The organism is Collinsella aerofaciens, assembly GCF_025289055.1.
GTDB lineage: Bacteria > Actinomycetota > Coriobacteriia > Coriobacteriales > Coriobacteriaceae > Collinsella.
In genome coordinates, this window is record NZ_JAESIQ010000013.1 from 1 (window position 1) to 57671 (window position 57671).

A 57671-nucleotide genomic window follows, 5' to 3' on the forward strand; every position below is an offset into this window, starting at 1 on the left:
CGCGATTGGCGAAAATGCGTTGGTGGAAATGGTGAAAATTATATTGACGCTAACAGGTCTTCGAGCAGGCCGAGGACTCCGCGCTGGCGTTCACGGCCTTCCCCAGGGCGCACTGGGCCAAGCTCCGCACCAACAACGTCCAGGAGCGCGCCAACCGCGAGATCAAGCGCCGCTACAGGGTCGTGCAGTCCTTCCCCTCGAGGGAGTCGATGCTGCGCCTGACGTGCGCGAGCCTCATGGAGACCGAGGGACAGTGGTCCCAGCAGCGCGTGTTCTCCGAGGCCTCGGCCGCCGAGGGCTTCGCCGAGCCCGCGGACAGGCCGGCCCCGACAGAGGGGAGGCGCCGCGCGCTCGGGCGGTGCGCCAGGGAGATAGTGGACGAGATAGTCGAGAGGCGCGGTCTCAAGAAGGAGTAATATCGGGACTTGCAGCGACGGACCTCAGGACGCTCTTACACCACGTCTGCGCGCGCCACCCCGCTATGGTGCTGTTTGATCAATTTAGGGACGCGTGTAAGCCGTGGGAGCGGCATTTGAGGCGGTTTTGGCTGTTACTAAAAAGGTAACAGTACTCATATTTGCCCTTTTTTGCCCACGGGGTCTGGAAAGCGCCGTCAGTGAGGTCTCAGGGAAGGCGTTTCGAGGCTCGAAGGACACAAAACGGGGGTGCAGGTTGTCCTGCGCCCCCGTTTTCTTGGCATTGCGGTTGTTTGCCGCCGGTTTTTACGCCGCTTCGTCGAACTGCGAATTGTACAGATCGGCGTAGAAGCCGCCCTGGGCGAGCAACTCGTCGTGCGTGCCCTTCTCGACGATATCGCCGTCGCGAATCACCAAGATCACGTCGGCGTTGCGGATCGTGGACAGGCGGTGCGCGATGACAAAGCTGGTGCGGCCCTGCATCAGCGCATCCATGGCGCGCTGAATAAGCTCCTCGGTGCGGGTATCGACGTTGGAAGTCGCCTCGTCCAGAATCAGTGCCGGGCGGTCGGCCAAAATGGCGCGGGCGATGGTCACGAGCTGGCGCTGGCCCTGTGAGAGGTTAGTGCCCTCCTCGTTGATCATAAAGTCGTAACCGCCGGCGAGCGTATGGATAAAGTGGTCGCAGCGTGCGGCGCGTGCGGCGGCCTCGACCTCGGCGTCGGTCGCATCGGGGCGTCCGTAGCGGATGTTCTCGCGGATGGTGCCGTTAAACAGCCAGGTGTCCTGCAGCACCATGGCAAACTCGCCGCGCAGCGCCGCGCGGTCCCAGTCGCGCACGTCGACGCCCTCGACGCGCAGCGAACCGCCGTCCACGTCGTAGAAGCGCTGCAGCAGCTTAATGAGCGTGGTCTTGCCGGCGCCGGTGGGGCCGACGATGGCGATGGTCTGGCCGGGCTGCGCCTCGCAGCTAAAGTCGTGGATGATGGTCTTGTCGGGCGTGTAGCCAAACTTGACGTGGTCAAACTCCACGTGGCCGGGGCGCTTCTCGGGAATCTGCGCGTCGGCCTTCTGCTCCTCCTCGGGCGCGGCCAGGAACTCAAACACGCGCTCGGTGGCGGCGGCCATCGACTGCATCGTGTTGCTCACGTTGCCCAGCTGCTGCACGGGTTGCGTAAAGTTTCGAACGTACTGGATAAAGCTCTGGATGTCGCCGGGCGTGGCATTGCCGGTCAGCGCGAGCTGCGCGCCTACCACGACGACGCCCACGTAGCCCATGTTGCCCACCAAGCTCATAAGCGGCATCATCAGGCCCGACAGGAACTGCGAGCGCCAGCCACTAATAAAGAGGCGGTCGTTTTGACGGTCGAACTCCTCGATTGAGGCCTCGGCGCGGTCGAACACCTGGATGACGTTCTGGCCGGCAAAGTCCTCCTCGATAATGCCGTTGACGGCGCCCAGGACTTGCTGTTGCTCGCGGAAGTACGGTTGCGAGAAGTGAATCATCACGGTCAGGATAATCGCGGCGGCCGGCAGCGTGAGCACGGTGACGCCGGTGAGCGGCAGGCTGATCGACAGCATCATGACGAGCACGCCGATAATCTGCGTCACCGACGTGATGAGCTGCGTCACGCTCTGGTTGAGCGACTGGCCGAGCGTATCGACGTCGTTGGTGATGCGACTGAGCACGTCGCCCTTGCTGTGTCCGTTAAAGTAGCTCATCGGAACGACGGCGATCTTGGCGGCGATCTCCTTGCGCATGCGATAGCAGATCTTTTGCGTGACGCCGGTCATGAGCCAGCCCTGGATGAGGCTGCAGACAGAGCTCGCCAGATACAGGCAGAGCAAAAAGCCGAGCGTCTTGGCAATCCAGGCAAAGTCGACATCGCCGGTGCCGTTGACCTTGGCAACTAAGCCCTCGAACAGTTTGGTGGTAACCTGACCGAGCACCTTGGGCCCCACAATGTTAAAGATGACCGAGCACACGGCAAAGGCGACGGCGGCAAACACGGCAATCTTGTGCTGGCCGATATAGCCGAGCAGCTGCCTCATGGTGCCCTTAAAGTCCTTGGCCTTTTCGCCACGACGCATGCCGCCCATGCGGCCCATGGGACCACGCTGGCGGGTGGGCTTGGGAATCTGAGTCTTGGTCTCGTCTGCCATTAGCGCTCGCCTCCTTCCATGACGGCTGCAATTTCTTTTTGGGTAAGCCCCAGCTCCTCGGCGGAAAGCTGCGACTGTGCGATCTCCAGGTACGCCGGGCAGCTGCGTAGCAGCTCCTCGTGCGTGCCGGTGCCCACTACGTGGCCGTCATCGAGCACGATGATCTGGTCGGCGTGCATGATGGTCGCGATGCGCTGGGCCACGACCACGAGTGCGGCGTCGGTAACGTTTTTGGCCAGCTCCTCGCGCAGGCGCGCGTCGGTCTTGTAGTCGAGGGCGCTAAACGAGTCGTCGAACACCACGACTTCGGGCTTCTTGGCCAGGGCGCGGGCGATGGCCAGGCGCTGGCGCTGACCGCCCGAGACATTGGAGCCGCCCTGGCTGATGGGGGAGTCGTAGCCGCCCTCGCGCTCGGCGATAAAGTCCTCGGCCTGGGCGATGCATGCCGCCTTGTGCATATCGTCATCGCTTACCATGTCGCCGGCAAACTTGAGGTTGCTCTCGACGGTGCCCGAGAACAGGCGACCTTGCTGCGGAATATAACCGATACGGCGGCGCAGCTCAGAGAGGGTCATGTCACGCACGTCGACGCCGTCAAGCGAAATGCTGCCGCCCGTGACGTCGTACAGGCGCGGAATCAACTGCACGAGCGTGGACTTGCCCGAGCCCGTGGAGCCAATGATGCCGAGCATCTGACCGGCATGCGTGGTGAAGTTCACACCGCTAATGACGTCGGCGCGGGCATCGGGGTACTGGAAGCTCACGTCGCGGAAGGTGAGCTCACCGCGCGGCGAGCTGGCCGCGGGCAGTTTGGGCGAGGCAGGGTCGTTGATGCTCGTGGGGCAGGTGATGACCTCATCTACGCGCTCGGCTGCGACCTCGGCACGGGGCAGGATGACCGAAACCATGGTGAGGATCATAAACGCCATGACGATCTGCATGGTGTAGGAGATAAACGCCATCATGTTGCCGACCTGCATCACGCCGTCGGACACGCCCTGCGCGCCAAACCAGACGATAAGCACGGTGATGCAGTTCATGACGAGCATCATGAGCGGCATCATAAAGCTCATGGCTCGGTTGGTGTAGAGCTGCGTGGTCATCAGGTCGAGCGACGCCTTGTCAAAACGTTCGAGCTCATGTTCCTCGCGGTTGAACGAGCGGATGGGCATAAGGCCGTCGAGCAGCTCGCGGGCGGTAAGGTTCACGCGGTCAACAAAGCTTTGCATCTTTTTGAACTTGGGCATGGTGAGGCCCATAAGCACGCCGACGACGGCCGAGACCGCGATGATGGCAACGGCGATGGTCCACTCCAGGCCGGTATGGTTGGCCAGGACGCGCATGACGGCGACGATGCCCATGACGGGGGCCATCAGACACATGCGGATAAACAGAGTTGCAGCCATCTGGATCTGCTGAATGTCGTTGGTGCAGCGGGTGATGAGCGAGGCCTGGCTAAACTTGCCCACCTCGGCCGGCGAGAAGTGCATAACCATGTTGAAGGTCTCGCGGCGCAGGTCGCGGGCGATGGAGCAGGCGGTGCGCGAGGCCACGGCGCCGGTCAGGATGGTGGCGACCAGCGAGATCAGACACAGGCCAAACATCGTGGTCGCCATGCGGCTCAGGTAGGCGTTTTGCACGTCGGCGGGGTCGATCCCCTGTGCCTTGTACTCGTCCTGTACATAGCTCACGGCGCGCTGGGTGACGATGGAGCCCGACATGGAGCCCATTTTGTCTGCCATATCGTTGGCGCCCTCGACGAGCTTGCTTTGGTCTACCAGACCGCCCTCGACACCCAGGCGCAGGCTCTTCATGGTGATCTTACCGCCGTCGGCATCGATCTGCTTTTGCATGTTCTGCGCCGCTGCGGCCTTCTGCTGCATCTCGGCGAGCTGCTCGGGCGTCATCGCTGCCATTTGCTCGGGGGTGGGCATGGCCTGGGCAGCGTTGTTGTCTTTCTCGCTGGACGAGCCCATCATGTCGCCCATGGAGTCGGCGTCAATGCCCTGGTCGAGCGAAAGGACGACAGTCTCGGGCAGGCTCATAATGTCGGCAATCTTGTCTCCATCGGCACGCTCTTCCTCGGTACCCTTGTACGTTCGAATGTCGTTTTTGTCTGCCTTGCCAAACGCAGCCTCTACCGTCTTGGCGTCCTTGGTGCTCATAAAGAGTTCAAGGTCGTCGAGCGATTCGGCGCGGATGGTGTCGGGTACGGGCGAGGCGATGCCGCCTTGCTGCACACCCACGTCGACGATGTCGCTCATATAGGTAGGCAGCGCCAGATCGGCGTTGCAGCTGATTACGATAAGCACGATAGCTGCGAACAGTGCCAGGATATGCTTTTTAAAGAGCTTGAGAATCCTCACTCGGCATCTCTCCTTTCTTGATTGCGGTCGATAATTTCGTTGGCACGCCTAAGAAGGCGCACCATCTCTTGGGTATCTGTTTCGCCGAGCTGCTCGAGGAAAGCCGCGGTGCGGGCCTCGAATTCCCGACGTTTGATTTCGAGATCCTGGAATCCCTTGTCGGTCACTATGACGTGTACGCGACGACGGTCAGTCTTTGAGTGCTCGCGCTCGACCCAGCCCTTGGCCTCGAGGGCGCGCAGAATATTGGCGATGCGGGCGCTCGAGACCCAGGCGCGATCAGCGAGTTCGCTCGGCGTGAGCGAACCGCCGGCGAGTATGAGGGCGCGCATGACGGCCATCTCGCCGCCGAGGGCTTTGTCCGCAAAACGCGAAATGCGCTGATGCATGCTGCCGAACTCGGTAAGGAGCTGACGCCCAAGTTCACGGAAATCGGTATCTTCCACCGAAAACCCCTAACACTAGAAACTATTTTCGGTGAAAGATGATACCCTTGCACGCGTACCCTATGCGGTAGATTTTAGGACATGTCTAGAAAACTACCTTTAGGCGACCTCCGTGCACCGTCGGCACCAGCAAAGTTAGGGGTAGATCGTTAGGCATGTTCCAAAGCCTACTCAGAGGCACTTTACCCTGATAAAGCTGGCATAACAGCTAGAGCGAACGTCGTACAAAGGCAAGGAAAAATAACATACAAATCGGTGAACGGTAGTTGTTCGCGCTCGCATTTCCTGCGGGTTTGTAAAAAACGCCCTTATGATATAAAAAAAGAAACATATAACAGCCCAGATGGAGAGGGTCGCTATGTTATCCTTCTCAAACGGGTGAAATCTTGGGTTTTGGGTTGTAGTTCCAAGGTGGACAAACGTTTTTCCCTGCACCGACGTGTGGTGAAGAACGGAAGAAGCCGGTAGTGCAAGCCGAACATTCAAGAATTCAATAAGCAGCGGTGTGAGAGAGCGCCGCATTACACGTAACTAGGAGCGTGGTTACACAATGCAGGAGGCATGGGAAGGCTTCAAGGAAGGTATCTGGACGGGAGAGGTTGACGTCCGAGACTTCATCCAGAAGAACTACACCCCCTACGAGGGCGATGAGTCGTTCCTCGTAGGTCCGACCGAGCGTACCAAGGAGCTGTGGGGCGAGGTTCTCGACCTGCTGCTTAAGGAGCGCGAGCAGGGTGGTGTCCTCGATATGGACACCAAGACCGTCACGGGTATCGTGAGCCACCCCGCTGGCTACATCGATAATGCCCATCGCGACAAGGAGACCATTGTTGGCCTCCAGACCGACAAGCCGCTCAAGCGCGCGCTGCACGTCAACGGTGGTATCCGCATCGCTTGCCAGGCTGCCAGCCAGCACGGCTACAAGGTCGACGAGAACGTTGTCGAGCGCTACACCTTCGAGCGCAAGACCCACAACGCTGGCGTCTTCGATGTCTACACCCCCGAGATGCGTGCTTGCCGCTCGGCTCACATCATCACCGGTCTGCCCGATGGCTATGGCCGCGGCCGCATCATCGGCGACTACCGTCGTGTTGCCCTGTACGGCGTCGACTACCTGATCAAGGACAAGGAGGCCCAGAAGGCTTCCACTCCGACGGTCATGACCGCCGACAACATCCGCGATCGCGAGGAGCTGCAGGAGCAGATCCGCGCCCTCGGCGAGCTCAAGATGATGGCCGAGACCTATGGTTTCGATATTTCCAACCCTGCTACCAACACGCAGGAGGCCATCCAGTGGATGTACTTCGCCTACCTTGCTGCCGTCAAGGAGCAGAACGGCGCCGCTATGTCCATCGGCCGTACCTCTACGTTCATCGACATCTATGCTGAGCGCGACCTTGCCAACGGTACCTTCACCGAGGAGCAGATCCAGGAGTTCGTGGATCACTTCATCATGAAGCTCCGCATGGTCAAGTTTGCCCGTACCCCCGAGTACCAGGCCCTGTTCACCGGCGACCCGCAGTGGGTCACCGAGTCCATCGGCGGCATGGGTGTCGACGGCCGTACGCTCGTTACCAAGATGAGCTACCGCTACCTGCACACGCTCGAGAACATGGGCACCAGCCCCGAGCCCAACATGACCGTTCTGTGGTCGACCCGTCTGCCCGAGAACTTCAAGAAGTTCTGCGCCAAGACTTCTGTCGCCAGCTCCTCGATCCAGTACGAGAACGACGACCTCATGCGCGTTTACCACGGCGACGACTACGGCATCGCCTGCTGCGTGTCCTCCATGCGCATCGGCAAGGAGATGCAGTTCTTCGGCGCCCGCGCCAACCTGGCCAAGTGCCTGCTGTATGCACTCAACGGCGGTGTTGACGAGGTCTCCAAGAAGCAGGTCGGCCCCAAGTATCGCGCCGTCGAGGGCGATACGCTCGATTACGACGACGTTGTGGCCAAGTACAACGACATGATGAAGTGGCTCGCTGGCGTGTACGTCAACTCGCTGAACATCATTCACTACATGCACGACAAGTACTGCTACGAGCGCATCCAGATGGCTCTGCACGACAAGCACGTGCACCGCTGGTTCGCTACGGGCATCGCTGGCCTTTCCGTCGTGGCTGACTCCCTGTCCGCCATCAAGTACGCCAAGGTCCACCCCGTCCGTGACGAGAACGGCATCATCGTCGACTTCGAGACCGAGGGCGAGTTCCCCAAGTACGGTAACGACGACGACCGCGTCGACCAGATTGCTCACGACGTTGTGCACCAGTTCATGGAGTACATCCGCATGAACGACACCTACCGCAACTCCGTGCCCACGACCTCGGTTCTGACCATTACCTCCAACGTCGTGTACGGTAAGAAGACCGGCTCCACGCCCGACGGCCGCAAGGCTGGCCAGCCGTTCGCCCCGGGTGCTAACCCCATGCACAAGCGCGATAGCCACGGCGCCATCGCTTCGCTGTCTTCGGTTTCCAAGCTCCCGTTCCGCGATGCTCAGGACGGTATCTCCAACACCTTCTCCATCATCCCGAGTGCGCTCGGCAAGGAGGATCAGGTGTTCTTTGGCGATATCGACCTTGATCAGCTGGGCGAGTAACTATTGTTAGTGCTATACTAACAATAACGATTACTGATTAGTGCGCCGGTTTCGGCCGGCGCCTATCGATCGAAGGAGACACATTATGAAGGTTTCTGAAGTTTCCGAGACTCAGGCCGATAACCTGGTCCACATGCTCGACGCTTACGCCGAGAAGGGTGGCCATCACCTGAACATCAACGTCTTCAACCGTGAGACGTTGCTCGATGCTCAGGCTCACCCCGAGAAGTACCCGCAGCTGACCATCCGCGTTTCCGGCTATGCCGTGAACTTCCATACGCTCACCAAGGAGCAGCAGGACGAGGTCATTTCGCGTACCTTCCACGACAAGTTCTAAAGGGGTTTAACTCCCGCAGGATCGCCGGGCCGCTTTGGGTTACTTTCCAAAACGTCCTCGGACATGCAAAGGGCTCCGCTGCGCGCTTCGCGCGGCGGAGCCCTTTGCGTCCTGCGGAAATGTTTTGGAAAGTAACCCAAAGCGGCCCGGCGGGGGTCCTGTGTAGTCACCCTTTAGGCGGAACTCTCCTAATTATTTGGATGAGTCGTTTACTTGCTTGTGCTGTTACCGTCTTCCCGCTCTTGTTGGGGTATGCTTTGTCCGTATGTAAACGTTTGACATGTTGATGGGGGAGGGTGCTATGGCTCGCGAGGGCGCTCGTTCTAAGGATTCTGCTAAGCCTGGCATCAAGGAAGTTGCAGCGGTGGCGGGGGTTTCGCCTACTACGGTATCTCGCGTGCTTAATAATCGCGGCTATATTAGCCAAGAGACCCGCGATAAGGTCCATGCCGCGATGGAGCGCATCAACTATACGCCCAACGATATCGCCCGTGCCATGCTCAACGGTCGCCTGAATCTTATCGGTATGATCGTTCCCTTTGTGAGCAGCCCGTTCCATGCTCAGGTTGTGCAGGCGGTCGAGCGCACGTTAGCGGAAAACGGCTTTAAGATGTTGCTGTGCAACAGCGCCAATCGACCCGATCTTGAGCGTTCCTATATTGACATGCTCCGCCGCAATATGGTCGACGGCGTCATCGTCAACTCCCTCAATATCGGTGCCGAGGCATATGCCGAGATGGGCTTGAGCCTGGTTGGCATCGACTGCGATCTTGGCGAGGGCTCTGTCCAGATTGCAAGTGACAGCTATGGCATTGGCGAGCTCGCCACGCGCCGTCTGATTGATGACGGCTGCAGGCGTATCCTGTGCCTGCGCAGCAATAGCCGCATGCGCATGCCTGCCAATAAGCGTACCGATGCCTACCTCGATGTTGTTGAGCAGGCCGGTTTGTCCGCGCTTGTCCGTGAGGTTGAGTTCGTTAAGCCCGACGACGAAAAGGGCGCGGTCGTTGCGAAGATCCTCGATGAGAACCCCGATATTGACGGCATCTTTGCGGGAGACGATACGATGGCGGCCATCTGTCTCAACGTGATGAAGCAGCGCGGCTTGAGCGCTCCAGACGATATTAAGGTCGTGGGCGCGGATGGTGCCCGCCGAACTATGACGTTTATGCCTGACTTAACAACCGTACGTCAAGATATCGATCGCATCGGAGAGCTCGCGGCGCAATCCATCATCGCTCTTATTAACGGCGATAATTCCGAATCGAATATCAAGCTTCCCGTTGAACTTATTGAGGGCAAAACCGCGTAGTTCATCCCGTGCCAAAAGAATTCCTCAAACGCCTCTGATGACCGTTCACCGGCATATATCAACCGTTTGCCGACGACTGGAACTGCGAAAAGACGTATTGGTGTGAAAACGTTTGACATATGAAAACGATTGACATATCTTGCCATTGTACCGAGTTAGTATGTCGTGGAAAGGAAGTCTCGGATGCACAAGGTGTATTACCAGCCTGAGGGAATTTGGGTAGGCGACATCATGCCGTACGGCGAGGACGGCACGTTCTATCTCTATCATCAGCGTGACACGCGTAACCCCGAACCTTTCGGAGAGCCGTTTGGCTGGGCACTCGCTACGACCAAGGATTTCGTCAACTACAAGGACTTTGGCGAGAGCCTTGAGCGCGGCGGCGACGAGGAAGTCGACCAGTACATTTATGCCGGCACGGTGTTTAAGGTGGGCGACAAGTACCATGCGCTCTACACTGGTTGCAATCGCGATAAGGTCCGCGCACGTTTGATGAAGCAGGTTCTTCTTCACGCAACGAGCGACGACGCCGTCAAGTGGGAGAAGAACATCGCCGAGACGCTGCTTCCGCCCCAGGAGGGTTACGATGACCGCAACTGGCGCGATCCCTTTGTGCTTTGGGATGAGGAGAACGAGGAGTACATGCTCATCCTCGGCACGCGTGTGGGCGAGGACAAGCGTCTGATGACCGGCCGCCTGGTCAAGTTCACCTCCAAGGATCTGACCAACTGGGAGTTCCAGGGCGACTGGTGGAACCCGGGCCTGTACACCATGTTTGAGATGCCTGATCTCTTTAAGATGGGCGACTGGTGGTACCTCGTCTTTTCCGAGTACAGCGACGGCAACAAGACCCGTTACCGCATGTCCAAGTCCATCAACGGTCCTTGGATTACCCCCGCTGACGACTCCTTCGACGGCCGCGCGTACTACGCCGCTCGCACCGCATTCGATGGCGAGCGTCGCGTTCTCTTTGGTTGGGTTCCTACGCGTGACGAGGGCGGCGACCCCAGCTCTTACCTATGGGGTGGCACCTTTATGCCCCTCGAGATCGTTCAGCGTGCCGACGGAACGCTCGGCACCAAGCTCCCCGACAGCATGCTTGGCGCCTTTGGCGAGGGCAAGGCTGTCGAGACCTTTGAGCTTTCCTGCGAGTCGGGCAAGGTCGAGCAGGTGCTCGCCGCGGATGCCGGCTCCACCTACTTGCTCGATGCCGACATTGAGCTCGGCGGTAACGCTGCCGGCTTCTCGGTCAAGTTCGCTGAGGACGCCGAGACCGGTCTTGCCTATGAGTTCCGCGCCAACCTGCGCGAGGGCAAGCTCGAGTTCACGCCGGCTCCCCAGTACCCGTGGTTCCAGGTCAACAACATGGGCCTCGAGCGTCCGTTGTTCTTTAAGGGCGAGGGCACTCACCATGTGCGTCTGGTCGTCGACGACGACATCGCGACCATCTTTGTCGATGATGTTGCGCTCAACGCTCGCTTCTGCAACAAGCAGGGCCAGGGTGTGGCGCTTACCGTCACCGACGGTGCGCTCAAGTGCGCAAACGCAACGATCGCGTCTCTGTAGCGGCAACGAACCGTTTTATGATTTAGAAAAGGAATGGAGAGGAACATGGACTACAAGGCAGTGTCCCAGCAAGTCGTCGACAACGTCGGCGGACTGGAGAACATCGAGGGCGCCACGCATTGCGTGACCCGTCTGCGTCTGGTGCTCAAGGATACGAGCAAATACAACAAGGCCGAGCTCGAGAACATCGATGGCGTCAAGGGCGTGCTGTACAACAGCGGCCAGCTCATGATCATCTTCGGTACCGGTACCGTCAACAAGGTTTACGATGAGTTTATGGCTCTGACGGGCGTTAAGGAGATCAGTGCTTCCGAGGTCAAGGGCGCCGAGGCGGACAAGAAGGGCAAGTTCTTCTCGGTCCTCAAGGTATTCTCGGACATCTTTATCCCCATCATTCCCGCCTTCGTCGGCGCTGCAATCATCATCGGCCTTAAGTCGTTGATCGTTGCCAACGGCCTCTTTGGCATGGAGGGCAGCCTCGCCGATCACAGCGAGTTCCTCAAGAACCTCGCAAGCTTCTTTGCCATTATCGCCACCACGTTCGACTACCTGCCTGTCCTGGTTATGTACAGCGCAGTCAAGCGTTTTGGCGGTAACCCGATCCTGGGCATCCTCGTCGGTATCGTCATGGTTCACCCGAGCCTTATGAACCGCAACACGTTCGTTATGGACCCGACGGGTGCTGAGTACTGGAACTTTGGTCCGCTCTCCATTCCCATGGTTGCTTTCCAGGGCGGCGTGTTCCCTGCAATTCTGACCGCCTGGTTTATGGCCAAGGTCGAAAAGATTGCCCAGAAGTACATCCCCGAGGTCGTTTCGTTCGTCTTTGTCCCGACCGTTACCCTGATTCTTGCTAACGTCGCCCTGTTCACCGTGTTCGGCCCGCTCGGTAACCTGATCGGTGACGTCCTCGCCGGCGTAATCGATATCCTGTACAACAGGATGGGCGTCTTTGGTGCCTTTGTCTTCGCCGCGTTCCTGCAGCCGCTCGTCGTTACCGGTACGCATCAGTTCATCCAGGGTATCGAGGCAAACCTTGTTGCCACGACTGGCTTCAACTACATCCAGGCCATCTGGTCGGTTTCCATCATCGCCCAGGGCGGCGGCGCCATCGGTATGTACCTCATTCACAAGAAGCACTCCAAAGAGCGCAACATCTGCATGTCGTCCTTTATCCCGACGCTGGTCGGAATCTCCGAGCCCGCTATCTTTGCTGCAAACATGCGCTATTCGATCATTCCGTTCATCTGCGCATGCATCGGTGCAGGCTGCGGCGGTGCCTTCGTCAAGCTCTTTGAGGTGCGCGCTATCGGTCAGGGTCTGACCGGCGTGCTTGGCCTGCTCATCGTCACGCCCGAGACCCTCGTGTGGTATGTGGCTGGCAATCTCATCGCCTTTATCGTGCCGATCGTCTTGATCTTTGCCTACAACAAGGCAAAGGGCGTGCCGACCACCGATGAAGAGGGCGCTGGCGCTGGCTTCGACGTTAGCTTCTAGTTGAGCCGTTCAGTGTAATCTGAGGATAAGTCCATTTGAGGAAGGGCGTTCGACTCGTGTGAGTCGAGCGTCCTTCCCCATAGACGAGAAAGTCAACGGCGATGTTTAATCAAAAAAATAAGGTGACACGCGCGGACTATGAGCAGTGGCGTGCCGGACAGGATGAGACGGCGGGTCGCATCGCGTCCGACCCCGATAGGCTCCTGTTCCATGTGGAGCCTGAGCTTGGCTGGCTCAACGACCCCAACGGTTTGGTTCAGATTGGTGATACGTATCACATCTATCATCAATACGATCCGTTCGATGCTGCGCATGGCGGTCCAGTGCTTTGGAACCATCTGACGACAAAGGATTTTGTGACGTACGAGAATCACGGCCCCGCACTGTTCCCCGATTCCGATTTGGATTCGAACGGAGCGTATTCTGGTTCTGCCTTTGTACGCGATGGCAAGATTCACTACTTCTATACCGGCAACGTCAAGCATTTTGACCGCGATGATTACGACTACGTGTTGACGGGCCGTGAGCAAAACCAGATTCATATGGTTGCCGAGAATCCCGACGAATTGGGCGAGAAGTGCATAGCTGTTGGACCGGTCAATTACCCCGACGATATCGGTACGCACGTGCGCGACCCCAAGATCCTTGAGCACGATGGTATCTACTACATGGTTCTGGGCGCTCGTACGAAAGACGACCGTGGCTGCGTGCTTGTCTATACCTCGCGCAATCTTGAGGACTGGAGCTATGCGACGCGCATTGAGTTGGGCGAGAAGTTTGGCTTTATGTGGGAGTGCCCCGATCTGTTTGAGCTCGATGGCGAGCTTATTCTCGTTTGCTGTCCGCAGGGTGTGCCTGCCGATGGTTGGCGTTACCGCAATCCGCATCAGTGCGTGTGGTTCCCCGTCGAGGCCGATTGGGAGGCGCCGAGCTTTAAGATCGCCGGGCAGGGCATGCCCCCGATGGTCGATGCCGGCTTTGATTTCTACGCACCGCAGTCTTTTGAGGATGCTGCGGGTCGGCGTTTGATGATCGGGTGGTCGGGTTGCCCCGATGCGACGGCAAAAAGCCCGACGGTGGCACGCGGGTGGCAGTGCGCGTTGACGGTGCCGAGAAAACTGAGCATGCGCGATGGTAAGCTCTGTCAGCAGCCGGTGCACGAGATTGAGAGGATGCGCGGCGACTGCGTTTGCGCGACAGGCGGTGAAACCGTTGAGGAGCCGGGCCGCCTGTTTGATCTTGTGGTTTCCTGTGAGGGCGCCCAGGTGATCGAGCTCGAAATCCGCAAGGGTGTCTTTGTGCGCTATGCAGACGGGATGCTTACCCTCGACATGGGTGACGAAGGCTATGGGCGCGACCAGAGGTCGATCGAGCTCAGCGAGCTTCGCGACCTGCGCGTGCTTTCGGACACTACGATGGTCGAGATTTTTGCAAATGGCGGCGAGGCGGCACTTACGAGCCGTACCTATTCGCCGGCGGTTCCGGCGATGGAGCTGCACGCCGAGGGTGCGGCGTCGATGAATTTCTACCGCCTCGTGCATTAACCGTGCGTGGAGCACGATTGGATTTGCTGGACGGAATGTGTCGCAGTTGTCGCGGCCAACTACCGCTTACCGCATATAGCGACCGTTTGCGGAATAAGTAACCCTCCTTAATAAACCGTGTGGAATCCTAGATAAGCACGGAGTTTTCCAGGGAGACGCTGTCCTTTGTTGTGTGCAAGGGGCGGCGTCTCTTTGGCGCTTGGACGCCGTTGTGCAACAGTGCGGCGGCGCGTGCCATGTATTGAAAAACCAATGTCGAGATGGGTCGTGATAATAATGGGCAAGTACGTAATCGTGGTTGAGTCTGGGTCGGATGTGACGCCGGAGCTCTGCGAGCGCTACGGCATCGTGCGCGTGCCCATGCATGTCACGATTGGTGACGAGACCGTCGAGGACGGCTCGATCGATCCGCTCGAGATTTATTCGCGCTGCAACGAGTTTGGCGTGATGCCCAAGACCAGCGGCTGCGCGCCTGCGGATTTTGCTCACGTGTACGACCGCATTCACGCTGAGCAGCCCGATGCGACTATTCTGCATCTCGCGTATTCCGAGGCCACGACCTGCTCGCATCAATCATCGAAGATCGCCGCCAAGGGTCGCGACTACGTGTTCTCTATGGACACGCGCTTTGTCTCGGTAGGCCAGTCGCTCGTTGTCGTCGAGACCGCCAAATACATCGAGGCTCACCCCGATGCCACCGTCGACGAGATCTTTGCATTTACGAATTCCGTCATGGACCGCGTGCTGCTGGGCTTTGTTCCTACCGATCTTGCCTTTCTTAAGGCGGGCGGTCGCTTGTCCAACGTCGCATTCCTTGGCGCCCATCTGCTCAAGATTAAGCCCTGCATTGAGGTGACGGGCGGCAAGTTCGTGGCGACCAAGAAGTTCCGCGGCTCTATGCTCAAGTGCGCCCGCGCCTTTATTGACCACATGGTTGCGAAGGGCGAGATTGACTACTCGCACATTGGCCTGGCGTATTCGGTGGGCCTTTCCCAGGAGCTGCGCGATGGCATGGAGGTCTATGCGCATGATCTGGGCTTTAAGGACGTTACCTGGACTCAGGTCGGCGGCGTCATCTCGAGCCATTGCGGCCCGACCGCCTTCGGTGCGGTGCTCACGCTTAAGGCGTAAAGGCCGCAGGCGAGCGTTCTTCAGCCTGACATCTCGACGTAGCCCCCAGCCATGGTGATGGGGGATAGATTAAAACGTGCCGTTCTAGTCCGAGACGTTTAAACGCAAACGCATGGGCTAGAATGACTCTGGCATTTTAATTGGTTGCATCCAAGGAGAGGCAAGGTAGCGCGAATGGCAGAAATGACGCTTGAGGGTGTGGACGCTCGTCCCGAGGACTCTGCGTTTGCCCTTGGCCGCGTGCATTCGATCGAGACGATGGGAACGGTCGACGGACCCGGCATCCGCTTTGTGGTGTTTGTTCAGGGCTGTCCCATGCGCTGCGCGTATTGCCACAATCCCGATACCTGGTCGGTCAACGGCGGCACCATGGTGACCGTCGAACACCTGATGGATGAGTTCCAGAGTAACCACGAGTTCTATCGCAGCGGTGGCATTACGGTGTCCGGCGGCGAGCCGCTCCTGCAGCCCGAGTTTTTGGCCGATCTGTTTCGTGCTATGCATAACAACCCCGATGGCCGTGTACATACCTGCCTAGATAGCTGTGGCTATGCATTTGACCCCAACCACCCCGAGAAGTTCGATGCCGTGCTCAACGAGACCGACATGGTACTGCTCGATATTAAGCATGCCGACCCGGTCGAGCATAAAAAGCTGACCGGTTGCGATCCCGCACGCATCTTGGCGTTCGGCGATGAACTTGCACGTCGCAAGATCAAGGTCGTTATCCGCCACGTGGTGGTGCCGGGCATTACCGACACGGTGGAGGAGTGCGAGAAGCTCGGTCGCCTCATCGCTCCATGGCACAACGTGGTGGGCCTGGAAATGCTGCCGTATCACACGATGGGTGTCGTCAAGTACGAGCAACTGGGCATTCCCTATAAGCTTGAGGGCGTACCTCAGATGGATACCGCGCGCATGCCCGAGCTGCGCAATGCCGTTATGGCCGGTATGAAAAAGCGCCGTGCGGAGCTCAGGTCGGCCATCGGCTAACAAGCCATTTTTGCCCCTTTATGATACCCGAGCTGTACTGGCCTAACGGCTTGGTGCTGACACGGTTGAGCCAAAATGCTGGTACCATACCGTGGATAAGCAATTTGCACGGATTTGGGGGATGGCATGGCAACCATCGCGATCATAGGCGCACTCGAAAAAGAGGTTGCGCAGATTAAGGAAGAGCTGAGTGGCACGCATGAGTCGCAGGAGGCGGGCTTGACCGTTGTGAACGGTGGGCTTTCGGGTCTGACAGTAGTCGCCACGACGGCAGGCATGGGGACCGTGAACGCCGCTGCCGCAACGCAGCATCTCATCAGCAAATACGCCCCGCAGGCCGTTGTGTTTTCGGGCATTGCGGGCGGCCTAAACCCTAAACTCCATATTAACGACGTGGTTATAGGCAAGTGCCTGCGCTATCTGGATACCGATACGGCACTCATCGCCGAGTCCGCGCCGGGGCTCGAGGAGTTTGTCTCGACACCGGCGTTGGCTGATGTTGCCGCCGCCGTGCTTGCCGAGCATGGATTTGTGGATGCCTCGGCGGATGAGACTTCTGCGGAGAAGGACCCCAAGCAGTTCCTGTGTGGCACTATCGCCACGGGTGATCGCTTTGTTACGGGTGACGCCATGCGTAACGCTGCGATTGAGGCCACGCATGCCGATTGCGTCGAGATGGAGGGCGCGGCAATTGCGCACATCGCGGCCAAGAATGGTGTCGATTGCCTGGTACTGCGCGCTATCAGCGATAATTGTGACGAGGCATATGACGCGTTTTGCGAGCGCGAGTTCGATCTGGACGAGTACGCTCGCACCGCGAGCGGCATCACGCTTGACATCGTTCGTCGTATCGCCGCCGCGCAATAGCACGCCCGTTTTGTAAGAACCTACGACCAAGGAGTGTCCATGGCCGATTCAATTAACTACCAGCTTGCCAAGTTCGTCGCCAGCTACGGCAAGGTTTCGCAGATTCCCGAGTCAACCTGTCCCGAGGTGAGCTTCGTCGGCCGCTCCAACGTGGGCAAGTCCTCCATCATGAACAAACTCTTTGGCCGCAAGAACCTGGTCAAGGTTTCGAGCACGCCGGGCAAGACGAGCAACATCAACTTTTTTGAGGCCGACGACGTGCATTTTGTGGACCTGCCGGGCTACGGTTTCGCCCGTCGTTCCAAGGCCGAGCGCGACCGCTGGGCTGAGCTTATCGGCGACTTCTTCGACTCAGAGCGCAGCTTTAACCTGGTTGTGTCGCTGGTGGACATTCGCCACGACCCCAGTAAACTCGACCATGACATGATCGACTACCTGCAGGGCAACGAGTTCAACTTTATCGTCTGCCTCACCAAAGCCGACAAGCTCAGCCGCACCCAACAGGCCCGCCAGGCAGCAGCCATCAAAAAGCAGCTCAACGTCCCGGCTGAGAACGTAATCATCACAAGCTCCCAGACCGGCGCGGGCATCGACGAACTCAAGCGCCGCATCGCCGAGGCCTGCCTCTAGCAAGTGCTCCTTACCAGCAAGAGCCCCTGCCAATAAAAATCAACTATCAGCTCGGCGCCCCTTCAAAGCGTGGGTCCCTGTAGACATCCTCAGCAAGGTAGGCGCAGGGACGGTCGGGATGTTCCCTCAAAATCATTCCGCAGCGCGAAGGCCCCTTGTCCGTCGCTCCGTAGGAGCAGGGCAAGGGGCCTTCATGCGCGAGGACGATTTTGAGGGAACATCCCGACCGTCCCGGACAGGTATATGGGGAGGATGTCTACAGGTACTCGATTTGAGCGCCCTCGGTGTCGCACGTCAGAATGTGCGTGTCACACTTGGGGAACTGCTCGCGCAGCTTGACCTGCAGGAACTTCGCCACGATGGTGTCGTCAGTCACGGCCATGAGGGTCGAGCCGGAGCCACTGATCCAGATGGTCTTGGCGCCTCCGTTAAGGCAGGTGTCGCGCACGGCGTTGTAGTCGGGGATGAGGCGGCGGCGATAGGGCTCCTGGATGCGGTCGTCGTTGGCGGCGGCAATCAGGTCGAGGTCACCAGTCTCCAGGCCGCGCGTCATGCCGGCGATGCGGCCCATTTGCCATACGGCGGTGGAGAGTGGAATCTCCTGTGGCACAACCTTGCGGGCCTCGCTCGTATGCACCTCGTAGGGCGGAATCACGGTAATAAAACGCAAGCGATCGCTCACCTCATAGCGCAGGCACTGGGGGAGCGAATCAGTCGGCGTAAAGGAGCAGACGGCGCCGCCCAGGATGGCGGGGGCGACGTTATCGGGATGGCCCTCGACCTCGGTGGCGATGCGGACGAGTTCGGCGCGGTCGACGGTGTGGCCTGTCAGCGCGGCGGCAGCCATGATGCCGGCGACGACGCAGGTGGAGCTGGAACCCAGGCCGCGGGCGACGGGCACGTCGGTCTGAATGTCGATAGCGACGGGGAAGGCCGGCTCGCCCCAGGCGGCCAGAGCATCGACAAAGCTCACATAGACCAGGTTATTCTCGTTTTGAAACTCCTCGGGGCAGCCCGTGATGGTGAGCTTGTCGGCACGCTCAAAGGTAAAGTGCGAGTAGAGGCTGACGGCCATGCCGAGGGTATCGTATCCAATGCCCAAGTTGGCGCTGGTTGCTGGGACGGTGATTTTGATCATGTGGGTCCTCCTGGGCGGGTCTGGCCGTTTAGTTCGCTGCTCGGGCAGTCCTGGCTCGCTCGGAAAGCACATTAAGTGCTTTCCGGCTCGTGCGGAACTCGCGACGAACTAAACGGCCAGACCCGCTCGCATGCTCGTCATTATCCCGAAAGCTAAATAAAAAGAAGGTGCGCCGGCTTTCGCCGGCGCTTAATAAGGGATCTAGTCGGTGCTCATTCGTTTTGCTGCAGACTCGACGTAGCCGGCCATCTCATCGACGTCGCAGACGTCTTCGAAGCGGACGGGTTTGGATTCGAGTTCGGCGAGCTGGGTCGGGGCGACCGTGTTGGTGGCCTGCTCGAGTACGCGCATAGCCTCAAAATCATCCTCGGGAACGTCGAGGCCCAGGGCGTCGCAGCAGGCGCGCGGGAACTTGTAGGGGCTGGCGGTCGAAAGCAGCACGCGAGCCTTGGCGCCCTCGGCGGGAGCGACCTTTTCAAAGACGTGATAGCCGCAAGCGGTGTGCGGGTCGATCACGTAGCCGTTGGCGTCCCAGCAACTCTTGATGGCAGCGCGGACCTCGTCCTCGCTGGCCCAGCCGCAGCCAAAGACGCTCTGAATCTTGGCCAGCAGCTCGGCGGGTACCTCGTAGCGACCGGTCTGTGCCAACTGCTCCATAAGGCCGGCAACGAGTTCGCAGTCGCCATCGGACAGGAAGTACAGCATGCGCTCCAGGTTAGAGCTGATGAGGATGTCCATCGACGGCGAGATGGTCGTGAAGAACGGGCGGTTACGGTCGTAGACGCCGGTGGTCAGGAAGTCGGCAAGCACGTTGTTCTTGTCGCTCGCGACGATGAGCTTGGCGACGGGCAGGCCCATGCGCTTGGCGTAGTAGCCGGCCAAGATATCGCCAAAGTTGCCGGTGGGCACACAGAACTCTACGGCGTCGCCAGCCTCGATAGCGCCGGCGCGCAGCAGCTGCGCATAGGCGGCAAAGTAGTAGACGACCTGCGGCACCAGGCGGCCGACGTTGATGGAGTTGGCGCTCGAAAGCACCGTGCCGGCGGCCTCTAGACGTTCGGCAAGCTCCTTATCGGCAAAGATGCGCTTGACGGCACTCTGGGCATCGTCGAAGTTGCCGCGGATGCCGCAGACGGCGACGTTATCGCCCTCCTGAGTGGACATCTGCAGATTTTGCACGCGGCTGACTTTGCCCTCGGGATAAAAGACGGTGATGCCCGTGCCCGGGGCGTCGGCAAAGCCGGCGAGTGCTGCCTTGCCTGTGTCGCCCGATGTGGCGGTGACGATCATGATGCGCTCGGCGCCACCGTCCTTGGCGGAGGTGCGGGCCATCAGGCGGGGGAGCATCTGTAGGGCGACGTCCTTGAAGGCGCTTGTGGGGCCGCCAAAGAGCTCCATCACATAGGTCTGAGGGGCGTCAGCACCCGGCGCTGCATCGAGTTTGACGAGCGGCGTAACCTCTTCACTCGCGAACGTGCCGCGGTATGCCTCGTCGACACACGCCGAAATTTCTTCGGCCGTGTAATCATTCAGTAACATTCCCAACACATCTTGAGCGATTTCAAAGTACGATTTATCTGCAAGCGAGCTGATATCGACCTGCTGGGTGCCGAGCTCGTCCGAGACAAACAAACCCCCGTCGGGAGCGATGCCGGTACGGATTGCCACCTTACTTGAGCACGATAAAGTGCGTCCTCGTGTACTATGATAAGTTCCCATATAACACTGCTCCTCGGATGCCTTGGTCCCAATCGGTGAAACCATGGTATCAGAGCGCGCAAAATAGGTTCGCAGAGGCTTTTTAGAAAGGTAACCTCCAGCCCATGATTAAGATTGCCAAGTTTGGCGGCTCGTCGGTCGCCGACGCCGAACACTTCAAAAAGATCAAGGCCATCGTCGACGCCGACCCTGCCCGCCGTTTTGTGGTGGTTTCCGCCTGCGGCCGCCGCTTTAAGGGCGACACCAAGGTGACCGACCTGCTCTACCTGGTTAACGCGCACGTTAAGTATCACGTGTCGTGCGAGGAACTACTCGAGGACATCGGCCAGCGCTATTTTGATATCGCTGACGAGTTGGAGCTCACCTATCCCATCCGCGAGGAGTTCGCGGCCTTTGCCGAGCGCGCCCGCTCGGGCGGCTACTCTACCGAGGAGCTCGTGAGCCGTGGCGAGTACTTCACCGCTCGCCTGATGGCAGAGTACCTAGGCCTGCCGTTCTTGGACGCCGCGACGGTTGTGGCGTTCCATCACGACGGTACGCTCAGCATGAATCGCACCTCCGAGCTGGTGCAGGAGTACGGTCAACAGGGCGGCTTTGTTATGCCCGGTTTCTACGGCGCGACGCGTGAGGGCCAGATCAAGCTGCTCGACCGTGGTGGCGGCGATATTTCCGGCTCGATCTTGGCTAAGTGCCTGGGTGCCGACCTGTACGAGAACTGGACCGACGTCTCGGGCTTCTATTCTGCCGATCCGCGTATTGTTCCCGAGGCTCAGCCCATTGCGCGCGTTACCTACGAGGAGCTGCGCGAGCTTTCGTACATGGGTGCGAGCGTCCTGCACGAGGAGGCCGTGTTCCCCGTGCGCGAGGCCGGCATTCCGCTGGTCATCAAGAACACCAATGCGCCGCAGGACCCCGGCACCATCATTAGCGAGACGGCTGACGAGGGCGAGGCAGAGCCCATCATTACCGGCGTGACCGGCAAGCGCGGTTTTGTCGCCATCAACGTCGCCCGCGACCGCACCAAGCCCCGCGTCGGCTTTATGCGCCGCGCGCTTTCGGTCTTCGAGCGTTATGACGTTTCCGTCGAGCACATGCCCACCGGTGTCGACCGCTTTGGCGCCGTGGTGCAGGAGCAGGACGTTCACGATTCGCTGTACTCGCTCGTGGGCGACATTCAGCAGGAGGTCGAGCCGCTCGAGATCGAGGTTGTCGAGGGCTTGGCGCTCATTGCGACCGTTGGCCGTAACCTGCGCGGTCGCGCGGGCATCTCGGGCCATCTGTTTGGCATGCTTGGCCAGGCCGGCGTGAGCGTGCGCATGATTTCGCAGAGCTGCGACGAGATCAACATCATTATCGGTGTCGAGGAGAAGGACTTCGATCTGGCGATCCGGACCATCTACCGTGCCTTCTCCGATGAGAACGGCATTGTGAAGGTCTCCGACCTGGAGGCTCCCGCGCCGGTCGATCCCGCCCTGTCAGCACTCCACAAGTAGCGACTGTCTCGGTAGATTGTTGGGGCACGCGCCAAAAATCTACGGCGGGGCGTTTCGTTTCGGTTTCGTTTCGACGGGGCGGGTTTCGTGCCTGCCCCGTTCTTGTATTCACTGGCAACAATAATCGGCCTGCTCGGCGTGCGGGCAAAAGCCAAAACCTTTAAAGGGGGAAGCATGAAACAGTACACGGTTGCTATTTTGGGCGCGACGGGAGCCGTGGGCACCCAGATGCTCGAGTGCCTCAACGAGCAGGAGTTCCCGGTCAGCAAGCTCAAGCTGTTGGCAAGTGCACGCTCCGCGGGCAAGACCGTCGAGTTCCGTGGCGAGCAGATCGTGATTGAAGAGGCTTGCCCCGAGGCCTTTGAGGGCTGCGATATTGTGCTTGGCGCCGCCGGCGACGATATCGCGAAGGAGCTGCTGCCCGAGGCCGTCAAGCGCGGCGCCGTCGTGGTCGACAACAGCCACGCCTTCCGCATGGATCCCGAGGTGCCGCTGGTCGTGCCCGAGATCAATGCCGACGACATCAAGTGGCATCACGGCCTTATCGCCAACCCCAACTGCGCGACCATTATCGGCCTGGTTCCCACGTGGCCGCTGCATCAGCTCGCTGGCGTGAAACGCATGATCGTCTCGACGTACCAGGCGGCTTCGGGTGCTGGCGCCCCCGGCATGGCCGAGCTCGAGGCTCAGTTGGCCGCCCTGGGCCGTGGCGAGGAGATTCCCGAGCCGCGCGCGTTTGCCGCCCAGCTGGCGAGTAACCTGATTCCGCAGATCGGCGGCGTCAAGGAGGAGGGCTTTACCTCCGAGGAGATGAAGCTGCAAAACGAGGGCCGCAAGATCATGCACCTGCCCGAGCTGCGCGTGAACTGCACCTGCGTGCGCGTGCCTGTGCTGCGCTCGCACTCCGAGAGCATTACGCTCGAGTTCGAGCGTGACATTACGGTTGAGGAGGCCCGTGCCGCGCTGGCTGCCGCTCCCGGCGTCAAGCTGGTTGACGATATGGCTGCCGAGGATGCACACGACCGCTTCCCCATGCCGATGGATACGTCCGACCAGGACCTGATTTGGGTCGGCCGCGTGCGTCGTGACATCTCGAACCCCGAGGCTGCGCGCGGCATCACCTTCTGGTGCTGCGGCGACCAAATCCGTAAGGGCGCGGCAACCAACGCCGTCCAGATCGCTAAGCTGCTCTGCGAGTAGTGTGACCTGTCCGGCGGGGGCCGGGCTTGGTTTTCAGAACGTCCTCGACCATGTGTGGCGCCTTGTCCTGCTCCTTCGGAGCCGCGGACAAGGCGCCACACTGGTCTGCGGAGTGTTCTGAAAACCAAGCCCAGTCCCCGCCTGCGGTGACGCTGCTGCAAGCGGTCTGCGATGGGGCCGTTGTTGGTTGGGGCCGCTGGGCTGATGTGGGGGCGCGTGGTTGTTGCGGGCCCTGGTCCCGGCGGCGGCCTCGGCGCTTTGCGCCTGCCGCCTTGGGGGGACTGTGGGGCGCGGCCGGCAGCTGCGGCGCGTTGCGCTTGCTGCCTGGGGTGACTGCGGGGCCGTGACGGCAGCCGCGGCGCTGTCGCGCCTGCTGCCTGGGGCGACTTTGGGGTTGGGGTGAATCGGGGTCTAATACTTTCCCGTGAAGTGAACGAGCTTATTTGGACCCCCGAAGCATTGGCATATTTTGACCGCTATTTCCTGCGGTTTTACAGCGTGAATCCTGCGGTTTTTTGGGCTAAAGGTGTGGATGCTCCGGGGCTTCGTTTTTACTCGTTCACTTCTCGGGAAAGTATTAGAGCTCAGCTGATAGAGGTACCTCTCTGGCGTCGAAGCCCTGCGTCTTCTTCGCTTGATTGGGGAAAACAGCCTCGCTTAAGCAATTGCGAGCCCGCCCAGACGTATCTGTGGGGTTGTCTGCACAATTCGCGGTATTATGTTGCGGAGTTTTGAAAGGAGCCGCTGGTGGTCACGACGACGTTTGCTTCGCCTTTGGGCGAAATCCTGCTTGCCGCTGATGGCCGCGGTTTGACGGGGCTTTGGTTTGAGGGGCAGGAGCACTTTGGCTCCACGCTTCTCAAAGAAGATCCCGAACATGTTGAAGGCGCCGATGCGGTTTCTGGTACCGGTGGGATGTCTTCGGTGAGTCCGGCAAATGGCGCGGCTTCTTCGGTGCTTGAGCGTTCTTGGGCTTGGCTGAATGCTTATTTTGCGGGGCAGGAGCCTCGGTTTACGCCGCCGTTGCATATGATTGGCACGGCGTTTCAGCGTGAGGTTTGGTTTGAGCTGCTTTCTATCCCGCGTGGCGAGGTCGCTACGTATGGTGAGATCGCCCAGCGTGTTGCGGCTCGACATCGTGTACCGGGAAACGAAGCACCTGTTGTGTCTCCCCGTGCCGTGGGGGCCGCGGTCGCGCGGAATCCTATTTCGATCATTGTGCCGTGCCATCGCGTGGTTGCCGCCGACGGCTCGCTTAACGGATATGCCGGCGGGCTTGACCGCAAGGAGTGGCTGCTTCGGCTCGAGGGCGCGTACGAGGAATAACGTTCGAGCACTTTGCATAGCCAAGACGCCGTGAAAGAACGGGACATGCTTTCCGAATGGAGGCTCAGATGGAAACTACGTCCCGGAATTCCGTTTTAAAGCGGGATGCGCTTTCCGAATGGCGTTCCAAGCGGAAACCGTGTCCCGGAATACAGCCTCAGAGTGGGACACCGTTTCCGGCTGAGACCACCTGCCTGGACATCGATCTACGCCCGCTCCTGCAGGGCGTAGATGGACTTATCCATGTTGAACAGGTAAGCCACAACGCAGACAATAATGAACATCGGCAAGTTACCAAAGCCGAAGACTTCGCAGCCAATAAGGATGGGTGCGAGCAGCGTATTGGTGGCGCTGCCAAAGACGGCTGCGTAGCCCAGTGCGGCGCAGAGCTCGACGGGCATGCCGAGTTGAGCCTCGTTATGGCGACATCTGGGTAACAGAAAGGCCCGCGTTCCTCAGAGGCAAGATAGGCAATTCTGCTTCTGAGGTAGATCTCAATTCTGCCGACCGCACTGCCGACCGCATCAAACATTAACTGCCGGAGGGCTCGGTCAAATTCATACGTGTAGATGATGGTTTCGAATGTTGTGCCTTCGCGAAAGATGGTAATCCCGGACTTGCATTTGGTTTTGTAGGGAAACCAGTAGGCCGACAGTCTGTAGTGGTTGGCTTCGACCAAAGCTCGCTCGAGTTCGCTTTGATCAGAGCACTTAAGACCCTTGTTTTCTGTCAATAGTGCTATTTGTTCGTTGATGGATATCCGCGACTTCTGGTATTTCATTAAGCCTCTTGATAGAAAAAGAGCTGGAGTTGCGCATCGTTGAGAGGCTTTCCAGCTTTAGCAAAACAAACTTATAAGATGCGACGGGCCGCGTCAAGATAATTACCGGACGGCCTAGGAGGCGGCTGGTTGGCTGGCTTAAAACCCAGCGCGTGAAATGACGCTCCACGCTATTCAGCGCGCTTGATAGGATGACGAACCACGGTCTTAAGTTTCTCCGGCGCACACTTGCGTGGATCGGAGAGATAGATTTCGTGATGTAAACGGGTATCTGAGAAGTCGGGGACATAGCCCTGCTCGGTCGCATATTCATGCATGGCGTCTACGGTTGCCGGCTCGCTGTCGTAGGGTCCGGTATGCATGCATTGAACGCAGAGACCCTCGTCAACTTTAAGCAGCTCGACGGCAGAAAAGTCCAGTTTCTTTTTGGCCGTGGCTTCCGCGACCGCCCAGTCAAAGTCATCCTGAGTGACGAAATCGGGCAGGCGGATGCACGAGATAAAGTTGAAATCGTCCTTGCGTACATAATCGATGTCGCCGCTCGGGGAGTCTTGCCACCAGAAGCCCTCGAGCGGCGGTACCACAAAGTCGAAATAGCCCTCGATACTCCTTGAGCCTTTCTTCGACATCTTGATGGTATAGGCGATGCCGTAAAGCAGCGGCAGGGCGTTTTGATACTCGCCACCTTCGGTATTTGGGTCGCCCTTTCCGCGAACGGCAACGTAGCTCATAGGCGGGACAGTTACGATACTCGGCTTGCTTGCAGGTTTGTAGAGCTCCTTGCATTCCTTCTTAAAGTCGAACGCCATGTTGGCCGCCTTTCTGCGTATTGGCCTGCTTAGATAGCCGAATCATATCATAGAAACGAACAGCTGTTCGAATGATTTGGCTGACAGATTGAGATGCGTGCGTTGTGTTTGGCGGTCGGCCTGACCCAATCGATGATTTCTCTGCCTCCCCGGCGTCTCATCTATAGCTTCCATTTCCCCATATAAAACCCGCCAAAATAAACCTGTCCCTTTTTGGTAGGTGGGAAATGGGTAATACTAGAGAGTTATCCGACCAGATGGGAACCAATCGATGGCCTATATCGAATTTAAAGACGTCATCAAAGCATACGGCGAGGGCGATGCCCGCATCCACGCGCTCGACGGCGCGAGCTTTACGGTCGAGCGCGGCGAGCTCGCCATTATCCTGGGTGCCTCGGGTGCCGGCAAGACCACGGCGCTCAACATTCTGGGCGGCATGGATACGGCGACCTCCGGCACCGTGACGGTGGACGGGCGCGATGTGAGCTCCGCTAACGAGGCGCAGCTCGTGGAATACCGCCGCGCCGACGTCGGCTTTGTCTTCCAGTTCTACAATCTGGTCCCCAACCTGACGGCGCTTGAGAACGTCGAACTAGCGGCACAGATCTGCCCCGATTCGCTCGATGCCGAGCAAACGCTTCGTCAGGTTGGTCTGGGCGACCGACTCGCTAACTTTCCGGCGCAGCTTTCGGGCGGCGAGCAACAGCGCGTGTCCATCGCCCGCGCGCTGGCCAAGAACCCCAAGCTACTTTTGTGCGACGAGCCCACGGGTGCACTCGACTACAAAACCGGCAAGCAGATCTTGCAACTGTTGCAGGACACCTGTCGCAAACAGGGCATTACGGTCATTATCATCACCCACAACTCCGCGCTTGCGCCCATGGCCGATCGCCTGATTCGCTTTAAGAGCGGGCGCGTGGAGAGTGAAACGGTCCAGCAAAATCCCGTGCCTATCGAGACGATCGAGTGGTAGCGCCCATGGACCAAGATCGCCAAAACAGCCAAAACCACGATACGGAGCACGCGGGTCGCGACCGGGAGTTCGCGACCTACCGTATCGCTCAAAGCTCAAACGATATGGTGCCGACGGTTTTTCGCCGTGGCATCTACCGCACGATTCGGGGCAGTCTTAAGCGCTTTTTGTCCATCGTGGTTATCACCGCTCTCGGCGTGAGTGTGATGTGCGGCCTTAAGGCGGGCTGCGAGGATCTGTGCGATTCGGTCGACGCGTATTTTGACCAGCAGAATGTCTATGACATTAACGTGCAGTCGACCTATGGCCTTACACGCGACGATCTTGCGGCTATCCAAGAGGTCGACGGCGTCGAGACGGCTGAGGGTATCTACACCGAGACCGCCTACACCGCCGTGGGCACAACGCGCGAGCGAGTGGTCGTGCAAAGTCTCTCCAAGGAGAACATCGATCAGCCGGTGCTCGTGAACGGCGATTTGCCCGAGAGCGCCGATGAGGTCGCGGTGACTTCGAAGTTCCTGAAGGCTTCGGGCAAAAAGCTCGGCGATACAGTGAGTTTTGCCGCCAATGACGCAAGTTCATCGAACCAAAGCGCCAAGGATCAGTTTGCCGCGGGCGATTACACCATTACGGCCGAGGTCCTCGATCCTACCGACGTGAGCTCCGACTCGACAGTCAACGCCTTTCGCGCTGCTTCGGCGGCGGACTATAAGTTCTATGTGAGCGAGGACGCCGCGACATCTTCTTCCTACTCCGCAATCCGCGTGATCGTCGAGGGAGCCAAGAGTCTCAATTCCTATTCGGATGCCTACGCGGCAAAGATCAACGAGGTCAAAGGCAATATCGAGAAGATCCGCGAGGAGCGTGAGAAGGCGCGCGCTCAGGAGCTGACGGTCGACACGCCGACAAGCTTGGATGCGGCCGAGCGCCAGGCGAATATGCTCTTTGGGATTGAGCAGGACAACATCAACCGCATGGCAGAGGGCAGTGAGGAGCGCGTGCAAGCGCAGGCCGACCTGGATCAGCGCCGTGCCGCCGCCGACCAGCAGTTTGCCGATGCCCGCGCCGAGCTTTCCGATCTGGGAGAATGCACCTGGTACATCCAGGACCGCGGCAATATCGCAAGTTACTCGAGCGTGGAGAGCGATAGCTCGTCAATTGAGGCTATCGCCACGGTGTTCCCGTTCATCTTCTTTATCGTCGCCGTGCTCATCAGCCTTACCACCGCCACGCGTATGGTCGAGGAGGAACGCACACTCATCGGCCTGTATAAGGCGCTCGGTTATTCGCGCGGACGCATCCTGTCCAAATACGTGGACTATGCGCTGTGGGCCTGTCTGATCGGCGGCGTGCTCGGCAACATCATCGGATTTGTGGGCCTGCCGCTGTTCCTGTTTACGGTGTTCGACGACATGTACTCACTGCCCCAGATGCTGCTTTCGTACGACATCGTGTCCTCGATCGTTTCGGTGGCGCTGTTTGCCGTGGGCGTGGTGGGCGCCACGATTATCGCCTGCCGCCACGAGATGGCCGAGACCCCGGCCTCGCTTATGCGTCCCAAGGCCCCGCGCGCTGGCTCGCGCATTCTGCTCGAGCGCATCGGCTTTATCTGGCGCCGCATGGGCTTTTTGAACAAGGTCGCTGCACGCAACCTTTTCCGCTATAAAAAGCGCGCCTTTATGACCATCTTTGGCATCGCGGGTTGCACCGCGCTTGTGATTTGCGGTATGGGTATTCGCGACACGTCGGTCGCGCTTTCGCCCAAGCAGTACGGCCACATCACACGCTACGATCTGCTGGCGGTCGCCAATCCCGACGATTTTTCGCAGACGTGCGCGGCGCTCGACGAGCGAAGCGCAGCCAAGGATTCCGACGTGACCGTGACTTCGATGCTGCCGATTATGACCGACAACGTCACTTTTACATTTGGCGGAAAGAGCGAGACCGTGCAGCTCATTGTGGTGCCCGATGACCGCACGAATGATCTGGACGACTATGTTCGCCTTGAGGATGAGTCCAAAGAGCCACTGTCTTTGCGTGACGGAGACGTGTATCTGAGTAAGAGTTCACAGCTGGTGCTGGGGATTCAGCCGGGCGATACAGCACACGTCCAGGATTCGTCACTCAACGTCGCCAAGGTCAAGGTCAGCGACATTTCGCTTAACTATCTGGGCAACACGCTTTACATGACGCAGAGCACCTATGAGCGCGCGTTTGGGCGCAGCGTTCGCCTCAATGGCATCTTTGCGCTGCTCAAGGGTTCGTCGGCCGACCAGATTGCGTTTAGCAAGAAGCTTAAGAGTGACGGCTGGCTTTCGATTTCGAGCACGGCCGAGCATTGGGAGAACTTTGAGGCGAACTTCACTATTATCAATTCCGTCGTGGTGCTCGTGACCTTTATGGCGGCGTGCCTGTCGTTTGTGGTGGTGTTTACGCTGTCCAACACGAATATCTCCGAGCGCGAGCGCGAGCTGGCGACCATCAAGGTGCTTGGTTTCCGCCGTGGCGAGGTGCACCATTACGTCAACAAGGAGACGTTGATCCTCACGGCAATTGGCGCCGCGCTGGGCGTGCCACTGGGCGGCTTGCTGGCCGAGAGTTTTACGTACATTTTGCAGATGCCGTCGCTGTACTTTGATGTTGAGGTCGAGCCGCTAAGCTACGTGCTCGCCGTGGTGCTTTCCTTTGGCTTTACGTTTATCGTCAACCTCGCCACCAATCGTACCCTCAACAAGATCGACATGGTCGGCGCCCTCAAAAGCGCCGAGTAACCTGTCCTGGGATTCAAGCTGTAGCGAGCTACCGACGCATCCACAACCGCCTTTTTGCATAAACCGCCCCGCCGAATGCATACTTCGACGGAGCGGTTGCTTTTTGCCCGCAGGTACCCCAGGGGGCGGCGTGCAAAATCTGGAGTATTCAGCATCCCGGAGTCCGCGAGTGTGGGAGCGGGCGCACAAAAGCGCATTGAAAACCTGACTTTGAGCTCCGGCGCCTCGAGGACCGCTCATTTTTTTGCAGAATGCGGCCCGCGGCGCCTGTCTCTCGCCCAAAATCCAGTATGCAGGCACCCTCGGCTGCTGAATACTCCCAAAAATGCACGCCGCATCCTACCCCAGGCACTTGCAGCAAGAAGACGAATAGCCTCGGCCTCCCCAGTCACCGTAGGAGGCCCCAGGGCTTACCTCCCAAATCTTTCCGCAGGACGGAAGGATCCCGCCGCGCGAAGCGCACGGCGGGATCCTGACATGTCCGAGGACGATTTGGGAGGTAAGCCCTGGGGTCTCCGATGAGAGCAGTTTCGGCCGAGGCTATTCGTCGCCGAAGCTGATGCCCAACGCCTTGGCCTCGCGTACCAGGTCGCTCTGGGGGTCGACATACTTGAGCTTGCCGGCGACTTCCTCGAGCGGCATGTGGCACATCTTGCCGTCACGCAGGGCGATCATGTAGCCAAACTCGCCGCGTAGGCAGCCGAGTGCCGCCTCGACGCCGCACTGGGTCGCAAAGATGCGGTCCTGGGCGTCGGGCTGGCCGCCGCGCTGCGTGTGGCCGGGGATGGCGACACGGGTCTCGCGACCAGTCTTGGCTTCGATCTCCTTGGCGATGTCGTAGACAATCGAGGGGCTCGTACGCTCGGCGAGCTTCTTCTTGTACTCCTTCTTGGACAGCGCCGCGTCCTCCTTGGAGATGGCGCCCTCGGCGACGGCCACGATGGTAAAGCGGCTGCCGGTTTCCATGCGATGCTCGATGGTCTTGATGACGTTATCCATGTCGTAGGGGATCTCGGGAATCAGGATGACATCCGCGCCGCCCGCGACGCCGGCGTACAGTGGAATCCAGCCAACCTTGTGGCCCATGATCTCGATAACGAACACGCGCCCATGGCTCGAAGCGGTGGTGTGGATGTCGTCGATGCACTTGGTGGCGACGTCGATGGCGCTCGTAAAGCCAAACGTCAGCTCGGTGCCCCAGGTGTCGTTATCGATGGTCTTGGGCAGGGCGATAACGTTGAGGCCCTCTTCGCGCAGGCGGTTGGCGGTCTTGGTGGAGCCGTTGCCGCCCAGCATAAACAGGCAGTCGAGCTGCAGCTTATGATAGGTGTGGACCATTGCGGGTACCTTCTCGACGCCATCGGCCTCGGGAATATCCAGACGCTTGAACGGCGTGCGGCTCGTGCCCAGGATGGTGCCGCCGCGGGTGAGGATGCCGCTAAAATCGGCGGGCGACATGACGCGGAACCTGCTGTAGATAAGGCCCTGGTAGCCGTCCTCAAAACCATAGATCTCGATAGGTTCTTCGCTATTGGTCATAAGCGTTTTGACGATGCCGCGCATGGTGGCGTTGAGCGCCTGGCAGTCGCCGCCACTGGTAAGAAGACCGATCCTGAGCATGATGAATCCTTCCGGGCAAGTTATAACATGCGCATAAGTTTACCCCCGCACACTGTTGATACGGGGGTAAAACGTGTTAGCTCAAGCGTATGGAAATGTAAGCAACGTCAGGGAACGTAAGGTCGACGGGCCTGGCTCCTTACAGTGCGAAGGCATCGACGTTGCCCCAGTGGCGGCGCAGCGTGATGGCGGCAGCGGGCTCGGTATTGTCAAAGACGACCGACCACTGCGTGTTGCTGGTGATGTCTTCCGGATTGGGCTTTTGCGCCGCAGCGCGTAGGGCCTTCCAAGCGACTGCCTCGTCTTGGGCGCCGACATGGGCGTCAAGGACATCGGCGATTGCGACGGCGCGCTCTTTACCATGGCCCAGCTCGCCATTCTTTTGGTTGGGCAGCACTTCGTCGCCATAGCAGGCGTAGAAGTTCGTGACCTGGCGAACAGGGGTCGCTTTGAAAGCACGGTCCGGATCGCGCGGATCCCACTCTACTACGCGCGCGTCACCGGCGGCGTCGTTGATAAAGAAGTGGTAATCGCGTCCTGCCATGGCGTGCATGTCGTAGGCGGAAAGCAGGTCGACAGCTTCTTGCGTGGTGGCGGCACGGTCGAGCACCAGACGGATGGCGAGTGAGGTATTGATGACGGGGCGTTGCGCGTCCTGGTCACAGGGCTTGGAATCCAGAGTGAGTACGGCAATGGACACGCCGCATTCGTTAACACCGTCGAGCTGGGCAAACGGGCCCATGAGTGCGGCGGCACGTCCGGCGACGGAGTCAAGCGGAGTGTTATCGCCCAGGTTGTTAAGGGCGGCAAACCCGATGGAGGCATAGCCGCCACGTGGGTGATTGCGCACCAGCAGCGCCGAGGTGTCGTCCTTAAAGTCGTAATTGCGACCGGTGCGCACGCGGCCTTCGGCATCTACGGCGACAAAAGCGCTGCAGGCAAACTGGGGCGCCTGGACATGTACCGGCACACCGGGCAGCACCTGCGCCACCACGGCATCGATGTAGGCCTGGTCGTCGCGCACGCCAGCGGCGATGATGCGATCAAGATCGTAGTCGTAGGCGATGTCGATTGCGTACAGGTCATAGCCATCCGCGTAGCCGGTCAAGCGTTTGAGCGACGCGGCGGACTTGATTTGCTTGTGATAAACGATACCGGTGGCAGCGGCAAGGCCGACGGCGACTCCCGCGACACCGCAGGCGATGGCAATGTTACGTGGCTTCATGACGACTCCTCTCGTCCTGTTAGCGTAATTGTCGCAAAAGGTGCACGGGCATGATGGCTCAACTTGGTGAGTGGCGCGGAATTAAGCACGGAATGAAGAGTGCGGCACTGGCGTGGCGGGGTATGCTGGAGGGGACCATCAACCCAGCGAAAGGGGAGAGCATGACGGATCAGGAAACGCCCGAGCGCGCGCATGTGACGGCCGACGATATCGAGGCCGCCAACGACCTTATCGACTTTATCGAGGCGTGCCCCAGCATGTTCCATACGGCGGCGACTATTATGGCCGAGCTCGACGAGGCGGGCTTTACCTACCTGCCCGAGAACGCGGCGTGGGACATCGAGCCGGGCGGGCGTTATTACACGCAGCGCAACACCTCGAGCGTTGTTGCCTTTAAGGTGGGCGAGGACCTGGCCGCGACGTGGGGCGAGGACGGCGTTGCCGGTGACTATCATTTTCAGCTCACGGCGTCGCACAGCGATTCGCCGACGTTTAAGGTCAAGGCCGTGCCTGAGCTTGACGGCGCGGGCGAGACGCTGCGCCTGAACACCGAGGCCTACGGCGGCATGATCGACTACACCTGGTTCGATCGCCCGCTGGCACTCGCGGGCCGCGTGCTGGTGCGCGAGGGCGACCGTATTGAGAGCCGCCTGCTTGCCACCGAGCGCGAGGTTGCCATTATTCCGAGCCTTGCCATCCACATGAACCGCGGCGTTAACGAGAGCTTTGCTCCCAATCGCGCCGTTGACCTGTGCCCGCTCATCAGCGCTGGTGACCTTAAACAGGGCGACTTTGACGCCCTGATCGCCGACGAGCTGGACGTTGAGCCCGAGCAAATTTTGGGCCGCGATCTGTTCCTGGTCAATCGTCAGGATGCGCGTATTTGGGGCTGGGCCGACGAGTTTATCTCGACACCCAAGCTTGACGACCTGGCCTGCGCCTACACCTCGCTACAGGCATTTTTGGGCGCCGAGAACGCGCGCGACGTCTCGGTCTTCTGCTGTTTTGATAACGAGGAGGTTGGTTCCGAGACCAAACAGGGCGCCATGTCAACGTTCTTGGCCGATGCATTGCGCCGCATTAACGGATCGCTGGGCTTTGACGACGAGTCGTATCATCGCGCCCTTGCCGCATCGATGCTCGTGAGCTGCGACAACGCGCATGCCGTGCACCCCAACCACGCCGAGAAGTGCGATGCGCGCAACCAGGTTGTGCTCAACGGCGGCATCGTCATCAAGGAAGCCGCCAACCAGCACTATTGTACCGATGCCTTTAGCCGCGCGGTGTTCCAAGCTATTTGCGATGACGCCGACGTGCCCACGCAGGCCTTCGCCAACAAGAGCGATATGGCCGGCGGATCCACGCTCGGCAATCTGTCCAATATGCAGGCGAGCATGCATGCCGTGGACGTGGGCCTGCCGCAGCTGGCCATGCACTCGAGCTACGAGACCGGCGGCGTGCGCGACGTGATGTACGCCATCCGCGCCCTCACGGCTTTCTACGAGCGAAACCTAACCATCAACGGCGCCGAAAGCGTGGAGCTCTAAAACCTGCTAAAAGGGACAGGTTCATTTTGGCAGGTTTTATCTGGGAAAATGCAAAGGATGAAACCGAACTAGATTGGTGATGCGTAGCCGCCGAGGTGCAATGTGCCTCGGCGGCTTTTTGTGCACAGAGCACGGCTAATACTATTAAATGCTATACATGCTTTACGTATCTACCATAGAGTTTTATGATAATTATAAAGTATTAAGGAGGGGTCATGACCACAACAGCCGCTCAGATCAACGTACGTCTCGATGCCGATCTTAAAAGGAGAGGGGACGCCGCTCTCTCCATGGCTGGCATTACGCCGAGCCAAGCGGTGCGTGCGCTCTGGCAACTTGCGGCATCTCTGGCTGATCGGCCCGGCGCGCTCCAGGATATCCTTTCGCCTGGTCGTGCCCGGGCGGAACAGCGCGAGCGAGAGAAAGCCGCCAAGCACAAGCTCGAACTCATCGACCAAGGTTCGCAGCTGTTCGCTGCTGTTTGCCGTGAGTCGGGGATTGACTTGGCTAAGGTGCAGCCCTCGGGTAATGAAGAGCTCAAACGGAACGCCTACGCTGATCGCTATGGCGAGGAGATGAGCTGGCTCTATGAGTGAGAATCCAAAGCGCATCTTGGTTGATACCAACGTGTGGCTTGATTACTTCATTCCCCAGCGACGCGGTCGTTCGGCGGCAATTGAGTTTTTGCGTGATTCGTGTACGGCTCAGGCTGAGCTGATGTATGCGGCGACATCGTCCAAAGACCTGTTCTATTTGATTTCGAGCGAACATAAGGCGTGGTATCGGCGAGAGCACGGTTCGCTGTCTCAAGATGCCGCTTCGGCGGCGACATCACTCGCATGGGATTGTCTTGATGTGTTGTCGCAACTTGCTACGCCCGTGCCCTGCGATCTGAGCGACATATGGATGGCGAGCAAGCAGCGTAAGCTCCATAGCGATTACGAAGACGATTTAATCATCGCGGCAGCGATGCGCGCAAAGGCAGACCTTCTGGTCACCAACGATGCCAAACTCTGTTCACACGCACCCGTCGCAGCAATGAGTGTAGTAGACGCAAGAAACTACCTGACGTCCTTCTAGTGCTCGATCCAACAACGTAAAGTTTCGCCGGCTTGCAGGTGACGCAGGTTCTCTGCGGCGATGTCGACAACGTTGTTGAGCGTGGCGGCTAGGTGGAACCAGCCGGAGACGTGTGGCGTGATGAGCATGTTGGGCGCATCCCACAGTGGGCTTGTTTCAGGCAACGGTTCGGGGTCGGTGACGTCGACCGCGGCGCCGGCGAGATGTCCCGACTCCAGGGCGGCAACCAAGTCGTCGGCGACCACAAGGTCGCCGCGGCCGCCGTTGGCAAAGAAGGCGCCCGGTTTCATCGCGGCGAAGAACTCGGCGTTTGCCAGGCCGCGGGTCTCGGGTGTGCTCGGCATAAAGGATGCGACGATGTCAGCCTCGGCCAGGCGCTCGGACAGGGCGTCCATGCCGTCCATGTCCTCAAACACAATGGGGTAGACGAGTGGATGGCGCTTGATGCCGCGGACGTGCGCGCCCATGTTGCGGCAGAGCGTGGCGAAGTGGCCGCCGATATCGCCCGCGCCCAGCACCAGCACATTGGCGTTTTTGAGCGAGGTGACCGGCCCCAAATCCTCCCAGCGATGCTCGCGCTGCAAGTCGTGATAGCCGGGCAGGCGCTTCATCATAGACAGCACCATGGCAAACATGTGCTCGCTCACGGCCTGACCGTAGGCGCCGATCGAGCAAGACAGCTTGGCTTCAGCCGGCACGGTGCCGGCGGCCAAGTAATCGTCATAGCCGGCGGTCTGCAATTGCAACAGCTGGAGATGCTCGCATGCGGTAAGCAAGGCGGGGTCGATGTTGCCCAGGATTACGTCGGCGTTGGCGACCTGCTCACGCGTGACGGCATCGGCGCTCGTGTAGATAAAGTCCTCGCCCGGAGCGCTCGACTCGAGGATCGCGCGGTGACGATCGTTGACGGGCAACAAAACCAGAATGTTCACAAGCAGTCCTCTCCGCCCAACCTGCCAAAAGGGGACAGATTTATTTTGGCATGTTTTATCAGGCAAAACGTTCAAATAAAACGCCGGGCTACGCGATGGTTAGCATATCCATCGCGTAGCCCGGCGCATCCACGGCTACCAGCTCAGCAGCTCGTAACCATCCTCGGTCACCGCGAGCTGTACCTCGCACTGGGCCGAATCACTGCCGTCCTTGGTGCGCACGCACCAGCCATCGCCCTTGCTGATCTTAATGTCGGGCGCTCCGGCGTTGACCATGGGCTCGATGGTAAAGACCATGCCCGGGGCCATGATGGTGTCCACATCGGGTGCCTCGGTGGTAAAGCCCACAAACGGGTCCTCGTGGAACTCCTTACCGATGCCGTGCCCGCCGTACTCGCGCACCACGCTAAAGCCGGCTTCCTCGACCGTCTTTTGCACGGCCTCGGCCATAACGGATAGCGGCAGCCACGGCTTGACGGCCGCCAGACCCGCCTCCACGCTGGCGCGGGTGACGTCGACCAGGCGCTGGCGCTCGGCAGAGACCTTGCCGATGCAGAACATGCGGCTCGAATCACTAAAGTAGCCGTCCAAAATCGTGGAGCAGTCGACGTTGATGATGTCGCCCTCGTGCAGCACATCCGCATCGCAGGGGATACCGTGGCAGACGACGTCGTTGATCGAGGTACACACGCTCTTGGGATAGCCCTCGTATTTGAGATCGGCCGGCGTGCCACCGTGCTCGACGGTGTAGTCGTAGATCATCTGGTCGATCTGGTTGGTGGTCATGCCTGCGGCGATATGCTCGCCCACATAATCGAGCACGCCCACGTTGATGGCTGCCGAGCGCTTGATGCCCTCGATATCGGCGGGCGTCTTGTAGAGCGTGCGGGGCAGAACCTCCCAGCCCTCTTCCCACAAGCGCTCGAGGCGCTCATCAAAGGCGCTATGGCATTTCTTATATTTTTTGCCGCTGCCGCACCAGCAAGCGTCGTTGCGGCCAGGCACGGGTCCTTTGTCATACATGGCTAACTTCCTTTCATCCGCAGCTAGTATAGCCCACCCACGCGTCCATAAAAGTTGCGGTGACATAGTTCCGATTTAAGCGGTTTAACAGCATAAACAGGAACTATATCACCGCAACTGATGGAGTGGGATGGCGGACACTGGCTGCTGCGCGGTTTTGCTAGTAGCTCACCTGGCAGGGGATGCCGAGGGTGCGCACGCGTGCGGCAATCGTGTCGAGCACCTCGGGCGCCGCTTTAGCAAGGCCGGCGATTGGTGTCTCGCGCGCCACCGTGTAGATGGTCGCTTCTTGTGGGCGAATGCGCTCAAGCGCCGCGAGCCAGGGGGCGACGTACTCCTCGCCGGTGTTGTCGATGGGCTTGCCCTGATACTCACCGGTCAAAAAGATCGTCTGGATAATAACGTGACCGTCAAAGCTTGCGAACGTCTCAATCTGGTGCTCGACGTCGTAGGGGCCAACAGGCTGGTCGAGCAGCTGGATAAATGCCGGATCGACCGTATCGAGCTTGAGGATGTTGTCGTCGACCATCATGAGCGCATCGTGCACCTGGGGGCGGTCGGCGCGCGTGCCGTTGGAGAGCACGGCGATCTTGGAGTTTGGGGCAAGCTCGTCGCGCAACGCGACGGCGCCGGCGATGGCCTGGGGAAACTCCGGTGCGGCGGTGGGCTCGCCGTTTCCTGCGAAGGTGATCACATCGGGGAGCTCGCCCTCGGCTGCCATCTCGCGCAGCTTTGCCTCGAGCGCGTCGAGTACCACGGCAGCTGTGTTGTACGGCTCATGGCAGGGGCGCTCGGCGTTGAGGCCGTTTTCGCAGTAAATGCAGTCGAACGTGCAGATTTTGCCGCTGGCCGGCATCATGTTGACGCCGAGCGAGAGACCAAGGCGACGGCTGCGAACGGGCCCAAAGATGGGGCTGGCATTCAAAAACGTAGACATAGGCATATGCTCCTCAAGACAATTGTGCCTAAGCATAGCATCGGCTCCAAAGCAAGGTGCGGGCTCTTGCTTTACAAGTTTCGTTTTTTCACGTCGCCCATGATGCTGTGCCATGAAAAGCCTCGGGTCGGGTACAGTTAATCTGTTAACAAGGTATAAGGCAATGCGGGTCCATCCAACCGTACTGACGTGCAACTGGATGGGCATTGATGATGGGGGCACAACATGGATTTTACGGTCGAGAATGCGGGCACCACGATTGCCTGTCGCGAATATGCCGGCCCGGATGTGTCGCCTGATGCTCCTGCTTTGGTGTGCGTGCACGGCGCTTGTGTCGACGGCACATTTTTCGACGGTATCGCTTGTGAGCTCAGCCGCAACTACCGCGTAATTGCCTACGACCGCCGCGGCTGCGGTGGCAGCAGCGATGCGGCAGACGGCAGCTATGATCTTGCCGCTCAGGCCGCCGACCTGCAAGCCGTGATCGAACACGTTGGCGCTCCGGCAAATGTGCTTGCGCATAGTGCCGGTACGTTGGTTGCGCTGGAGCTTCTTCGCACCGAACCCCATCTCGTCGCCCGTGCGATTCTGCATGAGCCGGCTGTGTCGGCCAAAGGCGTCGGTATGGGCGCAGCTCCGGTTTTGCTCGATATGATTGCGGCGGGAAAGGTTTCAAGGGCGCTCCGGCTTTTCTTGGGAGCCCTCGGCGACTTGGACCCCGAGGCTCCTGGGACGACCGAAGCGGAAGTCAAACATGCCCTGCGCAATGGTCGTTGCTTTATGGCCAATGAATACGGAACAAATATGACATATGCTCCCGACTGGGAGCGCGCTCGCGCGTCAAAGGCGGTGTCGGACGTGTTCTTGGGCGAGCTCTCGGTTGGCACGCCCCGCGAGGCGGGCACGAGGGTGGCTGCCGAATATCTCGATTGCCCCCTTGTGACGATTCCGGGCGCGCATAACGGTCTGCGCGATCGCCCCGTTACGGCGGCAAATGCCGTTCGTGATGTCTTGGAGCGTTAGCACGCTCGATGACCTGCGGGGAGAGGGGTTGTTAGCGTTTCGTCATTGTTAACGAATGCGTCCATAACCGCGCGCCCGCGGCTCCATTACCGCCGCTTGCCAGGTCATAAAAATGTAACGATAATCGCGCGTTTGCCTTCAGCTGTTAGATGTTACCCTTGTACCAATTGATATGCACCGTTGCCGTGCATAACGATAGAAAGGGCCCCATATGCGCAAAAATCACGAGGTCAATCTAACCGACGAGGAGGCTGCCGCTGAGGTCGCCCGCGTCGCGAAGACCTACCCCGTGGTGCGTTTGCTGTCGGCCGATCAGATTAAGAGCGAGCCTAACTGCCTGCTCGCCGGCAATCGGTGCCCTTGTCTGCGTCAGTCGAGTCTTGAGGCCTTGGCAGATTCCGATGAGGTGTCGGAGCAACTGCTCAACGATGGTGTTGAGTACCGCGCCCGCCTACGCCCTCTGAAGGTCGAGGGCGAGCCTCACGTCCTGCTGATGGTGCGCCCGATCGATGAGCAAGAGGCTGCAGAAGGGGACCTCGTCTACACCGACGTGCTGACGAGTGTGCGCAATCGCCGATATTACGAGGAAAAGCTCCGTAGCGCCCGCATGAATGCCGGCGTTGCGGTGATCGACCTTGATGATTTTAGGGTCTTCAACGATACGTGTGGCCGCCATGCCGGCGACCTTGCGCTCGGTGCTGTGGCGACGGCCATACGCAGCGGAATTCGTTCGACTGACGAGCTCGTACGCTATGGCTGCGACAAGTTTGTGGTCGTCATGCCCAATATTCCCTCCGATGACTTCACCCGTCGCCTGCATCAGGTGTCCGATGCCGTTCATGCCACGATTGTTCCGGGCCATGAGTACGTGAGCTTGACGGCATGTGTTGGTGGCGTTCGCATTCATGGCGAGACGGTCGATGAGGGCGTTGGCCGCGCTGTCCAGTTATTGAGCCGCGCTAAGGCAAAAGCCGGTACGGTCGTGACCGATGCCGATTCCATCGAAGCCTTCCAAAGCGAAAAGCCTTTGGTGCTTATTGTCGATGACTCCGAGATGAACCGAGCCATTCTCAACGAGATGCTCAAGGACGAGTATTGCATCCTCGAGGCCGACAACGGTCGTACGGCGCTCGACATGGTCGACCGCTATGGCGATGAGTTGTCGCTCGTGCTGCTGGATATTGTCATGCCGGGCATAAGCGGCTTTGAGGTGCTGGCCGACCTGTCGCGCCGATCGGGTATCGACAATCTGCCTTTCATCATGATTTCGAGCGAAGATTCCGATGATATGGTTCTGCGCGCGTACGAGCTGGGCGCCTCGGACTATATCAACCGCCCGTTTGACTCCCGTGTCGTGCGCCGCCGTGTAAGCAATACCATCCGCCTATACGCCAAACAGCGCCGCCTGACGAACCTGCTGTCCCAGCAGTACAACGAGCGCGTCAAGAACAGTCGCATGCTCATCGACATCATGGCCGGCGTCATGGAGCTTCGCAACGGCGAGAGCGGCAGGCACGTTACGAACATCGAGAAGCTGACCGAGCTGCTGCTTGGCTGTCTGGTCCAGCGTAGCGGCACGATCTCCCTCGACAATGAGGAACGCTCCACGATCGCCCTGGCTTCGGCGCTGCACGATATCGGCAAGATGTCGATTGACGATGCGATCCTCAACAAGCCCGGACGCCTTACGCCCGAGGAGTTCGAGATTATGAAGACGCATACCACGATGGGCGCCGACATGTTGCTTGAGCTGGGCCGCCATCACGTCGGCAATGCGCTTATGGAATATGCGTACCAGATTGCGCGTTGGCATCACGAGCGCTGGGACGGCAAGGGCTATCCCGATGGCCTTAAGGGCGACGAGATTCCCATTGCCGCGCAGGTGGTCTCGGTGGCCGACGTGTACGATGCGCTGACGAGCGTGCGCGTGTACAAGGACGCTATCCCGCACAAGGAGGCGATCCAGATGATCTTGGACGGTAAGTGCGGCACCTTTAACCCGCTGTTGCTCGACTGCCTGCTCGAGGTGCAAGACCGTATTGCCGAGACGTTGGCACGCCCCGCCGACGTTGTCGCGTTTCCCACGATTTAGTTTGACCAAAGGAGTTTTAATCCATGATTTCCATGCGTGAGGCGTATGAGAAGATTGGCGCCAATTATGATGACGCGTGCGCTCGGCTGATGGGCGAGAAAATGCTTGCCCGCTTTGCCCTCAAGTTTTTGGATGACGAGAGCATGGACAAGCTGGAGGCCGCCATGGCGGCGGGAGACGCCGAAGGTGCGTTTATGGCAGCGCACACGCTCAAGGGCGTGAGCCAGAACCTGGGATTTGATAATCTGTACGAGCCGGCGGTCGTGGTGACCGAGGCGTTGCGCGGCGCCGATGCCGTTGACGGTGCTCGCGAGGGAATGCATGCACTGCAGCAGCAATATGCGGCTACGATGTCGGCCCTGCGCGAGGCGGCCGAATAAGAGCTTGCGGGCCTTGGGCTGCGTGCCCCGGCCACATATAGGCAAAAGGGCGCCCCGCCGGACCATGTGGCCGGCGGGGCGCCCTTTTGTGTTGTGCTGTCCGTGAACTAGCGGGCCTGCTTAACCTTTGCCGCTGCCTCGACAAACGACTTCCACAGGTTAAAGTCGGTCTCGAGCGTCTTCCACGTGTACTCGGGATGCCATTGCACGCCCAGGCAGAATGGCTGGCCTTCGACTTCGATGCACTCGGGAACACCGTCGGTTGCCTTGGCGACCAAGCGCGTGCTCTTACCCAGACGATCGACGCAGCAGTGATGTGCCGAGTTGGTCTGGATCAGCCTGTGCCCGCCAAGCGCGCGCTCCAGTAGCGAACCCTGCACGACCTCGACGGGATGCACGGGGTCGTTGAGCACGTGGGTATGGCGCCATTGCGTGCGGCCCTCGCGCGCGCCCAGGCTCGGCACGTCCATGCACAGGGTGCCACCGGTGGCGACATTGAGCAGCTGCGTGCCGCGGCAGGTGGTAAAGAGCGGCTTTTTGGCGCGGAGCACCTCGCCGACCAGCTTAAACTCAAAGCTATCGCGGATCTCGCAGCAGAGGGTGGGGTCGTAGGGTCGATCATCGCCCCAGCGTTTGGGATTGACATCGGGGCCGCCGGGAATGGCGATGCCGTCGGCGATATCGACGTAATGACGGATGACCTCAATGTCCTCGGTAATGGACATCTGCAGCGGCAGGCCGCCAGCGGCAAGGATGGCATCGACAAAGACACTTGCGATTTCCTCGTTGGGGGAGAGCATCTCGGTTAAAAATGGCTCTGCCTCTTCCCAGCGCGGTGCGACGAGGATGAGTGGGCGGTCGGCGGGGGCGACGTCGACGTGCGGGGTGTAGGACGATGAAGTACGGGTTCCGATCATGGGTGTAGCTTTCGAATCTGAAGGTGACAGGGCGCATGAGAGACGTGGGACAACGCTTTCAATGGATTTATCCCATGGGGTGGCTGGTTAGTGGCCCTTAATGGAGTTGAGGAAGTCCTGGGCGCGCTTGGTCTGGGGGTGGTCGAAGAACTCGTCGGGCGTGCCGGTTTCCACGATCTGGCCGTCGGCCATGAACACGACGCGGTCGGCCACGCGGCGGGCAAAGTTCATTTCGTGCGTGATGACGATCATCGTCATGCCCTGCTGGGCCAGACGGACCATGACCTCGAGCACTTCGTTGATCATTTCGGGGTCAAGGGCACTCGTGGGCTCGTCAAAAAGCATGGCCTTGGGCTGCATGGCGAGTGAACGGGCGATGGCCACGCGCTGCTGCTGGCCGCCCGAAAGCTGTGCGGGCACCTTGTCGGCCTGCTCGGCCACGCCCACGCGGCTCAGCAGGTCCATGGCGCGCTCACGAGCTTCCTCCTTGGACACGCCCAGCACGTCGACCGGTCCCAGCATGACGTTCTGCAGTACCGTCATATGTGCAAACAGGTTGAACTGCTGAAACACCATGCCCAGTTCGGCGCGCATGCGGGCAAGGTCCTTGCCTTCCTGCGGCAGGGGTTCGCCCTCGATGAGGATCTCGCCCGAGTCGATAGTTTCCAGGCGGTTGATGGTGCGGCACATGGTCGACTTGCCCGAGCCCGAGGGACCGATCACAACGACGACCTCGCCGCGGTCGACCGAGAGATTGATGTCGTTGAGGACGTGCAGATCGCCATAGTGCTTATCGACGTGTCTGAGCTCGATCAGCGGCTGATTGCCGGTGGAAGAGGTGCTCTGTGCCATGGTGCTCGGCTCCTTATGACTCGAAATGGTAAAGCGTTAGCGGATGATGGTCGCGCCGGTCTTGTGCGAAACGTAGACAGCGGCCTTGTTGATCGCGACGTTGATGAGGATGTAGATGACCGCGATAACCAGGTAGACCGACACGAGGGCGTCGTAGTTGGTAATGAGCACACGGGCATTTTGCATGAGGTCGGGGTAGCTCACCACATAGGCGACGGTGGTGTCTTTGACTACGACCACAAGCTGTGAAATCAAGGACGGAATGATAAACCGAATAGCCTGCGGCAACACGATTTTAAAGGTGATTTTGGCCTTGGAGAGACCGAGCGCCTGGGCTGCCTCGACCTGACCGCGCGGCACGGCATTGACGCCGGCGCGGAAGATCTCGGCAAGTACGCCAGCTGCGGCGAGCGCGACGGGAAGCGTGAGCATCCAAAACGACGGTAGCGCGATCTTGTACTGGGGCAGCACCAAAAAGAAGAAGTAGATGAACAGCAGACTCGGCACACCGCGGAAGAAATCGGTGAGCACGCGGCAGACCAGCTGTAGCGGCTTGATGCCGCTGGTGCGGCCGAGCATAAGGGCTAAGCCCAGCACCAGCGCGATGGCGCCAGCGGTGAGTGCGACTTTAACGGTGCCCTCAAAGCCGGCAAGCAAGAACTTCCAGGTAGTGAGGTGCGTAAAGAAATACCAATAGTGGACCGAAAGCTGACCGGTCACATAAAAGCGCTGCAGTACCAGGATGGCGAGCGCGGCGACAGCAACAAGCGAGATGGCGGTGCCGATGCGAATCTTGGCGCGCATCTTGGGGCCGGGAGCCTCGTAGAGCGCATCGCGCATGGTGAGCGCGGAGGTGGAATGCTTGCTCATCGGAGGATCCTCACCTTCTTATCGATGTAGTTGCCAATGTGGCTCACCACAAAGGCCGTGCCCAGGTAGCCGAGCGCCGAGATAAAGAACGCGGCGACGCCGCCGAGCGAGCGGGTATTGATGTAGCTCACCACGCCGGTGAGTTCCTGCGGTTTAAGCGGCACCTGGCTGCCGAGCGCGGTGGTGAGCATGACGGCGATAAAGAGGTTGGTCATGGGCAATACGCTCGAGCGCAGTGCCTGCGGAATCACGATCTTGGCGAGGATGCGATTGAAGCTCATGCCCAGCGAGCGGGCGGCTTCCACCTGGCCGACGCCGACGGTGTTGATGCCGCTCATAAAGTTCTCGGAACCAAAGGCCGAGCCCAAAAGGACCGTGGCGACGATAACGCAGGTGCGGTAGGGTAGGACGACCTTGAGCGGCGGCAGCGCGTAGACGACGATGATAAGCAGCGCGATGCCGGGGATGTTACGGAAGACCTGGACATACAGGTCGCCAAAGACGCGCAGCGGCTTGAGCGGCGACACGCGCATTACGGTGACGGCGACGGCCAGTACCATGGCGATGGCAAACGACTCAAGCGTCATGCCCCAGGTTGCTAGCAGCGCGTCGATATAGTTCTGGCCATAGAGCGACCAGAGTTCGGAGAGACTCATGCGGACCTCCCGCCGATAAGGAAAGGGGCTCCCGTGTGTACGGAAGCCCCGACAACTCAGTGAGGAAACAGTTTAGCGCAATAAAGCGAATCGTGCGTTTCCGTATGGTTTCGCAGCGGCTGATGCCCAGCTTGCGAGCTTAGGCGCCGACCTCGGGCAGCTCGGGAACGTTGGTGTCGCCCGTACGGTCGCCGATGCAGATCTGCCACAGCTCGGTCCAGGTGCCATCGTCCTCGATCTTCTTAAGGAAGTCGTTGACAAAGGCGACGCCGTCGGAATCGAGCGGCAGGCCGATGCCGTAGGGCTCCTTGCTGCCGAAGGGCTTGCCGGCGATCTTGTACTTGCCGGGCTCGCGGACCAGGGCGCTCTGCTGCATGTTGTTATCGATGACGTAGGCATCAACGCGACCCTGCTGGAGTGCCTGGCGGGCCTCCTCGTCGGTCTTGAACTCCTGCTGGCTGGCCTTGGGAACGAACTCCTCCAGGATGGCGGGGCCGTTGGAGCCGGACTGGACGGCGACGTTCTTGTCGGCCAGGTCGTCGACGCTCTTGATGTCGTCGTTATCGGCGAGCACCAGGATGGCCTGCTGCGTGTAGTAGTAGGGGCCGGCGAAGGAGACGAGCTTCTTGCGCTCGTCAGTGATGGTGTAGGTGGCAAAGACGGCGTCGACCTGGCCGTTCTGCAGGACAGACTCGCGCGTGTCCGAGGTCACCTGGGTGATCTCGACCTTGTTCTCGCCCAGAATGTAGTTGGACAGGAGCTGTGCGATACCGGCATCGAAGCCGCGGGTCTGACCGTCTTTCTCGTTGAGGAGGGAGAAGAGCGTGGAGGTCTGAACGCCACCGATCTTAAAGACGCCGGCGTCCTTGACGGCCGTGGCCCAGGTGCTGGCGGCGATGGCATCGTCGTCGGCTTTGGGGCCGTTGTCGACGAGCTTGTCGAATGCCTTGGCATCGAGCGTAGCGGAAACCTCGGTATCCTCGGAGCCCTTGGAGGAGCCGGCGGCGGAACCCTTGTCGGCCTCGGCGCTGGTGTCGGAGCAGCCGGCAAGACCAAGGCCGGCGACGGTTGCGAAGGTGGCGGCAACGAAGCCGCGGCGGTCGAGAACGACCTGCTGGGAGAGGTTCTTGCTCATGGTAGAACACCTTTCTCAAAAAATCCTAGTGGTTGAGTAGAGTTATACCCTATTGCGCTCAAATGGGTCAACACGAAATAACTCAGAAACATACTTGTCTTATGGGTTATTCTACCTACCAAAAAGGGACAGGCACCTTTGTGGTGGTTCTTGCAGATGTGACGGCCTGCCTCGCTGCTTTGTCTCAATCTGTAACAGGTAGACGAGGAAATGGGTTCTAACTGTTACAGATTGAGATTTTCTCTTCAGGGGAATTCGAATGTCTCAATCTGTAACATCTGGACGGTCAAAAGGTCCCTATCTGTTACAGATTGAGACAAAGGTCTGGGACTACGACGTCTTATCTAGATCTGTAACAGTTAGACGGAAATTCGGGCCCTAGATGTTACAGATTGAGATAATCGCGTCGCGAAAATAAAAACCTCCGCAGGGGTGCTTCCCTTGCGGAGGTTTTCTTACTCGTTGAGTAGCCTTACGGCTTCGGCGGCCATGTTCTCGACCGTCATGCCGTTCTGAGCGAGCAGCTCGTTGGGGTCGTAGCGGTCGGGGAAGCCCTTGGCGATGCCGAAGGTGCGCGTGCGCACGGGCGTGCAGGCCAGGTAGCACGCCACGCGCTCGCCCCAGCCGCCGTCCAAGATGCCGTCCTCGAGGGTGACGACGACGCGATGCTCGGCGGCAAGGCTGTCGAGGAACTCGCGGTCGAGCTCGGTTGCGAAGCGCGGGTTGACGAGCGTGGCTTCGATACCGTACTCGGCGGCCAAGCGGTTTGCCACACGCTCGCCTAGCTCAAAGAAATCGCCGAGCGCGAGCACGGCAACGTCGCGGCCCTGGCGCACCACGTTGTAGCGAACGGCGCTGTAGTCGGTGTCCTCGGCGGGCGCCAAATCGGGGCGGCTAACCAGGCCAATGCCCGGTACGCGGATCGCCACGGGATGCTCGCGGTGGTCGAGCGACCAGCTCAGCATGGACAGGTATTCCTCCATGCAGGCCGGCGCCAAGTAGCGCATGTTGGGAAGAGCGCCCAGCATGGAAATATCAAAGAACGAGAGGTGCGTCTCGGATGTGGTGCCAAAGATCGACGCGCCAAACACCAAGATGGTTGCGGGGGCATCGTTGAGGCACAGGTCGTGCCACAGCTCGTCGTAGGCGCGCTGCAAAAACGTGCCGTACACACCAAAGACTGGCTTGGCGCCCGAGCGCGCAAGCGCGGTGGCAAAAGTTACGGCGTGCTCCTCGGCAATGCCCACGTCGACAAACTGCTTACCTGCCGCAGCGCGAAGCTCGGGTGTAAAGCCCATGATGTAGGGCGTGGCGGCCGTGATGCCCACGACCTGCGAATCGCGCTCGATGGCGGTGCTGAGCGCCTCGCCCGTAATATCGGCATAGGTGCGCGGTGCGGGCTCGCTCGGATGGCCCGGGCAGAGCTTGCGCCCAGTCGCCATGTCAAACGGACCCACGTGGTGCCAGCGTTCCGGGTCGCTCTGGGCTGGCTCAAAGCCCTTGCCCTTGGCGGTAGAGACGTGCAGCACGATGGGGTGATCGATATTGCGCAGTTCCTGCAACGCGTCGACGAGGGCCAACACATCGTTACCGGCGTCCAGATAGCGGTAGTCGAGCCCCATCGCGCGGAAGACGTTGCGCTCACAGGCACCGTTGCTGGCGCGCAGCTCGGCCAGATTGCGATACAGGCCGCCATGGTTCTCGGCAATGGACTGGTCGTTATCGTTGACGATGATGATCAGGTTGCTATCGAGTTCGGCGGCATTGTTAAAGCCCTCAAACGCCAGGCCGCCCGAAAGCGAGCCGTCGCCAATGATGGTGATGACGTTATACGTGTCGCCCGCCAGGTCACGCGCGTGGGCAAGGCCGCAGCCCAGGCTCACCGACGTGGAGGTATGGCCCATGGCGAACAGGTCGTGCTCGGACTCGTTGGGATTGGCAAAGCCAGAAGCCTCACCATAACGTTCCGGATTGATATAGGTGTACGCGCGCCCGGTCAGCGCCTTGTGGGCGTAGGTCTGGTGCGACACGTCAAAGACAATTTTGTCGGTGGGGGAGTTAAACACGCGATGGAGCGCGACCGTGAGCTCAACGACGCCCAAGTTGGGGGCAACGTGCCCGCCGACGGCGGCGGAGCTTTCGAGGATGGCGTGGCGAATCTCGCCGCAGAGCAGCGGAAGCTCGGCGCGGTCGAGAGCCTTGACGTCCTCGGGCGTTGTCGTTTGCGTAAGCAGCATCGTTGTGGGTTACTCCATGCGAATCGTGCGCCGGCACTCCCTCGGCCGGCACAATTGCACAAGACAGTCTCGCACATTTTGGCGTTTGATATGTGACGGCGGCGCGGTAATTCGCCAACTGGTGGGGCAAAACGTTTTGTCCGATGCCATACTGATGTGTTCCATGATGTTTTTATCGATTGTGCACAGGCCGTGGCTTGTCGCCATGAGCCGCTGGAAGGAGGCAGCATGTCCGATGCCGTTCGTGCCGAGAAAATCGCGCACGAGGTCGACTATGCCGCCCGCCAGCTGGCCCAGGCGGGCCGCTTGGACCTGACGCGCGAGTTTATCCAGCATGGCGACGTGACGGTCTATGCACATGTGACTTCGGTAGCGCGGGCGAGCCTGTCCTTTGCCGAGCGCTTGGCCCGTGCTGGCATTTCGGTCGACCGTGCCTCGTTGCTGCGCGGAGCCTTGTTACACGATTACTTTCTCTACGATTGGCACGACCCCAACCCGAGTCATCGCCTGCACGGATTTCGACATCCGTTTTTTGCCCTGGCGCGTGCCGAGGAAGATTTTGAGCTGACGCCGCGAGAGCGGAATATTATCGTGCGGCATATGTTTCCGCTGGTGCCGGTGCCGCCGACGTGTCGCGAGGCGTGGATTGTTTGTCTGGCGGATAAATGGTGTGCTCTGCGTGAGACGATCGCCGGCCGCTTGCCGCGCAGGGACGAGACGGACGATAGCGTGAGCAAAGCATCGAGCGAAAAGAGGAGAGGGTAGACGGTGGGAACCGCGATTGATATGGCGTTTGGCGGCGCGACGCTTGCCGCCTGCCCGCTCTCGGCACTGGTGCTCTCGTTTGCCTTTTACGGGTTTTGCGGCTGGGCATGGGAGTCGACAGTATGCGCCATGCTCAACCACGGACGCTTTGCCAACAGCGGCTTTTTGCTGGGGCCGTGTTGCCCCATCTATGGCGCGGGCGGCATTGCCTGCTGGCTGCTGTTGCGCGGGATTCCTGACGCGTCGAGCCAGTTTGTCGCTGCAGCGCTCGTATGCAGCGTGATTGAGTACAGCGTAGGCGTGCTGTTGGAAAAAACAACGGGCGCTCGCTTTTGGGATTACTCGCACCTGCCGTTTAACTTGCACGGACGCATCTGTCTGTACTGGGCCTGCGCGTTTGGCTTGGGTGCGTTGTGTATTTGCCGTTTAGTGGAGCCCGCATTGCTGGGGCTGCTTGGCCATCTGCCGGTGCTGATTGTGCGGCTGTCCGCCTTTATCGTCGCGGTCGCGATGATGGTCGACGCGGCGTGCTCGTTGGCGAGCTGGCGGCGTCTGTCCGATCAGCTGGAGCGCGTGCGCGCCGACCTTGCCGATCGCATCAACGAATCGCTTGCCGATGCCTCGGACTCAATGCTCGAGCGCATTCCCGAATCGACGATTGACTCGGTGACACAGACGCACATCCGTAGCCGTGCCGTTAACGCGTGGCTGGCCGAGCTGGGCGACGCGACGCTCGATGCCCTTCGTGAGAAGGCTTCGATGCCGACGTTTATCTCGGATGGTGCTCGCGGCCTGGCGCTCGCTGCCCGCCGCGTGGCCGATGCCGCGCCGAGCATGCCGCGTCCGTCGCTCAGTCGTCGCCTTGCCGGCAAGCGCATAAGCCGTCCGGTGCCGAGCGTGTCACTCAGCCGCCGCGACCTACGCTTCTTTAACGCCTTCCCGCGTCTGCGCATCAATCGCTACGAAGGTGTCATTCGAGCAACTAATCTCCGCGACCGAGCCCGCGAGCTGTTCCGCCACTAGCCGGGACGGGCGCACTCACGGCTTCCTTGCTCGCGTATTTCCCGTTCGTTTCGCGTCCGTTGCCGCGCCGTTTCCAAGATTGCGGCGCCGTTTCCATTCGACAACGCCGCGTTTAACAACGCCGTATCTGGTCTACACCAGTTGCCTCTCGGCCGCATTATGGGCGCCGACAACGTTCATGCGACCAAGGGAGAGCGAATGTACGATACGGGATCGACAACGTTTATGCTCATCTGCACCATGCTCGTGTTTTTAATGACACCGGGTCTGGCGTTTTTCTACGGCGGCCTGTCCAGGCGTAAAAATGTCATCAACACCATGCTCATGTGCTTTGGCGCCATTGGCCTGGTCGGTGTGCTGTGGATTGCTGCCGGCTGGTCGCTGGCCTACGGCGGCGACGGCTCGAGCCCGTTTATTGGAGGCTTTGACCAGCTGCTGTGCCTGCCGGTGCTCAACCAGGTGCTGCAGGCGGCCGAGGACAATGCTGCGGACGGTGCCGTCTACCCTCAGATTATCAACATCGCCTTCCAAATGGCGTTTGCCATGATTACTGCCGCTATCGTCACGGGCAGCCTGGCCGGCCGCGTTAAGTTTGGTGCCATGACGGCCTTCCTAGGCATTTGGCTGCTTGTGGCCTATGCGCCGCTCGCCCACATGGTCTGGGGCGGCGATGGCTCCTTTATCGGTGACATTATCGGCGCGCTCGACTTTGCCGGCGGCGACGTGGTACACATCTCGTCTGGTCTTACCGGCCTGATCCTCTGCTTAAAGCTTGGCCGTCGTCGTGGCTTTGGCATGGTGAGCTACCGTCCACATAACGTACCGTTTGTGGCGCTGGGCGCCGGCTTGCTTTGGTTTGGCTGGTTCGGCTTTAACGGCGGCAGCGAGTTTAAGGCCGACGCCGTGGCGGCACTTGCCATCCTCAACACCGTGACGGCCAGCGCGGCGGGCATGGTTTCGTGGCTTGCCGTCGAGCGCGTGCATACCGGCCGCCCCACGCTGGTGGGTGCCAACACCGGTCTGGTTGCGGGTCTTGTGGTGGTCACGCCGGGTGCGGGCTTTGTCGAGCCGTGGGCAGCGCTGGTCATGGGTCTGATCGTATCGCCCGTCTGCTATCTGGCTATCAGCCATCTTAAGACCAAGTTTGGCTACGACGATGCACTCGATGCGTTTGGTTGCCACGGTATCGGCGGCATCTTGGGCGGCGTGCTCACGGGCCTGTTCTGTGTGCCGGAGCTTTCGTGGACCGGTAAGGGCGGTCTGTTCTACACGGGCGACGTGTCGCTGCTCATCTCTCAGATCTTGGGCATTGTGGTGACGGTCGCTATTGTGCTGGTGCTCGATTTGGTGATCGCCGCGGTGGTCAAGGCGCTGTTCCACGGTAGCCTGCGCGTGGATGAGGCCGACGAGGCACTGGGCCTGGATGCAAGTCAGCACGGCGAGAGCGCATATCCTTCGTTCTCCGGACTCGATTAGCAGCTTCCCCAAGTACCGCACCTTTCCGTTCAATCGTCGCTCACGTACTTAAGTACGCTTCGCTCCTCTTTCACGGCAATCTGCGGCACTTGGGAAACCTGCTAAGACCAGTCAGTTGAACTTTTTGATCTCTGAGGTTGGTTTGCGACACCTGGGAAACCCGCGTCTCATGTAAAGGGATACGTTGATTATTGAGAGGAATTCATTATGAAAAAGATCACGGCTATCGTGCGCCAGGAAAAGCTTGAGGTTCTTAAAGATGCGCTGTTTGCTGCCGATGTTCGTGGTATGACTATCAACCAGGTGCAGGGCTGCGGTGCGCAACATGGCTGGAAGGAATACGTGCGCGGCAACGAGTTGCTTGTTAACACGATCCCTAAGGTGCAGTTCACCCTTATCTGCGCCGATGAGCACGTCGATGGCATTGTCGACATCATCTGCAACGCCGCTCGCACCGGAGCCGTCGGCGATGGCAAGATCTGGGTCGAGCCGGTCGAGGAAGTCATCCGCATCCGTACCGGCGAATACGGCCCCGCCGCGGTGTAGGGCCGACCGTCTGCCATCCTCAACGTTAAAATAGTGCAGTGAAGCACAAGACTTGCATTGCGGATGGAATGATTATGGGTCGCAATAAATATCCTGAAGAGACGGTCGCGAAGATTCTCGACGCGGCACTGCAACTTTTCTGTGCACAGGGCTATGAGGGAACGAGCATCCAAGATATCGTCGACCATCTCGATGGGATGACCAAAGGTGCCATCTACCATCATTTCAAAAGTAAAGAAGAGATTTTCAACGCTGCATTTGATCGGGCGATGGCTCCCGTTGTTGAACGCCGCCGCGCGACGCTCGGTGCTGGCAATATGACCGGAGCCCAAAAACTCAAGCGACTGTACGCGCCCGAGTCCGTCGTTCCACAAATTGAGCTATGGGCACGCATGCATCCTGCGGCGGATCCGGTAAAAAGTTCGCGTCTACTGGCGATGCAGTACCAGGGCTCGTTTGACGAGTCGGCCGATGGCTGTCTCTTGCCAGTGATCGAGGAGGGCATCGCCGACGGTTCCATTGCGTGCGAATGCCCGCGCGAAGCGGCGGAGGCCGTTTCGTTGTTGGCGAATCTTTGGCTGCTGCCATTGTTCCGTCCGCTTGAATCCAAGGACCGAATGCTCGCTCGCGCGCAATGCTTGGCGCAGATGGCGGCCGCGGTGGGGCTTGATTTGGGTAATGAAGTGCTCCAGACAACGGCCCAGATTTGGGACGTATGGAACCGTGCTGGGTGGTAATATAGATACTGACGGTATGTAATTGATTTGCAAGGGTAGCCACGGCTGCCCTTTTCAAGTCATTAAATACATACTAATGGTATGTATAGGGGGCAGGCTTATGGCTGGAATGCGGAGGAGCAATGTCTCGTTGGCGCAAAAAACAGGGCGATCTATCAGGCTTTTCGGCCTTCTTGTTGCACAGCTGTGCGCGTATTCGATGTTGTCGGCACTGTGCTTTGCGTGCCCGCTTTACTTGTTCGACTGCAGCGGCTCATCAACGTTATATGGTGCCGTCGCGGCGATAGCGTTCATACCAGGCGTGCTCGCGACTCCGGCTGGCGGAATCTTGGCGGATCGGGGAAGACGTCGCGGGGTTCTTGTGGTACTCGGCATTGTTCTGATGGCTACATCACCGCTGTTTATCCTCGTGAAGCGTTCGCTGCCTCTTGCTGTTGTCGTGGCAGCAATGCTTTGCGTCCAATATGGCATCCAATCGCTGCTGAAACCGATGCTTCAAATTGAGACGGTGCGCATGACGGGCCAAGAAAAGGTTGAGCGTGCCACTGCGTTGGTCTCGCAGATAACCATGATGAGTAATATCTTGGGGCCTGTAGTCGGGACGGCAGTCTATGGGTGCTTTGGTATCGATACTCTTTGCGCAACCGCGTCGGTGACGTTTGCGATTTCAGCCCTGCTGTTTGGGGGCGCACTCAAGCAAAATGCCTCATCTGAAACGATGGGAGACTGCGCGACTCGTACGACATGCCGAAACGATTTTCGGGAGTCGATTCGGTATCTGTTGCAAAATTCATCATTGGTCGCCGTGATTTTGCTTGCGGCAGTTTTGAACCTTGCGTTGGTTGGGCTAACGATTGGCGCTCCCATTATTGTTGCAAAGCATCTCGGCATGCAATCGTCCTGCGTTGGGATAGTTGAGGTTGCTCTGGGCTTGGGTGGTCTTACCGGCAGTGGCTTGGTCGGCATTTGGCCGCATCGCTTTTCTCTCAATGGCATATGTCGATATGTTGCGATGATCTGTTTTGGAGTCGTACCGATTATTGTTACGCTACTGAGCGGTCCTGATGAACTGGCGTTTGCCGCGCTTGCGGCCGGCTCGGCATGGGTCATGGCGTGGGCAAGCATTACATCGGTCGAAATCGTTTCATTCGTTCAGCGGTCAGCGCCAAAGAAACTCTGCGGGAAAGTGCTGGCACTCGTTTATATGACGCTTTCCTGTGCAACGCCTATTGGCCAATTGATTTACGGACTCGCATATGATCGATGGACGCCGGCGATTGTATTCGCAGGCATGTTGGCGGTGCTGACGTTGACGACGGCGCTGTTTTATCGGCTGAAAAGTCGCTTGTGGCGATTGTCTTAACGCGCTGGGGCACCGTGAATTTGTGGAGGCAGTGGCACGTCGCGTCGGAACGGCATTGTTTGGGTATGTCCGTTCTCGTCTACAATATCGTGCAGACGAAGGAGAGACATGCCCATGATCAAGATGTTTGCGAGTGACTTAGACGGAACACTGCTGAACGCCCTGCACGAGGCAGATGGGACCATCCGCCGTGCCATTCGCGAGCTGACCGAGGCTGGCCTGCATGTGGTTCCTGCGACCGGGCGCTCGACGTTGCCGATCGGCGAACATGGCTTTACGGGGCTGGCGCTCGATGCCTGCTGCTCTAACGGCTCCATTGTGCGCGACAGTCATGGCGAGGTGCTCAAGACCTGGACCATCGATCCGCAGATCACCGAGGAGCTGCTCAAGGAGTTCCCGGACATTTGCTTTGATTGCTCCACGCCCGATGGCATGTTCTCGAGCGGCTCGTTCGAGATGCATCAGGCGGGCTTTAAAAAGGACAGTCCTATCAAGCGCATCGTGATGCGCGGCATGCGTGCACGTGGCGGGTATCACGAGGAACAGTATTTCGACCAGTCGATCGGTGACATTCTGCGCCACGATGTGTGCAAGATCAACTGCCGTGTGATCTCGCCCGAGCTGGAGCGCGACCTTAAGGCGTATTTGGCCGAGCGCTCGGACCGCGTGGTCAACGCGCCGTTTGACCCGGTGATGTTTGAGATCACGGATGTGGCATGCAACAAGGGCGAGAGCGTGGCCTGGCTGGCGGGCTACTACGGCATTGCCGAGGACGAGGTCGCGGTCTACGGCGACGGCGGCAACGACATTGCCATGCTCAAACGCTTCCGCCACAGCTACGCGACCAAAAACGGCAGTGACGCGGCCAAGGCCGCCGCAAGCGCGACTATCGGTAGCTGCATGGCCCACGCCGTTCCCAAACACATGCTTGCCACCATGCACAAGCAGAATTCCTGCACCGTAATCGAATAATGTGACAAAGGGACAGCCCCTTTGTCACAGGTGACGCTGGTCTCTTGAAATACGAACAAACATTCGCATATCTAACTGCGCTTTGATAGAATTGATACTGTTGGCGGCAGTTCCATGTGCCGGGCAACGCCCTCCATCTGATGGGAGGTGATGCCCATGACCGATCTGATTGATTTCGTGAGACTTCTGACCGCTTTGGTCTCGTTCTCCACGGCGCTCGTCGGGCTTTCCGAGGCACTCAAGCAACGTTCGAAGCAACGTAAAAGGGGTCGCCGCCGCTAAGGCGTTGACCCCTTAATCCAAGCAACGGCGCTGCCCAGCTTTCCAGAACTTGGGCTGCCGTCGACACTATTCTACCCACGAATGACATTTTGAACAATTGGCAATGCCGCTCCAAAAGCCAGGCACAACTGGCACAACCTAGGCGGTCGCTGAATGTGACAAAGGGACTGCCCTTTGTCACATTCCAAATATTGCCTTTACGTGTTGATACACACGGTGTGCAATAATACTCGCACTGTGCAATAGCGTACAGTCTGAGTAACAAGGAGGACGCTTGTCCCAGCTCGAGAAATGTGATCGCCGGTCCCTTCGCTCGCAGCGCGCCCTTCGCCAGGCGCTTGCCAGCGAGCTTGCCGAAAGCGGCGACCTTTCGCGCATTAACGTCGCGTCGCTCACCGAGCGCGCCGGTCTTACGCGTCGAACGTTCTATTCGCACTACCGCGATATCCCCGACTTTATCAGCCAGATCGAGGACGGCCTGCTTGCCGAGATTCGCGAGCGGGTGGAGCTTATCACCGCAGCTCAATTACCCGATCTTTACCGCAACATCGACGAGCTCGAGCCGGCACCCGGTTCGGTTGAGCTGCTTCGCTATCTTGCGGCTAATCGCGACCTTATCGGGGCCCTACTGGGCCCGGGCGGCGACCCCGCCTTTATTAAAAAGATCATCGATACCGCACGCGAGGCCGTGGTGCCGCGTGCACAGACGGGCATCTTGGGCCTGGCACTGGGCACCTTCTTTGACTACTACGTTACCTATGTCGTGAGTGCCGAGGTCGGCCTGATTCAGCGCTGGTTTGAGCGTGGGCTCACCGAATCGCCCGAGACCATGGCGCGCATTATGACGGTTATCGCCTTTGTGCGCCCCGGCGACCTGTATGGCCAACCCATCGATATCAACGTGCCGGAATACGGCATGAAGCTATTGAATCTGCAGCTCGAGGACGCGGTCGACACCACCGCAACCGTCGAGTCCAACAACTAAGAGGAGAGACAATGAGCAAACTCGTCGAGGGCATCAAGGACCGCATGGTCGCTGCTGCGCGCGAGGCCGCGCCCGCCGTGGTGGACGCCGCGCAGAAGGCCGCGACCGCGGCTGCCGAGAAAGTTGCCGAGGCAGTTGCCGATGCCAAGAACGTGGCAGGGGAGACGTCCGTCGTCAGCGAGCCCGCCACCGCCGCTGAGCCCGTAGCCGCCGCCCAGGCCCCCGAAGGCGCGATCTTCAACCCCGAGGCCGCCCGCGGCAACCTGCACCTGGGCATCGACGTGGGCTCCACTACCGTTAAGCTCGCTGTGCTCAACGACGACAACCAGATTGTCTACGCCAAGTATCAGCGCCACCACACCGATGTCCGTGCCTGCGCCCGCGACCTGTTCGAGGGCGCTGCGACCGTGCTGCCGACGGCCCAGATGACCTGCGCCATCACCGGCTCGGGCGGCCTTCTGCTGTCCCAGTGGCTCGACCTGGAGTTTGTCCAGGAGGTCATCGCCAGTAAGCGTGCCGTCGAGACCCTCATCCCGGCCACCGATGTCGCTATCGAGCTGGGCGGCGAGGACGCCAAGATCATCTACTTCGATAACGGCATCGAGCAGCGCATGAACGGCACCTGCGCCGGCGGCACGGGTGCGTTCATCGACCAGATGGCAACCCTGCTCCACACCGACGCCAGCGGCCTTAACGAACTCGCGGCCAACGCCACCACCATCTATCCCATCGCCAGCCGCTGCGGCGTTTTTGCCAAGACCGACGTGCAGCCGCTGCTCAACGAGGGCGCCCGCCCCGAGGACGTGGCCGCCTCCATCTTCCAGGCTGTCGTGACCCAGACCATCTCGGGCCTGGCGTGCGGCCGTCCCATCCGCGGCAACGTCGCCTTCCTGGGCGGCCCGCTGCAGTATCTCTC

Annotated in this window: 50 protein-coding genes and 2 pseudogenes (1 of these 52 running past the window's edge); 33 read left to right on the forward strand and 19 right to left on the reverse strand. The window is 59.4% G+C overall.

Features of this window, described 5'->3' with window-relative positions; genetic code table 11:
• Positions 1-68 precede the first annotated feature (68 nt).
• Positions 69-231, forward strand: a pseudogene (locus JMJ97_RS05095) (transposase); the annotation flags it as partial.
• Positions 210-416: a hypothetical protein gene (locus JMJ97_RS05100; RefSeq protein WP_260699410.1), complete on the forward strand. Its 207-nt coding sequence runs from the start codon at positions 210-212 to the stop codon at positions 414-416. The pseudogene JMJ97_RS05095 and the gene JMJ97_RS05100, both read left to right, overlap by 22 nt.
• Positions 417-722: 306 nt before the next feature.
• Here JMJ97_RS05100 and JMJ97_RS05105 read toward each other — a convergent pair whose 3' ends face one another.
• The 3 genes from JMJ97_RS05105 to JMJ97_RS05115 are packed head-to-tail and all read right to left on the reverse strand — an operon-like array spanning position 723 to position 5391.
• Entirely contained in the window at positions 723-2579 is a 1857-nt protein-coding gene (locus JMJ97_RS05105) for an ABC transporter ATP-binding protein (protein WP_117855785.1), read from the reverse strand.
• Positions 2579-4945 (reverse strand): ABC transporter ATP-binding protein, encoded by a 2367-nt coding sequence (locus JMJ97_RS05110; protein WP_260699374.1) that lies wholly within the window; start codon positions 4943-4945, stop codon positions 2579-2581. Before JMJ97_RS05110 ends, JMJ97_RS05105 begins: the two co-directional genes overlap by 1 nt.
• A complete protein-coding gene (locus JMJ97_RS05115; RefSeq protein WP_260699375.1) occupies positions 4942-5391 on the reverse strand; it encodes a MarR family winged helix-turn-helix transcriptional regulator in 450 nt (149 codons plus the stop codon). The genes JMJ97_RS05110 and JMJ97_RS05115 overlap by 4 nt, the downstream gene beginning before the upstream one ends.
• A 550-nt stretch (positions 5392-5941) precedes the next feature.
• Between JMJ97_RS05115 and pflB the strand changes: the two genes are divergently transcribed.
• The 10 genes from pflB to yihA all read left to right on the forward strand — a co-directional run bounded on the left by pflB (position 5942) and on the right by yihA (position 17870).
• Positions 5942-7993 (forward strand): formate C-acetyltransferase, encoded by a 2052-nt coding sequence (pflB, locus tag JMJ97_RS05120; RefSeq protein ID WP_195543963.1) that lies wholly within the window; start codon positions 5942-5944, stop codon positions 7991-7993.
• 85 nt (positions 7994-8078) lie between these two features.
• Positions 8079-8330, forward strand: coding sequence for an autonomous glycyl radical cofactor GrcA3 (gene grcA3 / locus JMJ97_RS05125; RefSeq protein ID WP_117583521.1), 252 nt, complete (start codon positions 8079-8081; stop codon positions 8328-8330).
• Between the two features lie 301 nt (positions 8331-8631).
• Positions 8632-9642, forward strand: a complete 1011-nt coding sequence (locus tag JMJ97_RS05130) for a LacI family DNA-binding transcriptional regulator (RefSeq protein ID WP_260699376.1) — start codon at positions 8632-8634, stop codon at positions 9640-9642.
• 183 nt (positions 9643-9825) lie between these two features.
• Positions 9826-11208 (forward strand): family 43 glycosylhydrolase, encoded by a 1383-nt coding sequence (locus tag JMJ97_RS05135; protein WP_260699377.1) that lies wholly within the window; start codon positions 9826-9828, stop codon positions 11206-11208.
• Between the two features lie 45 nt (positions 11209-11253).
• Positions 11254-12705 carry a PTS transporter subunit EIIC gene (locus tag JMJ97_RS05140; protein WP_052044095.1) on the forward strand — a complete coding sequence of 484 codons (1452 nt, stop codon included), beginning with the start codon at positions 11254-11256 and terminating at the stop codon, positions 12703-12705.
• Positions 12706-12806: 101 nt separating this feature from the next.
• Positions 12807-14249, forward strand: a complete 1443-nt coding sequence (locus tag JMJ97_RS05145; RefSeq protein ID WP_260699378.1) for a glycoside hydrolase family 32 protein — start codon at positions 12807-12809, stop codon at positions 14247-14249.
• Between the two features lie 276 nt (positions 14250-14525).
• A complete protein-coding gene (locus JMJ97_RS05150; RefSeq protein ID WP_260699379.1) occupies positions 14526-15380 on the forward strand; it encodes a DegV family protein in 855 nt (284 codons plus the stop codon).
• A gap of 174 nt (positions 15381-15554) precedes the next feature.
• Positions 15555-16373, forward strand: a complete 819-nt coding sequence (gene pflA, locus JMJ97_RS05155) for a pyruvate formate-lyase-activating protein (protein ID WP_117766536.1) — start codon at positions 15555-15557, stop codon at positions 16371-16373.
• Between the two features lie 126 nt (positions 16374-16499).
• Positions 16500-17240 (forward strand): 5'-methylthioadenosine/S-adenosylhomocysteine nucleosidase, encoded by a 741-nt coding sequence (gene mtnN / locus JMJ97_RS05160; RefSeq protein ID WP_117766538.1) that lies wholly within the window; start codon positions 16500-16502, stop codon positions 17238-17240.
• Positions 17241-17279: 39 nt separating this feature from the next.
• Positions 17280-17870 (forward strand): ribosome biogenesis GTP-binding protein YihA/YsxC, encoded by a 591-nt coding sequence (gene yihA, locus JMJ97_RS05165; RefSeq protein ID WP_260699380.1) that lies wholly within the window; start codon positions 17280-17282, stop codon positions 17868-17870.
• Positions 17871-18126: 256 nt separating this feature from the next.
• Here yihA and thrB read toward each other — a convergent pair whose 3' ends face one another.
• Positions 18127-19008 (reverse strand): homoserine kinase, encoded by an 882-nt coding sequence (gene thrB, locus JMJ97_RS05170; RefSeq protein ID WP_006234874.1) that lies wholly within the window; start codon positions 19006-19008, stop codon positions 18127-18129.
• 201 nt (positions 19009-19209) lie between these two features.
• A complete protein-coding gene (gene thrC / locus JMJ97_RS05175; RefSeq protein WP_260699381.1) occupies positions 19210-20727 on the reverse strand; it encodes a threonine synthase in 1518 nt (505 codons plus the stop codon).
• Positions 20728-20831: 104 nt separating this feature from the next.
• Here thrC and JMJ97_RS05180 point away from each other — a divergent pair, with 104 nt between their 5' ends.
• From JMJ97_RS05180 to JMJ97_RS05190, 3 genes are all read left to right on the forward strand, one after another.
• The gene (locus tag JMJ97_RS05180) at positions 20832-22220 is read left to right on the forward strand and encodes an aspartate kinase (protein ID WP_260699382.1); all 1389 of its coding nucleotides are present in this window, start codon (positions 20832-20834) and stop codon (positions 22218-22220) included.
• Positions 22221-22394: 174 nt separating this feature from the next.
• Complete coding sequence (locus JMJ97_RS05185; RefSeq protein WP_195920160.1) at positions 22395-23420, forward strand: aspartate-semialdehyde dehydrogenase; 1026 nt, start codon at positions 22395-22397, stop codon at positions 23418-23420.
• Between the two features lie 747 nt (positions 23421-24167).
• Positions 24168-24746 (forward strand): methylated-DNA--[protein]-cysteine S-methyltransferase, encoded by a 579-nt coding sequence (locus tag JMJ97_RS05190; protein ID WP_238022593.1) that lies wholly within the window; start codon positions 24168-24170, stop codon positions 24744-24746.
• A 206-nt stretch (positions 24747-24952) separates the two neighbouring features.
• Here JMJ97_RS05190 and JMJ97_RS05195 read toward each other — a convergent pair whose 3' ends face one another.
• The 3 genes and pseudogenes from JMJ97_RS05195 to JMJ97_RS05200 form a co-directional block, all read right to left on the reverse strand.
• Positions 24953-25147 carry a chloride channel protein gene (locus tag JMJ97_RS05195; protein WP_117635684.1) on the reverse strand — a complete coding sequence of 65 codons (195 nt, stop codon included), beginning with the start codon at positions 25145-25147 and terminating at the stop codon, positions 24953-24955.
• Positions 25148-25179: 32 nt separating this feature from the next.
• Positions 25180-25527 (reverse strand): annotated as a pseudogene (locus tag JMJ97_RS09665) (Abi family protein); the annotation flags it as partial.
• Positions 25528-25697: 170 nt separating this feature from the next.
• On the reverse strand, positions 25698-26336 hold the full coding sequence (locus tag JMJ97_RS05200; protein ID WP_260699383.1) for a GyrI-like domain-containing protein: 639 nt from the start codon (positions 26334-26336) through the stop codon (positions 25698-25700).
• Positions 26337-26607: 271 nt separating this feature from the next.
• Between JMJ97_RS05200 and JMJ97_RS05205 the strand changes: the two genes are divergently transcribed.
• Positions 26608-27309 carry an ABC transporter ATP-binding protein gene (locus tag JMJ97_RS05205; protein ID WP_117816947.1) on the forward strand — a complete coding sequence of 234 codons (702 nt, stop codon included), beginning with the start codon at positions 26608-26610 and terminating at the stop codon, positions 27307-27309.
• 5 nt (positions 27310-27314) lie between these two features.
• On the forward strand, positions 27315-30080 hold the full coding sequence (locus tag JMJ97_RS05210) for an FtsX-like permease family protein (protein WP_260699384.1): 2766 nt from the start codon (positions 27315-27317) through the stop codon (positions 30078-30080).
• A gap of 540 nt (positions 30081-30620) precedes the next feature.
• On the opposite strand, the gene JMJ97_RS05215 is transcribed toward JMJ97_RS05210, so the two are convergent.
• On the reverse strand, positions 30621-31700 hold the full coding sequence (locus JMJ97_RS05215) for a 6-phosphofructokinase (RefSeq protein ID WP_118258858.1): 1080 nt from the start codon (positions 31698-31700) through the stop codon (positions 30621-30623).
• Positions 31701-31839: 139 nt separating this feature from the next.
• The gene (locus tag JMJ97_RS05220; RefSeq protein ID WP_260699385.1) at positions 31840-32925 is read right to left on the reverse strand and encodes a carcinine hydrolase/isopenicillin-N N-acyltransferase family protein; all 1086 of its coding nucleotides are present in this window, start codon (positions 32923-32925) and stop codon (positions 31840-31842) included.
• Between the two features lie 161 nt (positions 32926-33086).
• Between JMJ97_RS05220 and JMJ97_RS05225 the strand changes: the two genes are divergently transcribed.
• The 3 genes from JMJ97_RS05225 to JMJ97_RS05235 all read left to right on the forward strand — a co-directional run bounded on the left by JMJ97_RS05225 (position 33087) and on the right by JMJ97_RS05235 (position 35552).
• Complete coding sequence (locus tag JMJ97_RS05225; protein WP_195363132.1) at positions 33087-34472, forward strand: M18 family aminopeptidase; 1386 nt, start codon at positions 33087-33089, stop codon at positions 34470-34472.
• Positions 34473-34687: 215 nt separating this feature from the next.
• Positions 34688-35068: a hypothetical protein gene (locus JMJ97_RS05230; protein WP_260699386.1), complete on the forward strand. Its 381-nt coding sequence runs from the start codon at positions 34688-34690 to the stop codon at positions 35066-35068.
• Positions 35061-35552 (forward strand): type II toxin-antitoxin system VapC family toxin, encoded by a 492-nt coding sequence (locus JMJ97_RS05235; RefSeq protein ID WP_260699387.1) that lies wholly within the window; start codon positions 35061-35063, stop codon positions 35550-35552. The genes JMJ97_RS05230 and JMJ97_RS05235 overlap by 8 nt, the downstream gene beginning before the upstream one ends.
• Here the strand turns inward: JMJ97_RS05235 and JMJ97_RS05240 are convergent.
• The 3 genes from JMJ97_RS05240 to JMJ97_RS05250 form a co-directional block, all read right to left on the reverse strand.
• Positions 35549-36484 (reverse strand): D-2-hydroxyacid dehydrogenase, encoded by a 936-nt coding sequence (locus tag JMJ97_RS05240; protein WP_260699388.1) that lies wholly within the window; start codon positions 36482-36484, stop codon positions 35549-35551. The two genes, JMJ97_RS05235 and JMJ97_RS05240, sit on opposite strands and share 4 nt — an antisense overlap.
• A 135-nt stretch (positions 36485-36619) precedes the next feature.
• Positions 36620-37507, reverse strand: coding sequence for a type I methionyl aminopeptidase (map, locus tag JMJ97_RS05245; protein ID WP_260699389.1), 888 nt, complete (start codon positions 37505-37507; stop codon positions 36620-36622).
• A gap of 160 nt (positions 37508-37667) precedes the next feature.
• The gene (locus JMJ97_RS05250) at positions 37668-38444 is read right to left on the reverse strand and encodes a radical SAM protein (protein WP_260699390.1); all 777 of its coding nucleotides are present in this window, start codon (positions 38442-38444) and stop codon (positions 37668-37670) included.
• Between the two features lie 225 nt (positions 38445-38669).
• On the opposite strand from JMJ97_RS05250, the gene JMJ97_RS05255 reads away from it, so the two are divergent.
• The 3 genes from JMJ97_RS05255 to JMJ97_RS05265 all read left to right on the forward strand — a co-directional run bounded on the left by JMJ97_RS05255 (position 38670) and on the right by JMJ97_RS05265 (position 41939).
• A complete protein-coding gene (locus JMJ97_RS05255; RefSeq protein ID WP_260699391.1) occupies positions 38670-39467 on the forward strand; it encodes an alpha/beta fold hydrolase in 798 nt (265 codons plus the stop codon).
• Between the two features lie 211 nt (positions 39468-39678).
• Complete coding sequence (locus JMJ97_RS05260; protein WP_260699392.1) at positions 39679-41559, forward strand: diguanylate cyclase; 1881 nt, start codon at positions 39679-39681, stop codon at positions 41557-41559.
• A 23-nt stretch (positions 41560-41582) separates the two neighbouring features.
• On the forward strand, positions 41583-41939 hold the full coding sequence (locus JMJ97_RS05265) for an Hpt domain-containing protein (RefSeq protein ID WP_260699393.1): 357 nt from the start codon (positions 41583-41585) through the stop codon (positions 41937-41939).
• Between the two features lie 107 nt (positions 41940-42046).
• On the opposite strand, the gene JMJ97_RS05270 is transcribed toward JMJ97_RS05265, so the two are convergent.
• The 6 genes from JMJ97_RS05270 to JMJ97_RS05295 all read right to left on the reverse strand — a co-directional run bounded on the left by JMJ97_RS05270 (position 42047) and on the right by JMJ97_RS05295 (position 48606).
• Complete coding sequence (locus JMJ97_RS05270; protein ID WP_260699394.1) at positions 42047-42856, reverse strand: gamma-glutamyl-gamma-aminobutyrate hydrolase family protein; 810 nt, start codon at positions 42854-42856, stop codon at positions 42047-42049.
• Between the two features lie 87 nt (positions 42857-42943).
• On the reverse strand, positions 42944-43708 hold the full coding sequence (locus JMJ97_RS05275) for an amino acid ABC transporter ATP-binding protein (RefSeq protein ID WP_117746439.1): 765 nt from the start codon (positions 43706-43708) through the stop codon (positions 42944-42946).
• 36 nt (positions 43709-43744) lie between these two features.
• Positions 43745-44578 (reverse strand): amino acid ABC transporter permease, encoded by an 834-nt coding sequence (locus JMJ97_RS05280; RefSeq protein ID WP_117770082.1) that lies wholly within the window; start codon positions 44576-44578, stop codon positions 43745-43747.
• Positions 44575-45234 (reverse strand): amino acid ABC transporter permease, encoded by a 660-nt coding sequence (locus JMJ97_RS05285; protein WP_006234894.1) that lies wholly within the window; start codon positions 45232-45234, stop codon positions 44575-44577. Before JMJ97_RS05285 ends, JMJ97_RS05280 begins: the two co-directional genes overlap by 4 nt.
• Before the next feature lie 139 nt (positions 45235-45373).
• Positions 45374-46369: a glutamate ABC transporter substrate-binding protein gene (locus JMJ97_RS05290; RefSeq protein WP_260699395.1), complete on the reverse strand. Its 996-nt coding sequence runs from the start codon at positions 46367-46369 to the stop codon at positions 45374-45376.
• Positions 46370-46824: 455 nt separating this feature from the next.
• On the reverse strand, positions 46825-48606 hold the full coding sequence (locus tag JMJ97_RS05295) for a 1-deoxy-D-xylulose-5-phosphate synthase (RefSeq protein WP_260699396.1): 1782 nt from the start codon (positions 48604-48606) through the stop codon (positions 46825-46827).
• A 228-nt stretch (positions 48607-48834) separates the two neighbouring features.
• Between JMJ97_RS05295 and JMJ97_RS05300 the strand changes: the two genes are divergently transcribed.
• The 10 genes from JMJ97_RS05300 to JMJ97_RS05345 all read left to right on the forward strand — a co-directional run.
• Positions 48835-49371: an HD domain-containing protein gene (locus tag JMJ97_RS05300; protein WP_260699397.1), complete on the forward strand. Its 537-nt coding sequence runs from the start codon at positions 48835-48837 to the stop codon at positions 49369-49371.
• 3 nt (positions 49372-49374) lie between these two features.
• Positions 49375-50394, forward strand: a complete 1020-nt coding sequence (locus JMJ97_RS05305) for a putative ABC transporter permease (protein WP_260699398.1) — start codon at positions 49375-49377, stop codon at positions 50392-50394.
• A gap of 198 nt (positions 50395-50592) precedes the next feature.
• On the forward strand, positions 50593-51870 hold the full coding sequence (locus JMJ97_RS05310; protein WP_260699399.1) for an ammonium transporter: 1278 nt from the start codon (positions 50593-50595) through the stop codon (positions 51868-51870).
• 207 nt (positions 51871-52077) lie between these two features.
• Positions 52078-52416 carry a P-II family nitrogen regulator gene (locus JMJ97_RS05315; protein ID WP_260699400.1) on the forward strand — a complete coding sequence of 113 codons (339 nt, stop codon included), beginning with the start codon at positions 52078-52080 and terminating at the stop codon, positions 52414-52416.
• A gap of 74 nt (positions 52417-52490) precedes the next feature.
• Complete coding sequence (locus tag JMJ97_RS05320) at positions 52491-53153, forward strand: TetR/AcrR family transcriptional regulator (RefSeq protein ID WP_260699401.1); 663 nt, start codon at positions 52491-52493, stop codon at positions 53151-53153.
• Between the two features lie 130 nt (positions 53154-53283).
• A complete protein-coding gene (locus JMJ97_RS05325; protein ID WP_260699402.1) occupies positions 53284-54516 on the forward strand; it encodes an MFS transporter in 1233 nt (410 codons plus the stop codon).
• A gap of 114 nt (positions 54517-54630) precedes the next feature.
• Positions 54631-55488: an HAD-IIB family hydrolase gene (locus tag JMJ97_RS05330; protein ID WP_260699403.1), complete on the forward strand. Its 858-nt coding sequence runs from the start codon at positions 54631-54633 to the stop codon at positions 55486-55488.
• A gap of 156 nt (positions 55489-55644) precedes the next feature.
• Positions 55645-55770, forward strand: coding sequence for a hypothetical protein (locus tag JMJ97_RS05335; RefSeq protein ID WP_260699404.1), 126 nt, complete (start codon positions 55645-55647; stop codon positions 55768-55770).
• A gap of 274 nt (positions 55771-56044) precedes the next feature.
• Positions 56045-56755 (forward strand): TetR/AcrR family transcriptional regulator, encoded by a 711-nt coding sequence (locus JMJ97_RS05340; RefSeq protein WP_195362251.1) that lies wholly within the window; start codon positions 56045-56047, stop codon positions 56753-56755.
• 11 nt (positions 56756-56766) lie between these two features.
• Positions 56767-57671: the 5' portion of a 2-hydroxyacyl-CoA dehydratase gene (locus JMJ97_RS05345; RefSeq protein ID WP_260699405.1), read on the forward strand. It continues 3877 nt past the right edge of the window; 905 of the gene's 4782 nt are visible here — the first part of the coding sequence; it begins with the start codon at positions 56767-56769; its stop codon lies off the right edge, out of view.

Bases quoted from the DNA above. Each gene is read 5' to 3' on its own strand.
- JMJ97_RS05105 (WP_117855785.1), bottom strand. From the start codon at position 2,579: ATGGCAGACGAGACCAAGACTCAGATTCCCAAGCCCACCCGCCAGCGT.
- JMJ97_RS05230 (WP_260699386.1), top strand. From the start codon at position 34,688: ATGACCACAACAGCCGCTCAGATCAACGTACGTCTCGATGCCGATCTT.
- JMJ97_RS05270 (WP_260699394.1), bottom strand. From the start codon at position 42,856: ATGATCGGAACCCGTACTTCATCGTCCTACACCCCGCACGTCGACGTC.
- yihA (WP_260699380.1), top strand. From the start codon at position 17,280: ATGGCCGATTCAATTAACTACCAGCTTGCCAAGTTCGTCGCCAGCTAC.
- map (WP_260699389.1), bottom strand. From the start codon at position 37,507: ATGTATGACAAAGGACCCGTGCCTGGCCGCAACGACGCTTGCTGGTGC.
- JMJ97_RS05200 (WP_260699383.1), bottom strand. From the start codon at position 26,336: ATGGCGTTCGACTTTAAGAAGGAATGCAAGGAGCTCTACAAACCTGCA.
- JMJ97_RS05225 (WP_195363132.1), top strand. From the start codon at position 33,087: ATGACGGATCAGGAAACGCCCGAGCGCGCGCATGTGACGGCCGACGAT.
- JMJ97_RS05180 (WP_260699382.1), top strand. From the start codon at position 20,832: ATGATTAAGATTGCCAAGTTTGGCGGCTCGTCGGTCGCCGACGCCGAA.
- JMJ97_RS05275 (WP_117746439.1), bottom strand. From the start codon at position 43,708: ATGGCACAGAGCACCTCTTCCACCGGCAATCAGCCGCTGATCGAGCTC.
- JMJ97_RS05220 (WP_260699385.1), bottom strand. From the start codon at position 32,925: ATGAAGCCACGTAACATTGCCATCGCCTGCGGTGTCGCGGGAGTCGCC.
- pflA (WP_117766536.1), top strand. From the start codon at position 15,555: ATGGCAGAAATGACGCTTGAGGGTGTGGACGCTCGTCCCGAGGACTCT.
- JMJ97_RS05250 (WP_260699390.1), bottom strand. From the start codon at position 38,444: ATGTCTACGTTTTTGAATGCCAGCCCCATCTTTGGGCCCGTTCGCAGC.
- JMJ97_RS05210 (WP_260699384.1), top strand. From the start codon at position 27,315: ATGGACCAAGATCGCCAAAACAGCCAAAACCACGATACGGAGCACGCG.
- JMJ97_RS05260 (WP_260699392.1), top strand. From the start codon at position 39,679: ATGCGCAAAAATCACGAGGTCAATCTAACCGACGAGGAGGCTGCCGCT.
- JMJ97_RS05135 (WP_260699377.1), top strand. From the start codon at position 9,826: ATGCACAAGGTGTATTACCAGCCTGAGGGAATTTGGGTAGGCGACATC.
- JMJ97_RS05295 (WP_260699396.1), bottom strand. From the start codon at position 48,606: ATGCTGCTTACGCAAACGACAACGCCCGAGGACGTCAAGGCTCTCGAC.
- thrC (WP_260699381.1), bottom strand. From the start codon at position 20,727: ATGGGAACTTATCATAGTACACGAGGACGCACTTTATCGTGCTCAAGT.
- JMJ97_RS05185 (WP_195920160.1), top strand. From the start codon at position 22,395: ATGAAACAGTACACGGTTGCTATTTTGGGCGCGACGGGAGCCGTGGGC.
- JMJ97_RS05145 (WP_260699378.1), top strand. From the start codon at position 12,807: ATGTTTAATCAAAAAAATAAGGTGACACGCGCGGACTATGAGCAGTGG.
- JMJ97_RS05315 (WP_260699400.1), top strand. From the start codon at position 52,078: ATGAAAAAGATCACGGCTATCGTGCGCCAGGAAAAGCTTGAGGTTCTT.
- JMJ97_RS05300 (WP_260699397.1), top strand. From the start codon at position 48,835: ATGTCCGATGCCGTTCGTGCCGAGAAAATCGCGCACGAGGTCGACTAT.
- JMJ97_RS05265 (WP_260699393.1), top strand. From the start codon at position 41,583: ATGATTTCCATGCGTGAGGCGTATGAGAAGATTGGCGCCAATTATGAT.
- grcA3 (WP_117583521.1), top strand. From the start codon at position 8,079: ATGAAGGTTTCTGAAGTTTCCGAGACTCAGGCCGATAACCTGGTCCAC.
- JMJ97_RS05280 (WP_117770082.1), bottom strand. From the start codon at position 44,578: ATGAGCAAGCATTCCACCTCCGCGCTCACCATGCGCGATGCGCTCTAC.
- JMJ97_RS05335 (WP_260699404.1), top strand. From the start codon at position 55,645: ATGACCGATCTGATTGATTTCGTGAGACTTCTGACCGCTTTGGTCTCG.
- JMJ97_RS05310 (WP_260699399.1), top strand. From the start codon at position 50,593: ATGTACGATACGGGATCGACAACGTTTATGCTCATCTGCACCATGCTC.
- mtnN (WP_117766538.1), top strand. From the start codon at position 16,500: ATGGCAACCATCGCGATCATAGGCGCACTCGAAAAAGAGGTTGCGCAG.
- JMJ97_RS05330 (WP_260699403.1), top strand. From the start codon at position 54,631: ATGATCAAGATGTTTGCGAGTGACTTAGACGGAACACTGCTGAACGCC.
- JMJ97_RS05205 (WP_117816947.1), top strand. From the start codon at position 26,608: ATGGCCTATATCGAATTTAAAGACGTCATCAAAGCATACGGCGAGGGC.
- JMJ97_RS05285 (WP_006234894.1), bottom strand. From the start codon at position 45,234: ATGAGTCTCTCCGAACTCTGGTCGCTCTATGGCCAGAACTATATCGAC.
- JMJ97_RS05290 (WP_260699395.1), bottom strand. From the start codon at position 46,369: ATGAGCAAGAACCTCTCCCAGCAGGTCGTTCTCGACCGCCGCGGCTTC.
- JMJ97_RS05195 (WP_117635684.1), bottom strand. From the start codon at position 25,147: ATGCCCGTCGAGCTCTGCGCCGCACTGGGCTACGCAGCCGTCTTTGGC.
- JMJ97_RS05150 (WP_260699379.1), top strand. From the start codon at position 14,526: ATGGGCAAGTACGTAATCGTGGTTGAGTCTGGGTCGGATGTGACGCCG.
- JMJ97_RS05235 (WP_260699387.1), top strand. From the start codon at position 35,061: ATGAGTGAGAATCCAAAGCGCATCTTGGTTGATACCAACGTGTGGCTT.
- JMJ97_RS05255 (WP_260699391.1), top strand. From the start codon at position 38,670: ATGGATTTTACGGTCGAGAATGCGGGCACCACGATTGCCTGTCGCGAA.
- pflB (WP_195543963.1), top strand. From the start codon at position 5,942: ATGCAGGAGGCATGGGAAGGCTTCAAGGAAGGTATCTGGACGGGAGAG.
- JMJ97_RS05100 (WP_260699410.1), top strand. From the start codon at position 210: ATGCTGCGCCTGACGTGCGCGAGCCTCATGGAGACCGAGGGACAGTGG.
- JMJ97_RS05320 (WP_260699401.1), top strand. From the start codon at position 52,491: ATGGGTCGCAATAAATATCCTGAAGAGACGGTCGCGAAGATTCTCGAC.
- JMJ97_RS05140 (WP_052044095.1), top strand. From the start codon at position 11,254: ATGGACTACAAGGCAGTGTCCCAGCAAGTCGTCGACAACGTCGGCGGA.
- JMJ97_RS05130 (WP_260699376.1), top strand. From the start codon at position 8,632: ATGGCTCGCGAGGGCGCTCGTTCTAAGGATTCTGCTAAGCCTGGCATC.
- thrB (WP_006234874.1), bottom strand. From the start codon at position 19,008: ATGATCAAAATCACCGTCCCAGCAACCAGCGCCAACTTGGGCATTGGA.
- JMJ97_RS05215 (WP_118258858.1), bottom strand. From the start codon at position 31,700: ATGCTCAGGATCGGTCTTCTTACCAGTGGCGGCGACTGCCAGGCGCTC.